Source organism: Streptomyces diversicolor (assembly GCF_057537855.1).
The window spans coordinates 344,133-400,017 of record NZ_BAAJXA010000002.1 but is presented as its reverse complement, the minus strand read 5'-3'; the positions used below and the strand labels follow the sequence as shown (position 1 = coordinate 400,017).

Below are 55,885 nucleotides of genomic sequence, written 5' to 3'. Positions count from 1 at the left end.
TGGCGGATCTGGCGGTCCGTGCTCGCCCCGATGCTCCGGCCGATCCTCACGGTCGTCACCATCCAGTCGGTCATCTGGGACTTCAAGGTGTTCACCCAGATCTACGTCATGACCAACGGCGGCGGCATCGCGGGCCAGAACCTGGTCCTGAACGTGTACGCCTACCAGAAGGCGTTCGCTTCCTCGCAGTACGGACTCGGCTCGGCGATCGGCGTCGTGATGCTGCTGATCCTGCTCGCCGTGACCCTCGGCTACCTGCGATCGCTGCGCCGGCAGGGGGAGGAGCTGTGAGTCTCGTGAATCTTGTGCGCGGCTTTCCGCGACGGCCCGGCCGCGCGATGGCCGAGGCGACGGCGCTCCTCGTCGCCGCGGTGGTCGCCTTCCCGCTGTACTGGATGGTGCTCAGCGCCTTCAAACCGGCCGGCGAGATCGAGTCGGACGAGCCACGGCCATGGACCCTGACGCCGTCCCTGGACGCTTTCCGACGGGTCTTCGGGCAGCAGGAATTCGGCCGTTACTTCCTCAACAGCCTCGTCGTGGCGTGCACGGTCGTGATCGCCTCGGCGCTGATCGCGTTTCTCGCGGCGACCGCCGTGACCCGATTCCGTTTCCGCTTCCGGACCACCTTGCTGATCATGTTCCTGGTGGCCCAGACGGTGCCTGTGGAAGCCCTCACGATCCCCTTGTTCTTCCTCATGCGGGACCTCGGCCAACTGAACACGCTCGGCTCGCTGATCCTGCCGCACATCGCCTTCTCGCTGCCCTTCGCGATCTGGATGCTGAGGGGCTTCGTGAAAGCGGTGCCCGAGGCCCTGGAGGAGGCCGCGTACATCGACGGGGCGAGCCGTACGCGATTCCTGTGGCAGATCCTTTTCCCGCTCGTCTTCCCGGGTCTGGTGGCCACCAGCGTCTTTTCCTTCATCTCGGCCTGGAACGACTTCCTGTTCGCCAAGTCCTTCATCATCAGCGACACTTCGCAGTCCACCCTGCCGATGGCCCTGCTGGTCTTCTACAAGCCCGACGAGCCGGACTGGGGCGGGGTCATGGCGGCCTCCACGGTGATGACGATTCCGGTGCTGATCTTCTTCGTACTCGTACAGCGACGGCTGGTCTCAGGACTGGGCGGAGCGGTTAAGGAGTGACGTGACTTCGACGACGACGGAACTGATCCCGGCGCCCCTGACGGCGGGGAAACCGGCCGCGAGCGCGGGGAATCCGGGCGCGAGCGCGGGGAATCCGGGCGCCGGCGCCGACTTCGTGCTCGACGCGAGCACGGTGATCGACGCCGGCCCCGGCACCGAGCGCACCGCCCGCTGGCTGCGCGGTGCGCTGGGGGCCGCGACGGGGTTCGCGCTGCCACCCGGATCCGGCGACGGCGGCGGTGCCGTCCGGCTGCGGATCAGGCCCGAGGAGGCGGCCCGGCTCGGCCCGGAGGGCTACACACTGCACGTCGACGGTGACGCCGTCACCGTGCACGGCGGCGGCCCGGCCGGTGTGTTCTGGGGCGCGCAGACGCTGCGTCAACTGCTCGGCCCCGACGCCTTCCGGCGCGCCCCGCTCGCCCCCGGCCGCCGCTGGACGGTGCCCGGCATCGCCGTCGAGGACGCCCCGCGGTTCCGCTGGCGCGGTCTCATGCTCGACGTGGCCCGGCACTTCACGCCCAAGGAAGGCGTCCTGCGGTACCTGGACCTGATGGCCGCGCACAAACTCAATGTCTTCCACTTCCATCTGACGGACGACCAGGGATGGCGGGTGGAGATCAAGCGGTACCCCAAGCTGACCGAGACCGGGGCCTGGCGGGCACGGACGAAATTCGGTCACCGCGCCTCACCGCTGTGGGAGGAGAAGCCACACGGTGGCCACTACACCCAGGACGACATCCGGGAGATCGTGGCCTACGCGGCCGAGCGGCATATCGCCGTCGTACCGGAAATCGACATGCCGGGCCACTCGCAGGCCGCCATCGCCGCGTACCCGGAACTCGGCAACACCGACGTCATCGACACCACCGCCCTCTCCGTCTGGGACACCTGGGGGATCTCTCCGAACGTACTCGCCCCCACTGACACCACCCTGCGGTTCTACGAGGGGGTGTTCGAGGAACTGCTGGAACTCTTCCCCGCCGACGCCACCGAGTTCCCCGCGGACTCGGCCGCCCCGCCGTACCCGGCGTTCTCGGCGTTCATTCACGTCGGCGGCGACGAATGCCCCAAGGACCAGTGGCGGCGCTCGCCGGCCGCGCAGGCCCGCATCAAGGAACTCGGGCTGGCCGACGAGGACGCGTTGCAGTCCTGGTTCATCCGGCACTTCGACCGCTGGCTCACCGCGCGCGGGCGCCGGCTCATCGGCTGGGACGAGATCCTGGAGGGCGGGCTCGCCGAGGGCGCGGCCGTGGCGTCCTGGCGCGGCTACCAGGGCGGGATCGCCGCCGCGCGCGCCGGTCACGACGTCGTCATGTGCCCCGAACAGCACGTCTACCTCGACCACCGGCAGGCCGCAGGACCGGACGAACCCGTACCGATCGGCTTCGTCCGCACCCTGGAGGACGTCTACCGTTTCGAGCCCGTTCCCCCGGAGTTGGACGCGGGGCAGGCCGGCCATGTGCTGGGCACCCAGGCCAACCTGTGGACCGAGGTGATGGAGAACCACGCGCGCGTGGACTACCAGGCGTTCCCCAGGCTGGCCGCCTTCGCCGAAGTGGCCTGGAGCCGCCTGCCCGCCCCGGCGGAGCGGGACTTCGCCGGTTTCGAGCGCCGGATGGCCGCCCACTACCGGCGGCTCGACGCCCTGGGCGTCGACTACCGGCCGCCGTCCGGACCCCGCCCCTGGCAACGCCGCCCCGGCGTCCCGGGCCGCCCCCTCGACGGACCACCCCCGAACCGATAACCCCGCCGCCGGCCCACCCACCCCACGCCCGGTCGCGTGCCACCCGCCCACGCGCCCGGGCACCGACGCACCCTGCTCCCGCGGCCGGTTACCTGCGGCGCCCGCTCACGCGGCCGGTGGCCTGCGGCGCCTGCTTTCGCGGCCGGGTGCCTGCGCTGCCTGTGTTCTCGTGTTGCCTGCTCCCGTCGGCGTTTTGCCGCGCGGCCCGCTCTCGTGGTGCGCGCTGCTCTAGGGGTTTGCCGCACGGCCTGCTGCTGCCTGGCCCGCCGTCGCGGCTGCCTGCCCTCCCGCCCGGTGGCCCGCACTGCCCGCCCCGCGGCCGGTTGCTCGCACGGCCGGTCGCCCGCGCGGTTCGCTCTCGTCCGGCCCGCCCCTGTCGGCGGCTTGCCGCCGTGGCCCGTTCTCGCCCCGCCTGCTGCCGTGCGGCCCGCTCCCGTCGGCGGTTTGCCGCACGGCCTGCTGCTGCGTGGCCCGCCGCCGCGGCTGCCTGCCCTCGTGCCCGGTGGCCCGCACTGCCCGCCCGCGGCCGGTCGCTCGCACGGCCGGTCGCCCGCACGGCCCGCATTCGTCCCGCCCGCCCCTGTCGGCGGCTTGCCGCCGTGCCCCGGTCTCGCGCTGCTCGCTGCCGTGCGGCCCGCTGCCGTCGGCGGTTTGCCGCCCCGCTCGCTGCCGTGCCGCCCTCTCCCGTTGGTGGATTCTCGGCGTGGCGCGCTCGTGTGGTCCGAACACGTGCTGGAAAAAGACCTCAAGGGTCACCGAAGAGTGTCATTCGTCGCGCACCGGTGAGGGCGGTTGAAAACGGGCCATCTCCCCAGCGAGGCGGGCGAATGCCTCCTAGCGGACCCCCGCGTTCGGGCCTTGCGAAGATGTGCCAGAGTTGCCACGTCCGCCCTGTCAGCACGTACCGTACGGCAACACAGGTGGGACCAGGTGGGGCAGCGGGAAGGGGCAGCCGGTTTGACCACGCACGCACCGCAGGCGGCGCAGGCCGTCACCCTGCCCACGACGCTGGACGAGGCCGTGGCGGCGCTCACCGCCATGCCGGCCGCCGTCCCCGTGGCGGGCGGCACCGACCTCATGGCCGCCGTCAACTCCGGTCAGCTCAGGCCCGCCGCCCTGGTGGGCCTCGGCCGGATCAGCGAGATCCGCGGCTGGCAGTACCAGGACGGCCACGCGCTCCTCGGCGCCGGACTCACGCACGCGCGCATGGGCCGCCCGGACTTCGCGGCCCTGATCCCGGCGCTCGCCGCCGCCGCGCGCGCCGCCGGCCCGCCGCACATCCGCAACGCCGGCACCCTGGGCGGCAACATCGCCTCGGCCGCGCCCACGGGCGACGCGCTGCCGGTCCTCGCCGCCCTGGAGGCGACGCTGGTCATCGCGGGCCCCCAGGGGGCGCGCCGGGAGATCCCGGTCTCGCATCTGCTGGCCGGCGTGGAGATGCTCCGCGGAGGCGAACTCATCGGCTACGTACGCGTGCCGCTGCTGCACGCCCCGCAGGTCTTCCTGAAGGCGACCGGACGCACGGGGCCCGGCCGGGCCGCCGCTTCCGTGGCGCTCGTCCTCGACCCCGCACGGCGCGGAGTGCGGTGCGCCGTGGGCGCCATAGCGCCGATGCCGCTGCGGCCCCTGGAGGCCGAGCAGTGGGTGGCCCGGCTCATCGACTGGGACAACGACCGCGCGATCGTGCCCGAGGCGCTGCAAGCCTTCGGGGAGTATGTCGCCGCGGCCTGCATCCCCGACCCGGCCCCCGAGCAGGACGGCTCCGTACCGCAGCTGCCGCCCGCCGTACTGCACCTGCGGCGCACCGTCGCCGCGCTGGCCCGACGAGCACTGGGGAGGGCGCTGTCGTGACCGACGACCAGCACGGAGAGAACCCGGCCCAGGAGCGCGGCCGCTGGGACCCGCTGCCCCAGGGCGACTACGACGACGGCGCCACCGCCTTCGTGAAGCTGCCCGAGGGGGGCATCGACGCGCTGCTGTCCTCGGACAGCCCGCTCGCCGCGCCCGGCCACGGCTATGTGCCGCCGCAGATAGCGGCGGCAGCCGCCGGGGACGGCACCGACCCGGCGGGCACCGGCGGCTGGTCGCTGCCGGCCGACGGCGCGCAGTGGCCCGACCCGAACGCCGTGCCCCCGCAGCCGGGCGCCGGCGACCGGTTCACGTACCCGCCCGCGGCCACCCAGCACTGGACCTATGAGGAGCCGGCGGCGCCGGCCGCCGGCCAGGACGTGACCGGGCAGTGGTCCATCCCCGTCGCCGGGGGTGATCTTCCGGACGAATCGGGCGAGTTCAGCGCGTCTTCCCTCGTCGAGCAGTGGGGCGGCACGCCGCCCGCCACCCTGCCCGGCGGCGCCCCCGCGCCCTGGGCGACGGAGACCGCGGGACAGCCCTGGGGGCAGCAGGCGGCACCGCCCGGACGGCCGGCGGCGCCCCCGGCCGCGGCCGGACGGCCGGACGGGGGCGCGCCGCCCGCCGCTCCGCAGCGGTTCGCGCCCGCCGAGCCCTACCAGGACGCCCCGGCAGGACCGGGCGAGGCGGCCCCGGCCCCTGACGGCCCGGCAGATCACGCCCCCGCGGGTCACGCTCCCGCGAACCACCCGGCGGACCGCACCGCGTCGGGACACGGCACGGCCGGACACGGCACGGCCGGACACAGCACGGCCGGACACGGCACGGCGGTCCGGCCCGGCGACGGCCACGAGCCCGTGGCCGAACACGCCGCTCCCCAGGCCCCGCCCGAGGCCGACGCGCCGGTCACCCAGGAGACCGCGCCCCTCGCCCATGAGACCGCTCCGGTCGCCCACGAGACGGCCCCCGTCGCTCCCGGGACCGCGCCCGCCCACGAGACGAACGGGACCGCTGCCGACCCTGAGGCCGCCGGGCCCCCCGCGGACCACGAGACCGCCGGGAGCAGCGGGACGCCGGGGACCGCCGACGGCGACGAGGAAGGCCCTGAAGGGGCCGCTGAGCCCCCGGCGGGGCCCGAGGCGACCGGCGACGCCCCGACCGGTCCGCACGGCCCGCAGCCGCCCGCCACGCCCGACGGCCCCGCCGCCCCGGCCGAGGGGGCCGCGGACGCCCCGCCGCCCCCGCACGACGACCACCCCCTCGCCTCGTACGTCCTGCGCGTCAACGGCACCGACCGCCCCGTCACCGACGCCTGGATCGGCGAGTCGCTGCTGTACGTGCTGCGCGAGCGGCTCGGGCTCGCCGGCGCCAAGGACGGCTGCTCGCAGGGCGAGTGCGGCGCCTGCAACGTCCAGGTGGACGGGCGTCTCGTCGCCTCCTGCCTGGTGCCCGCGGTCACCGCGGCCGGCAGCGAGGTCCGCACCGTGGAGGGGCTTGCCGTCGACGGCCGGCCCTCCGACGTCCAGCGGGCGCTCGCCCGACGCGGCGCCGTGCAGTGCGGATTCTGCGTCCCCGGCATGGCGATGACTGTGCACGACCTGCTGGAGGGCAACCCGGCGCCCACCGAACTGGAGGCGCGCCAGGCCCTGTGCGGCAACCTGTGCCGCTGCTCCGGCTACCGGGGCGTCCTGGACGCCGTCCAGGAGGTCGTCGCCGAACGCGAGGCGCACAGCGCGGCGGACGCCGAACAGGACGCGGACGGGGCACGTATTCCGCACCAGGCGGGCCCGGGCGCCGGCGGCGTCCGCTCCTCGGCGTTCGAGACGCAGCACGGTCCGGGACCGCACGACCAGCCCTACGGCCAGGACGGAGGCCAGGCGTGAGCAACGAAGCCGGCACCGCGACCACGGTCCCGGAGGCGGCCGACGCCCCCGAACAACTGCCGCACGGCCTCGGCGCGTCCCTGCCGTCGGCCGACGCCCGCGCCAAGACCGAGGGCACCTTCCCGTACGCGGCCGACCTGTGGGCCGAGGGCCTGCTGTGGGCGGCCGTGCTGCGCTCCCCGCACGCGCACGCGCGCATCGTCTCCATCGACACCTCCCACGCGCGCGAGATGCCCGGCGTACGGGCCGTCATCACCCACGAGGACGTGCCCGGCACCCCGCGGCACGGCCGGGGCACCCCCGACCGCCCGGTGTTCGCCTCCGAGGTGGTACGGCACCACGGCGAGCCCATCGCGGCCGTCGCCGCCGACCACCCCGACACCGCGCGGATGGCCGCCGCCGCCGTCATCGTCGAGTACGAGACCCTTGACCCGGTCACCGACCCCGAGCAGGCGTTCGAGGCCGAGCCCCTGCACCCCGACGGCAACCTGATCCGGCACATCCCGCTGCGCCACGGCGACCCGGACGCGGCCGGCGAGGTCGTCGTCGAGGGCCAGTACCGCATCGGCCGCCAGGACCCCGCGCCCATCGGCGCCGAGGCGGGCCTCGCGGTGCCACGCCCCGACGGCGGCGTCGAGCTGTACCTGGCCTCCACCGACCCGCACACCGACCGCAACACCGCCGCCGCCTGCTACGGCCTGTCCCCGGACCGGGTGAAGATCGTCGTCACCGGTGTCCCCGGGGCCACCGCCGACCGCGAGGACCAGGGCTTCCAGCTCCCGCTCGGCCTGCTCGCCCTGAAGACGGGCTGCCCGGTGAAGCTGACCGCGACCCGCGAGGAGTCCTTCCTGGGCCACGCCCACCGGCACCCCACGCTGCTGCGCTACCGCCACCACGCGGACGCCGAGGGCAGGCTGGTGAAGGTCGAGGCGCAGATCCTGCTCGACGCGGGCGCGTACGCCGACACCTCGTCCGAGGCGCTGGCCGCCGCCGTCTCCTTCGCCTGCGGCCCCTACGTCGTGCCGAACGCCTTCATCGAGGGCTGGGCCGTGCGCACCAACAACCCGCCCTCCGGGCATGTGCGCGGCGAGGGCGCGATGCAGGTGTGCGCCGCCTACGAGGCGCAGATGGACAAGCTCGCGAAGAAACTCGGCCTCGACCCTGCGGAGCTGCGGCTGCGCAACACGCTCGCCACCGGGGACGTGCTGCCCATCGGCCAGACGGTGACCTGTCCGGCACCGGTCGCCGAACTCCTCCAGGCCGTACGGGACTTCCCGCTGCCCGCGCTCCCCAAGGACACCCCCGAGGAGGACTGGCTGCTGCCCGGCGGCCCCGAGGGCGCGGGCGAGCCGGGCGCGGTGCGCCGGGGCGTCGGCTACGGCCTCGGCATGGTCCACATGCTCGGCGCCGAGGGCGCCGACGAGGTCTCCACGGCGACCGTCAAGGTCCAGGACGGGGTGGCGACCGTGCTGTGCGCGGCGGTGGAGACCGGCCAGGGCTTCACCACGCTCGCCCGGCAGATCGTCCAGGAGACCCTGGGCATCGACGAGGTCCACGTGGCGCCCGTCGACACCGACCAGCCCCCGGCCGGCGCGGGCTCCCGCGGCCGGCACACCTGGGTCTCCGGCGGCGCCGTGGAGCGCGCGGCGAAGATGGTCCGCACCCAGCTCCTCCAGCCGCTGGCGCACAAGTTCGGGATGTCGACCGAACTGCTCCAGATCACCGACGGCAAGATCACCTCGTACGACGGTGTGCTGTCGACCACCGTCACGGAGGCGATGGACGGCAAGGAACTGTGGGCCACCGCCCAGTGCCGCCCGCACCCCACCGAGCCGCTGGACGCCTCCGGGCAGGGCGACGCCTTCGTGGGCCTCGCGTTCTGCGCCGTGCGCGCGGTGGTGGACGTCGACATCGAACTCGGTTCCGTGCGGGTCGTGGAGCTGGCCGTCGCGCAGGACGTGGGCCGCGTGCTCAACCCGGCGCAGCTGACCGCCCGGATCGAGGCGGGCGTCACCCAGGGCGTCGGCATCGCGCTCACCGAGAACCTGCGCACGCCCCGCGGCCTGATCCGCCACCCCGACCTCACCGGATACGCGCTGCCCACGGCCCTGGACACACCGGACATCAAGATCGTCAAGCTGGTCGAGGAGCGGGACGTGGTCGCTCCGTTCGGCGCGAAGTCGGTCAGCGCGGTCCCGGTGGTCACCTCCCCGGCGGCCGTCGCCTCCGCCGTACGCGCCGCGACCGGCCGGCCGGTCAACCGCCTGCCGATCCGCCCGCAGGCCGCGGTGGTCACGGACCGGTGAGCACGCCCGAGGCGTCCCGGGGGCACGGGCGCGCGGGGCCGCGGTCCATGACCGGTGCGCGTGAGGCGGCTCGGGCTGGTGCGGGCGAGGCGATCCCGGCCGGTGCGGGCGATCTGGGCTGGTGCGGGCGGCTCCGGCTGGTGCGGGCGATCACGGCTGGTGCAGGCCGCTCCGGCCGGTGCAGCCGATTCGGGCCGGTGAAAGGCGATGTCGGCCGGGACGGAACGTGCGAGGGCCGCACGACGTCCTCTCCTGCGGGGCGTTGTCAGTGGTGCCGCGTAGTGTGACGGTCAGTGGGGAACGGCCGCCTCGGGCGCCGGACCGGCCGACCGGACGTGCCCCGCGCCAGGGAAGACCGGACCGAGCACGACGGCGTACGACCACGCAGGACGGCGTACGACGGGAATCGCGGGGGAGCGATGAGCACGACCGACGCCAGGGCCGCGGCGATCACACTGACCGAGGCCGAGCTGGACCTGTACATCACGCACGCGCCCACGCGCGGCCTGCTGACCGGCCCCGGACTGCCCGACGACAGCGACCTGCTGACCTTCGCGGCGCTGCGCACGAACGGCCTGCGCACGCTCGCGGACGCCGTCGACGGCCCGGCCCGGCTGGCGGGCGAGCTGCGGGACCGGCTCGTGATAGGGGAACTCCTCGCCCCCGCGGGCATGGAGACGGAGTCGATCCTGCTCGACGGCAGCACCGGCGAGATCACCACCACCCACCTGTTCGACCCGACGGACAGCCGCCCCCTCGCGCCCTCCCTGCACACGCTGCTGCGCTTCGCCGCGGTCACCGAGGAACTGGCCGGTCTGCGCGGCCGGTTCGCCTGCTACGCGGGCCGGTACGGCACCAAGACCGCCACCGAGGCATCCCGCCGGCTCCTCGCGCTCTTCGAGGAGGGCACGGACGGCGAGGTGCCGCCGTACTGGAAGGCCGCCGCGCTGATCCGCCCGCTCTCCCTGGTCGCGGGCCCCGGCACCGCCCAGGGCCTCGCCCTGGACCTGCCCGTCCGGCTCCTGGACGAGGAGTTCGGGCCGGGCCGGGTGGCACGCTTCGAGGAGGTCGACTTCCCCGCCGCGCTCACCCACGAGCCGACGCGCCGCTTCCTGCGCGAGACGGGCCTGCCCGAGGACGCGGTGCTCTTCCGCCTCGACACGGACGTACCGCTGCCGACGCTGAGGGAGTACTACAGGGACGAGCGATCGGAGTACCCCCTCGAAGCACTCCCCGCGCACGCCGACCGCCTGATACGCCTCGGCTATCTGATCGAGGAGAACAGCCTGGTGGTCGACGGCAGCACGGGCGCGGTCCTCAACTTCAGCGAGCCCGAGGCGGCGCTGTACCCGCTCAACACGGACATCTCCACCCTCGCCTACACCCTCTGGCTGCTGCACCACGAGCGCACGATCGACGAACACCTGGGCCACGAACTGACCACGGAGGCATACGACCAACTGGCCGCAACGATGATCCGCACCCTCACATCGATCGACCCGACCCCGACGACAACGGACGCGGACTGGCACTACTGGACGGAACTCTTCCAGGACGAGGCAGGCGGCGTGCTCTGACCCACACCAGCCCCTCCGGGACCGCTCAAGGCGCGATAGAGGCCGTGGCGGGAATTGAACCCGCGTAACTCGCTTTGCGGGTTTGTCCGATCTGCTCAGGCGGCTTTCCAGGCACCCGGCGGCGGGGGAGATGGGCAAGAGATCGTCCGGCATGGCCGGCTCATCCGCCGGCCGCTGAGCGAGCCATCCCGAGAGTCGATGCGTCGGCGCCGCCGTACTGACTTCATAGAGGATCTTGAGATTTCATCGACGTACTTGGCTTGCACGAGTCCTACGGACGCGAGGATGTCGCCGGGTGCGGAGAGCACAAGGGCAGTTCGGACGCGCCTGACGGCACGACATCCTTCCGGGCGCTCTGCGAGCGCGTCGGCCACGCCGTCCCCACCACCTACCGCACCCGGACCGCAAGCGGCGGACAGCACTTGACAGAGGCGAAGGTCCGGGACGCGCGACTGCACGACGTGCGCCATACGGCCGCGACCGTGCTGCTCATCCGCAGCGTCCCCGAGCGGGCCGTCATGGGCCTCATGGGGTGCGCTGCGTCAGGAGTGAGACGGATCACGTACTGGCCGCCGCATCCCTTTGCGTCGCCGTCGAGTCTGATCAGCGAACCGGAATGTTTAAGGGGAAACAAAGGTGACTAACCGTACCCTGCTGGCTGCGGCGGCCCTGTGCACGACGGCGGTGGTGACGCTCACCGCATGCGGGGACGATAAGAAGGCGGACGCCAAGGAGGCAGGCACCCCTGCCTCCGCAACACCCTCACCCGCTAAGCCGTTCGAGGGCCTGACCCCGGACCAGATATCCGAGAAGTCCCGGCGGGCCATGATCAAGCTGAAGTCGTTCAAGGCCAAGGGCACCATGACCGTCCAGGGCAAGGAGATGACCTTTGACGTCGCTGTTGCCGAGAAAGGCAACTGCCTGGGGACGTTCACTCGCGAAGGCGCGGCCGCCGATCTCCGTTGGTTCGGCGACCACACCTATATGAAGGCAGACAAAAAGTTCTGGCTCCAGACAGCGAAAGAAGAGGGCTCCTCCCCCGAGGAGGCGAATGCCCTCATAGAGCTGCTCGCGGGACGTTGGTTCAAGGCGCCGGCGGGGTCGGGCAAGGCCGATGACGAATTCCCCTTCTGCGACACCGCCACGATGTTCACGAAAGACAACAAGGAAGGCCCCCTCACCAGAGGCGCGGAAACCGAGGTCAACGGCACGCACGCCGTGACGCTCACGGGGAAGGACGGCGCCGCGACACAGACCCTTTTCGTATCCGCCGAGGGAGAGCCCTACGCACTGAGGATGACCGAGGAGGGTGGCAAGGAGCCCGGCACGCTCGACTTCTCGGCGTTCAACGAGCCTGTGACCGTCACGCCCCCGCCGGCCGACGAGATCGTAGACCTCGAAAAGCTCAAGAGGTGAACCGGGCTCGCCTCGGGCGGCAGTGGCGGGCAGGGGCGTACCGGCCAACTGAGACGGGAATGGAGACGGACGGCTGAAAGGGCGGCCCCTCCGAGGGGTGCAGCCCTCTCGTGTTGCCTGGTCAGGCAATCAGAGGCCGTGGCGGGAATTGAACCCGCGTAACTCGCTTTGCAGGCGAGCCCCTGAACCACTCGGGCACACGGCCGTGTCGATGGGACGACCGTAGGGCGGGGCGGGGAAGGGGATCAAGGGGGACACGGGGGCTGCAACGGGACTGCCATACGGCGTTCATGAAAGGGGGGTGCCATCCAGGGCGGACGTACGACCAAGGTCGCAGGCGGGGGGAGACCCGCGACAGGGGTCAATGTCGGTTGTGGGCCTTACGCTGGCCGTCATGACCGTCCATGAGCCGCGCGACACCGACGTCGCAGCCGAACCAGCAGACGAACCCGCAGGCAGACCCGGGGAAGGAGTGCTGGGCCGAACGTACCGGGCGCTGAGCGTCGGGATCGTCTCGGTGGTGCTGCTGATCGCCTTCGAGGCGACCGCGGTGGGTACGGCGATGCCAGTGGCCGCGCGGGAGTTGGACGGGGTGTCCCTGTACGCGTTCGCGTTCTCCGGGTACTTCACCACCAGTCTGTTCGGCATGGTGCTCGCCGGACAGTGGTCGGACCGGCGGGGGCCGCTGGGGGCGCTGACCACGGGGATCGGCTCTTTCGCGGTGGGGCTGGTGGTGGCCGGGGCCGCCGGTTCCATGTGGGTGTTCATCCTGGGGCGGGCCGTGCAGGGCCTGGGCGGCGGGCTGGTGATCGTCGCGCTGTACGTGGTCGTGGGCCGGGCCTATCCGGAGCGGTTGCGGCCCGCGATCATGGCGGCGTTCGCGGCCGGCTGGGTCGTCCCGTCGATCGTCGGCCCGCTCGCCGCCGGCGCGGTCACCGAGCACCTGGGCTGGCGGTGGGTGTTCCTGGCGATCCCGGCGCTGGTCGTGCTCCCGCTGGCGCTCGCGCTGCCGCAGATACGACGGCGCGCGGCAGGCCCCGTGGACACCGACGCCCGCACAGACGCCACCAGGTCCGACGCCACCGCGTCCGACGGCACCAGGTCCGGCCGCACCGGGTCCGGTGGCAAGGTGTCCGGCTCTGTCGACCGGCGGCGCATCCGGCTCGCGTTCGCCGTCTCCCTGGGCGCCGGGCTGCTTCAGTTCGCCGCGCAGGACCTGCGCTGGGTCTCCCTCGTCCCGGGGGTGGCGGGCGTGGCGCTGCTGGTGCCGGCCGTGCTCGGGCTGCTGCCCCGCGGCACCTACCGGGCGGCGCGCGGGCTGCCGTCCGTCGTGCTGCTGCGCGGGGTCGCCGCGGGGTCCTTCATCGCGGCCGAGTCGTTCGTGCCGCTGATGCTGGTGACCGAGCGGGGGCTGTCGCCGACGCTGGCCGGGTTCTCGCTGGCGGCGGGCGGCGGCACCTGGGCGCTGGGGTCCTGGGTGCAGTCCCGGCCGCGTGCGGAACCGTACCGGGAGCGGCTGATGACCGTCGGCATGGTGTTGACGGCGGCCGCGATCGCCGCCGCCTCCAGCGTGCTCGTGCCCGCCGTGCCCGCGTGGACCGTCGCCGTCGCCTGGGGATTCGGCTGCTTCGGGATGGGGCTGGTGATCTCCTCCAGCAGCGTGCTCCTGCTGCGGCTGTCCGCACCGGAGGAGGCCGGCGCCAACTCCGCCGCGCTGCAGATCTCCGACGGCCTGTCCAACGTCGTCCTGCTGGCGGCGGCGGGCGCCGCGTTCGCCGCGCTGGGGGGTGGCAGCATGGCCGCTTCCGCGGCCGAGACCGCCACCGGCGGCGCCGGCCACCCCGGCGCGTTCGCCGCGGTGTTCCTGCCGATGGCCGCGGTGGCACTGATCGGGGTCTGGGTAACGACACGACTACGCTCACGCTGAGCGACCGCGGAGGGGACACGGCCGAGCCCTCGCCCCTGCCCGCCGGCACGCGGCGCGCTGTCGGTGGGGTGGTGGGGGCGTTGTGCGTTCCTCCGGGTCCTGGAGGAAATGCGCTGGCGTGCGGCCGTCGTCGGCGCCGGTGCCGCGCTCGGCACCGTCGCCGGCATCGCAATCCAACTGCTCACCCGCTGAACCACGAAGCCCCCTGTGCGGCTGTGTGGCCGTAAGGGGGCCTTCTTCGAGTCTGCCTGCAGGAGCGCGTCGGCCCCCGCTGTCCACGGGGGCCGGACGCCAGTACACCGGGCGCGCGTCCGGGCGTACATTGCGGAGTGTCAGCAACGCAACGGGAGCCAGTATGCCCGACAACCACCCCACAAGGGGCGTCGGTGCTCGCGTACGCGAGTTCCGCCTCATCCGCGACTACTCACTCACCCAGCTCAGCAACCGGTCCAACGTGTCACGGTCCATGATCTCCATGATCGAGACCGGCGACCGGGCCTCCAGCCCCGCCGTCACCGCGGCCCTCGCCCGCGCGCTGGGCGTCACCGTCTCTGTCCTCCACGGACAGCCCTACGTCCACATGCTCCAGGCCGACCAACTCGACGCGCTCCTGGGCCCCATCACCAGCGCGCTCGATTCCTGGGACATCCCAGACGACAGCCTGCCGCCGCGCACCCTCGACGAACTCGCCGGCGCCACGAAGACGGTGGTGAAGCAGCGGGCCGCCGGCGATTTCTCGGCCGTTGCCGAGGCACTGCCCGAACTGATTTCGCTCCTGTCCGTCGCCGCGCAGACCGCGGTCGGCGGCCGTCACCGGGAGCGTGCGCACAACATGATGGCCGAGATTGCGCGCACCACGGCGATCGTCGCCTACCGGCTCGGCTATATGGGCCTGGCACGGCAGGCCCTGGCCCGCATGGCGGCGGCCGCGCCGCACTCGGGTGATCCACGGCAGGTAGCGGTCGAGCGGTACGAGCGGGCGATGATGACGCACGCGGAGACGGCCCGGCCCGACCGGGGCGTCGCCCTCGTGCGGGCAGCGCTGCGTGACCTGGACGACGACGGAGATCCGTCGACGCTGGCGATCCGGGGCACACTGCTGCTGAGAGCATCGGCCCTGTCGGCGGCCGCCGAGGACCACACGGCGGCCGGAGACTGGCTCGGGCAGGCCCGTGACCTGGCCGAGGCTGCGGCCGCGGCGGACGCCGCCGAGCAGCTACCCGGTGCCCGGTACGCACTCGCGTTCGGTGACCTCAACGTGAGGTTGGGGGAGCTGGACATGGCGATTTACCGGGACGACTACGAGCAGGCCGTACAGGTGGCCGCCGGCGTGCGGTGGCCGGACGACTACCAGCCCACCCGGGTGGCTGGGTTCCTGATCCGCCGGGCCTCTGCTGAGGCATGGACCGCCCGGCACGACGACGCCCTCAAGTCGCTCCAGGGTGCGCGGAACCTGGCGCCTCAGCTGACCCGGTATCACCCGGAGGTGCATGAGACGGTGGGCACGCTTCTGCGGGCGCGGCAGCGTGCGGTCGAACCGCTGCGGCAGTTCGCCGCATGGAGCGGCGTGTAGCGCCGCGAACCGAAGTCAGTCAAGACGCGGGGCCGGGGTCTCCGTTCACAATGTGTGAACGGAGACCCCTTGCTGTGTTGGCAGGCTGTGACGGTCAGCAAACGCACAGCAACGGGAGCATCGTTATGCCCCACGAAGATCGATCGCACGCACTCGCACCTGTAACGGCCAGCGCGGGCATAGTCGTGCACCCGAGCGCGGACCGGCGGTTGGCAGCCGAGCACTGGTTGCTGGCGACGCTCGACGGTCCGTGCCGCAACCGGGCCCGGCTGGAATGGCAGGAGCACGGAGTGGCCCTGCTGCCGCTCGGAACGCTGTTCTCGGCGGTCCGGCTCCCGGAGCGCCTGGTGGAGGCCGCGGCCGGCGACCCGGCGCCTGCGGACGTGGATGCGTACCTTGCCGAATCCCTTGATGGTGGCCCCGTCATCCACGACCCCTGCGGACAGCGCTACTACGCGCTGGTGCCTGCCACCATGCCCGCGACATGGAAGAAGGAGGTCGACGACTGGCGGACAGCGGACGTCGGCTGCCTGGGCCGCGGCACCTACCTGGGCGTTCCGAGAGCCGACGCCACGCGACTCGACCCAAAGGCCTGGGCGTCCCATTGGTCCGTGCCCATGGCCTCGGCTGCCCTGCTGTGCGCTCCCCTTGCCGTTGCCCGGCTGATCGCCGCCGGACGGCATCGGATGCCCCAGGAGCCGGAAGCATGACGCCGCCGCAGACCCAGGCTGGGGGTGGGACCGTGAGGCCGGAGGGCGTGCCTCTGATCGCCCGCGTGCTCCTCACCGACGAGCGGCGCCGGATCCTGATTGTCCACACCACCGGCCGGCGGCCGCGCTGGGGACTGCCCGGCGGCATCATCGGCCCGTGCGAGCCCCCGCGTACGGCAGCGGAGCGTGAGATCCGCGAAGAACTCGGCCTGGACATCACCGTCCGCGCTCTTTTGGCCCAGGAGTGGGTCCCGCCGCACACCTCTGGCCGCCGCGCCCGTATGACCCTCTACTTCACTGGGCCTCAGCTGAGCGAGACCGACACCGCTCGCATCTCGCTCCAGCCCGAGGAGGTTGATGACCATGCCTGGGCCGACCGCGACAGGGCCGGGCAGCTGTTGCCGCACCTGATCGCCGGCCATGTCGGCAATCCCCTGCACCACTACATGGGCCCCACCTACTACATCGAGACCCGTCCGGAGAACGCATGACCACCGTTTTCACCGACCGGCCGCTGCGCATCGGCACCCGTAAGAGCCCCATGGCTCTCGCCCAGACCGAGCACGTCCGCGCTCTGCTGCATGACCTCGAACCCGGCCTGACCACGGAGATCGTGCCGGTCGAGACCGAGGCCGACAAGTGGCAGGGCGACCTCGCCCAGTTGGGCGGCAAGGGCCTGTTCGTCAAAGCCATCGACGAACGCCTGCAGCGCGGTGAGATCGACATGGCGGTCCACTGTCTCAAGGACGTCCCCGGTGACGTGCCTCTTCCCGAGGGACTGGTCTTCGCTGCCATGCTGCCGCGCGGCGACGTCCGCGACGTCCTGGTCGTGCCCGAGGACTCCGATGCCAAGACGCTCGACGACCTGCCCCCCGGCGCTCTCGTCGGCTCTTCCTCGGTCCGGCGTAAGGCGCAGATCAACCGCGTTCGTCCCGACCTTCAAGTCGTCCGCGTTCGCGGCACTGTCGGCACCCGCATCGACAAGCTCGACGGCAAGAAGAAGATGGACGCCAAGCTCGACGCCATGGTCCTGGCCGTCACTGGTCTCGACCGTCTCGGGGCGGCCGGCCGCGCCCGGCAGGTCTTCGACGCCGACGAGATCCTGCCCGCGGTCGGGGCCGGCGTGCTCGCGCTGGAGTGTCGCCAGGGCGACACCGAGGTCACCAAGCTGCTGGTCCGCCTCAACCACGACAAGACGCAGACCGAGGCCACGGCGGAGCGGGTGATGCTGCACGGCTTGCGCGGCCACTGCAACAGCCCCATCGCCGGATACTGCGTCACCGAACCCGACGGCCAGCTCTCGCTGCGGGGCATGGTGTTCTCCCGGGACGGCTCGAAGTTCGTCCACGCCCATTTCTGGGGCGAAGGCCTCAACGACCCCGCCGTCCTCGGCTCCCGCGTCTGCGCCGAACTCCTGCGCCAGGGCGCCCGCGACATCATCGAGGGCATCCCGCACTGACAGCGGGCCCGCTCTTCGGCCTCCTGAGCTGTAGGCAGGCCGTCGCAGACGCCCGTTCCGGTTGCAATCCCTGGCAGGAGCCGGCAGCCGGGACGGGCCCCTGGGCCCCGCCCGTCCGCTCCCCTCGTGGCGGACGGGCAGGGCCAATGCATGTCTCGATTCCGTTATGGGGACGGCGATGCCGGTGGCCGCGCGGGAGCTGGACGGGGTGTGTCCCTGTACGTCCGTGTCTGTCGGTGGGCGAGGTGCTGTCTGTGGGGTGGTGGGGGCGCGTCGAGTCTCCGCTCGTTCGGCGGGGTTGTGCTCCGGCCGTCCGTCGGCATGGCGCAGGCGCAACGAGCGTGCCGTCGGGTGTCTTCTGTGACGTCTGTCCCACCCGTGGGCGACCCGGGCCGGTTCGCGCGTGGGGGGCCGTGGGGCGCCGGTAGGGTGGCCCGGTTGTCATACCCAGCCGAGCCGCCCGACCTCACCCATGACCGCCGTGGCCGAACCGTTGCGCGCGGCCCACTGATTCGACCCTCTGCACCGGAGACCGTGACTACCGCCGCTTCCTCCCACCACCTTTCCCCCGCCTTCCCCGGCCGCGCTCCCTGGGGCACCGCCAGCAAGCTGCGCGCGTGGCAGCAAGGGGCGTTGGAGAAGTACGTCCAGGAGCAGCCGCGTGACTTCCTCGCCGTCGCCACGCCCGGCGCCGGCAAGACGACCTTCGCGCTGACCCTGGCGTCCTGGCTGCTGCACCACCACGTCGTCCAGCAGGTGACCGTGGTCGCGCCGACCGAGCACCTGAAGAAGCAGTGGGCGGAGGCCGCGGCGCGGATAGGGATCAAGCTGGACCCCGAGTACAGCGCGGGCCCGCTCGGCAAGGAGTACGACGGGATCGCCGTGACGTACGCCGGTGTCGGTGTGCGCCCGATGCTGCACCGCAACCGCGTCGAGCAGCGCAAGACCCTCGTGATCCTCGACGAGATCCACCACGCCGGCGACTCCAGGTCCTGGGGCGAGGCGTGCCTGGAGGCGTTCGAGCCGGCCACGCGGCGGCTCGCGCTCACCGGCACCCCCTTCCGTTCCGACACCAACCCCATCCCCTTCGTCACATACGAGGTGGGGCAGGACGGAATCCGGCGGTCCGCCGCCGACTACACGTACGGCTACGGGTCCGCGCTGTCGGACGGGGTCGTGCGGCCGGTCATCTTCCTCTCCTACAGCGGCAACATGCGCTGGCGCACCAAGGCGGGCGACGAGGTCGCCGCCCGGCTCGGCGAGCCCATGACGAAGGACGCCGTCAGCCAGGCCTGGCGGACCGCGCTCGACCCGCGCGGCGACTGGATGCCGAGCGTGCTGCGCGCCGCCGACCAGCGGCTCACCGAGGTCAGGAAGGCCATCCCGGACGCGGGCGCGCTGGTCATCGCCACCGACCAGGACTCGGCGCGCGCCTACGCCAAGCTCATCCGGGAGATCACCGGCAGCCGTGCGACGGTCGTCCTGTCCGACGACGTCGGCGCCTCCAAGAAGATCGACGAGTTCAGCGAGGGCACCGACCGCTGGATGGTCGCCGTCCGCATGGTGTCCGAGGGCGTGGACGTGCCCCGGCTCGCGGTCGGCGTGTACGCCACGACCATCTCCACGCCGCTGTTCTTCGCGCAGGCCGTCGGCCGGTTCGTGCGTTCACGGCGGCGCGGCGAGACCGCCTCCGTCTTCCTGCCGACCATTCCCGACCTGCTCACCTTCGCCAACGAGATGGAGGTCGAGCGCGACCACGCCCTCGACAAGCCGAAGAAGGAGGGCGAGGAGGACCCGTACGCCGAGTCCGAGAAGGAGATGGAGGAGGCGAACAAGGAGCAGGACGAGGACACCGGCGAGCAGGACATGCTGCCCTTCGAGGCGCTGGAGTCCGACGCCGTCTTCGACCGGGTGCTCTACGACGGGGCCGAGTTCGGCATGCAGGCCCACCCGGGCAGCGAGGAGGAACAGGACTACCTGGGCATTCCGGGCCTGTTGGAGCCCGACCAGGTGCAACTGCTGCTGCAGAAGCGGCAGGCACGGCAGATCGCGCACAGCCGCAAGAAACCGGACGCCGAGGCCGACCTGCTCGAACTGCCCGCCGAGCGACGGCCGGTGGTCAGCCACAAGGAGATGATGGAGCTGCGCAAGCGGCTCAACACGCTGGTCGGCGCGTACGTCCATCAGAGCGGCAAGCCGCACGGGGTGATCCACACCGAGCTGCGGCGGGTGTGCGGCGGGCCGCCGAGCGCCGAGGCGACGGCGGGGCAGTTGCGGCAGCGGATCGCCAAGGTGCAGGAGTGGGCCACGCGGATGCGGTGACACCGGAGTTCGGTGGGGGGAGCGTATCGGGACGAACACGGATGGTTCATACCGTGGGGTGCCCGGATTCTGGACGGAGGCTTCCGCTCAGCGAACCGGCTTCGCTACTGTCCGGATACGCACACGCCCCGTGGCAGCGCCGCCGCGGAGCGCAGCCGTGAAGCGACTGGGCCCGGAGCCGCCGGGCCGTCCTGCCGATCGGCGGCCTCTGAAACGCCTCGCCGACGGGACTCGGTGACGCAACCGCCACCAGTGGGTCGCCGACCTCACCACCAAAGGAGTGGGCGTCGTGACCGCGGAGACCTCCCAGACGCTCGACAGGGGACTGCGGGTCCTCAAGCTGCTGGCCGACACGGACCACGGGCTGACCGTCACCGAACTGTCCCATCGACTGGGCGTGAACCGGACCGTGGTGTACCGGCTGCTCGCCACGCTCGAACAGCATGCGCTCGTCCGGCGCGACCTGGGCGGCCGGGCCCGGGTCGGACTGGGCGTGCTGCGGCTCGGCCGGCAGGTGCATCCACTGGTACGGGAGGCGGCGCTGCCCGCGCTGCGGTCGCTCGCCGAGGACATCGGGGCGACGGCCCATCTGACGCTGGTGGACGGCTCGGACGCGCTGGCGGTCGCCGTCGTGGAGCCCACGTGGACGGACTATCACGTGGCGTACCGGGCGGGGTTCCGGCATCCGCTGGACCGCGGGGCCGCGGGCCGGGCGATACTCGCGGCCCGGCAGGCGCCGCCCGCCGACCCCGGCTACACCCTGACCCAGGGCGAGTTGGAGGCCGGGGCCTGCGGGGCGGCGGCGCCCCTGATCGGGGTGACCGGGGTGGAGGGCAGCGTGGGCGTGGTGATGCTGGCGGACTCCGTCCCGGAGCGGGTCGGTCCCCGGGTCCTGGACGCGGCCCGCGAGGTCGCCGAGGCCCTTCGCTGACGGCGCGTCCGCCGTGCGGCACCCTCAACCCGTGCGGCACCCTCAACCCGTGCGGTCGGTGGTTGGGTGCGGGTGTGTTGTGGCTGGTCGCGCAGTTCCCCGCGCCCCTGGCGGGGCTCAGTCCTTGGCCCGGGTTCACAGGGTGCTCCCAGCCTGTGCGGCTGGTGGTTGGGTGCAGGTGTGTTGTGGCTGGTCGCGCAGTTCCTCGCGCCCCTGGCGGGGCTCAGTCCTTGGCCCGGGTTCACAGGGTGCTCCCAGCCTGTGCGGCTGGTGGTCGGGTGCGGGTGTGTTGTGGCTGGTCGCGCAGTTCCCCGCGCCCCTTCGGGGCGCGCAACGAACTTAGCCGTACCCCGCGTCGCTGAGGGGCGCGGCCCACGCTGTCGGCGTCGTTCGGTGGGGCGTTCGCCGTGGTGGGCGGGGTTGGGTGGGTGGTGGGCGGGGCGCGTTAGATTGGCCTCGTGCTCTCTCGTCTCACGCGTCTCCAGGCCGTCGCCGTCTGTGCCCTGCCCGTCGCGGCACTGATCGCCACCGCGGTCTTCGCGCCGCTGCCGTTCTCGGTGGCGCAGCCGGGGATGACGGCGAACGTGCTCGGCGCGAACAGGGGCACCGAGGTGATCACGATCGCCGGTGCGCCGAGCCGCCGGACGAGCGGCGAGTTGCGGATGACGACCATCGAGGCCACCTCCCCGGACGCGGACGTCTCGCTCGGCGACGTGATCGACAACTGGTTCCGTACGGACCGGGCGGTCATGCCGCGTGACTCGGTCTATCCGAGCGGGAACAGTGTCAAGGAGATCGAGCGGCACAACGTCGAGCAGATGCAGCAGTCCCAGGACGCCGCCACCCGGGCCGCGCTGGGCTATCTCGATCTGACCGACAAGAACATCAAGGTCACGTTGCGGCTCGCGGACGTCGGCGGCCCCAGCGCCGGCCTGCTGTTCTCCCTCGGGATCGTGGACAAGCTGGACGGCGACGGCAGCGGCGGCGACCTCACCGGCGGGCGCACCATCGCCGGCACGGGCACGATCGACACCGACGGGACCGTCGGCGCGGTGGGCGGGGTGTCCCTGAAGACGCAGGCGGCCCGGCGGGACGGGGCGACGGTGTTCCTGGTGCCGAAGGCGGAGTGCGCCGACGCCAAGGCGGAACTGCCGAAGGGGCTGCGGCTGATCCCGGTCACCACGCTCAAGGGCGCGGTGGACTCCCTGGTCGCCCTGGAGAAGAACAAGCCGTCGGTCCCGAGCTGCTAGGCGCTCCGCTGGATTGGCCGCGCTGTGTCGTCGGTCGGCTGCGGCATCGTCGTGGCCGGTCGCGCAGTTCCCCGCGCCCCTTCGGCTTCGGGGCGCGGTCGTACCGCAACGAACTTCGCCGTGCTCCGCGCCCCCTTCAGGGCGCGTCCCGGTCCCCCGACGCCTGTTCCACCAGCGGGATGATCCGCAGTGGAACCGGGTTCTCCATGACGATCGCGGTGGCGGCGCGGACGATGCCCTCGAAGCCGACGACCCGGTCGATCACCCGCTGCAGATCGGCGTTCGAGCGGGCCACCAGACGGCACAGCATGTCCCCGGTCCCGGTGGTGGTGTGCAGCTCCAGCACCTCCGGCACGGACGCCAAGTGCGCCCGCACATCGGGCCCTTGGCCCTGCCGGATCTCCAGCGTGGCGAAGGCGGTGACGGGATAGCCGAGGGCCGCCGGATCCACCTGCGGGCCGAAGCCGCGGATGACACCGTGCGACTGGAGCCGGTCCAGCCGCGCCTGCACGGTGCCCCGGGCGACACCCAGCCGGCGCGACATCTCCAGCACCCCGATCCGCGGCTCCCGGGCCAGCAGGACGATGATGCGCCCGTCCAGATGATCGATCGCCATCGCCCCTCCCGCGGTGGTCATCCTGTACAGAGGGACCGCCGATACGGCCGTTCGGCCCTACAGACTGCCCAGTGGATACGCAAACTATTGCGCACCTTGCAGGCCGGAGCCAGGCTTCCGCTATGGCCGTAATCGATGCGAACTCACAGCACACTCCCGACACCGCACGGCAGGCCGACCCCTTCCCGGTCAAGGGAATGGACGCGGTCGTCTTCGCCGTGGGCAACGCCAAGCAGGCCGCGCACTACTACTCCACCGCCTTCGGCATGCGGCTGGTCGCCTACTCCGGACCGGAGAACGGCAGCCGCGAGACGGCGAGCTACGTCCTGGAGAACGGCTCCGCCCGCTTCGTGTTCACCTCCGTGATCAAGCCCGCCACCGACTGGGGCCGCTTCCTCGCGCAGCACGTGGCCGAGCACGGCGACGGCGTCGTCGACCTCGCCATCGAGGTGCCGGACGCGCGCGCCGCGCACGCCTACGCCGTCGAGCACGGCGCCCGCTCCGTGGCGGAGCCGTACGAGCTGAAGGACGCGCACGGCACGGTCGTCCTCGCCGCGATCGCGACGTACGGCGAGACCCGGCACACCCTGGTGGAACGCTCCGGCTACGACGGGCCCTACCTGCCCGGCTACGCCGCCGCCGACCCGATCGTCGAGCCCCCCGCCCAAAGGACCTTCCAGGCCGTCGACCACTGCGTCGGCAACGTGGAACTCGGCCGTATGAACGAGTGGGTCGGCTTCTACAACAAGGTCATGGGCTTCACGAACATGAAGGAGTTCGTGGGCGACGACATCGCGACCGAGTACAGCGCCCTGATGTCCAAGGTCGTGGCCGACGGCACGCTCAAGGTCAAGTTCCCGATCAACGAGCCCGCGCTCGCCAAGAAGAAGTCCCAGATCGACGAGTACCTGGAGTTCTACGGCGGCGCCGGCGTCCAGCACATCGCCCTCAGCACCAACGACATCGTCCAGACCGTACGCACCATGCGCGCGGCAGGCGTCGAGTTCCTGGACACCCCCGACGCCTACTACGACACGCTTGGCGACTGGGTCGGCGACACCCGCGTCCCGGTCGACACCCTCCGTGAGCTGAAGATCCTCGCCGACCGCGACGAGGACGGCTATCTGCTCCAGATCTTCACCAAGCCGGTCCAGGACCGCCCGACCGTCTTCTTCGAGATCATCGAACGCCATGGCTCGATGGGCTTCGGCAAGGGCAACTTCAAGGCCCTGTTCGAAGCGATCGAGCGGGAACAGGAGCGGCGCGGCAACCTCTAGCCGACCTCCGGCCCGGCACAGGTCTGGGGCACGGGGTGCGGGGGCCCCGGCGGTACCTCGCCGGGGCCCCCGCGGTGATTCACCAGGCCGGGGCCGGGTCGTCCGGGGGGTCGCCCAGGGACCGCAGGGCCGCTCTCGCCTGGGCCGCCCGGGTGGGGGAGAAGTACGGGTTGATCTGCAGGGCCTCCTTGAGGTGGCGGCGGGCCAGGGAGTACTCGCCCAGATCGCGTTCGATCATGCCGCGGTGGAAGACGTACAGCGCGCTGCGCACCCCGCCGCCCTTCGTCTTGTCCGTCGCCTTCTCCGCGTACTCCAGTCCCTCCTCCGGGTCCCCGGACCGGTACAGCGCCCAGCCCAGCGCGTCCGCCACCTCGATACCCGGCTGCCGTTCCCACTCGCCGCGCAGCCGCCGCACCGCCCCCTGCGGGTCGCCGTGGTCCGCCTCGTACTGCCCGATGACCAGGTCGTCGTCGACCCCGCCCGCGATGTCCCGCTCCGCGCGCTGCCGCAGCAGGTCGTACTGGCCCCGGGCCTCCTGCACCATGCCCAGCGACTCGTACAGCTCGCCCAGTTCCAGCGCGTACTGCGGGGACGGCCGGCCCGCCAGCGCCAGGACATAGGCGTCGACCGCCTGCGCCGTGCGGCCCAGCGCGGCCAGCGCCCGTCCCTGCCCGGCGAGCGCGGCCCGCTGGTCCGGGTCCAGCCGGACGGCCGCCTCGAAGTGCCGCAGCGCGTCCTCCCGGTCCCCGCGCTCCCACGCGAGCTGCCCGGCCCGCTCCAGGTAGGCGGCCTGTTCGGCGGGGGTGCCGGCGGTCGCCGCGGCGTCCGCGAGCTGCGCCGCCGCGTCCTCGCGCCAGCCCCGGTCGCGGTAGACGGCGGAGGCCCGCGCCATCACCGCCGGGCGTTCGGCGGGCGAGGTGCGCAGCGCCATCAGCTTGTCCAGCGTGTCGCGGGCGGCCTCGTAGTCACCGAGCCCGGTGTAGGCGTCGATCAGTTGCGCGTACGTCGTCCAGCGCGGGGGCTGGAGCGTCAGCGCCTGCTCGCCCTGCCGCCTGGCCTCGCCGAAGTCCCGCCGGGCGTTGGCCAGCGCCGCGAGACCGTCCAGGGCCTGCGCGTTGGCCGTCGGCCGCTCCCGCAGCGAGGCCCGCAGCGCGTTCTCGGCCCTCGGGAAGTTCTGCGCGTCCGCGGTTCTGCGTCCGTGCTCCACATAGGCCGTTCCCAGCACGGCCCATGTCTGTGCGTCCCGCGGATGCGTCCGCAGATACAGCTCCCGGTCCCTGATGAGTGCCGTCAGGCCGGGCAGCGCGGCGGGCACCCCGGCGGTCACCGTGGTGAGCGGCGGCGGGCCCGGCGCCGGCGCGGGCGGCCGGGCCGGCGGCGGCTGCGGGGGCGGCAGCAGCATCAGCACCCCGACGTACCCGGCGGCACCCGCGGTACCGGCCGTCACCAGGGTGCCCAGCGCCCGCCGCAGCACGCGGCCGCGCCGCCGCGGCGCGGCGGCCACCAGGGACGTGCCAGGACCGGACTGTTCGTTCTCCATGGTCATACTGTGCGTTCATATGACCGCCGCAGTCCGGCAGCCGAAGGCGCGCCCCCGATGGGGTTCACACCGATGGCCCCGGGTGCGAGGCTGTGATCATGAGCCGAATCGAAGCCGCACCCGACACAGCCTTGGGCGACCTGACCGACCGGCTCCGCGCGGGTCTGCCGGCCGAGGCCGTCCTCACCGATCCCGACGTCACGACCTCGTACGCCAACGACATGGCGAGCTTCTGCCCGGCCGGCAGCCCGGCCGTGGTGGTGCTGCCGCGCACGGTCGAAGAGGTCCAGCACGTCATGCGCACCGCCACCGAACTGCGCGTCCCCGTCGTCCCGCAGGGCGCCCGCACCGGCCTGTCCGGCGGCGCCAACGCCGCCGACGGCTGCATCGTGCTGTCCCTCACCAAGATGGACCGCATCCTGGAGATCAGCCCGGTCGACCGCGTCGCCGTCGTCGAGCCCGGAGTCGTCAACGCCACGCTCTCCCGCGCGGTCGGGGAGCACGGCCTGTGCTACCCGCCGGACCCCTCCAGCTGGGAGATGTGCACCATCGGCGGCAACATCGGCACCGCATCCGGCGGCCTGTGCTGTGTGAAGTACGGGGTGACGGCCGAGTACGTGCTCGGCCTGGACGTCGTGCTCGCCGACGGCCGCCTGCTGTCCACCGGCCGCCGCACCGCGAAGGGGGTGGCGGGGTACGACCTGACCCGCCTGTTCGTCGGCTCCGAGGGCTCGCTCGGCATCGTCGTACGGGCCGTCCTCGCGCTGAAGCCCAAGCCGCCGCAGCAACTGGTGCTCGCGGCCGAGTTCGCCTCCGCGGCCGCCGCCTGCGACGCGGTGTGCCGGATCATGGCGGGCGGCCATGTGCCCTCCCTGCTGGAACTCATGGACCGGACGACGGTCAAGGCCGTCAACGACCTCGCCCACATGGGCCTGCCGGAGTCCACCGAGGCGCTGCTGCTGGCCGCGTTCGACACCCCCGACCCGGCCGCCGACCTGGCCGCCGTCGGCGCGCTGTGCGAGGCCGCCAGCGCCACCGGGGTGGTCCCCGCCGACGACGCCGCCGAGTCCGACCTGCTGCTCCAGGCCCGCCGGCTGTCCCTGACCGCGCTGGAGGCGGTCAAGGGCACGACGATGATCGACGACGTGTGCGTGCCCCGCTCCCGGCTGGGCGAGATGCTGGAGGGCGTCGAGCGCATCGCCGACAAGTACCGGCTGACCATCGGAGTGTGCGCGCACGCCGGCGACGGCAACACGCATCCCACCGTCTGCTTCGACGCCCAGGACGCCGAGGAGTCCCGGCGGGCCCGCGAGTCCTTCGACGAGATCATGGCCCTCGGCCTCAAGCTGGGCGGCACCATCACCGGCGAGCACGGCGTCGGCGTCCTGAAGAAGGAGTGGCTGGCCCAGGAGATCGGTCCGGTCGGCGTGGAGCTGCAGCGCGCCGTCAAACAGGTCTTCGACCCGCTGGGCCTGCTCAACCCGGGCAAGCTGTTCTGACCCCGCGCCGCACCCGGCGTCACCGGGCGAGCAGCTGGTGGAGCGCGTCGTCCAGGCCCAGCTGCTCCGCCTCGGAGCCCGGCGGCACCATCCGCAGCGTCCGCTCAAGCCAGGCGGACACCAGGGTGGTCGGCGCCTCCAGCAGGGCGTCGCCGTCGGGCGAGCTGAGCGCCATCAGCACGGCGCTGCGGCCGCTCGCCTTGGTCGGCCACACCCGTACATCCCCGTGCCCGCACGGCCGGAACACCCCCTCCACCAGCAGTTCGCGGGCGAACGTCCAGTTCACGGGCTGCTCTGAGTTGATGTGGAAGCTGATGTGGACGGCGTACGGGTCGTCGGTGCGGTAGGAGAGCCGCGCCGGTACCGGCACGCTGCGCTCCGGCGACAGGATGAGCCTCAGCTCCAGTTCGCGCTCCACCACGGTGCAGTGCATGACGTGCGGTTCCTCTCTCGGGCAGGTGTACGGGGCGCCGCGGGCGGTCCCGTACGAGTGGAGAGAGGGCGGGGGCGCGGGCATTACGCGGGTTCGGCGAACTTTTTCCCGCGGCTGTGGAGCCGGTGCGTGCGGATCCCCGGAAAGGAGTGGGTCCGGCCGGACTGGCGGTGGCGGGCCACCGGGTCTGATAGATGTGGAGGCCCCCGACCGACTTCCGAGCAGATACGGGACGACGGACATGAGCGCCCCAACCCCGGCCCCCGGCGACGACAGGCCCCGCGAGGGCTATTACCCGGACCCGTCCATCCCCGGCTACGTCCGGTACTGGAACGGGGCCGCCTGGGTGCCGGGCACCAGCCGGCCGGCCCCCCGGGACGGTGAACCGCTCACCCCGCCGCCCGGGACGCGTCCGGCCGCACCCGCGGTCGAGGAGACCGGCCCGCACTTCTTCGACGAGGACCCGCAGCCGGAGCCCGCAGGGCCCGAGTCGGCGTCCGCGTGGGGCGCCGACCGGTCCCGGCAGTCCGGCTTCGGCGGCGAACCGGACCGCCGGATCTCCTGGGGCGCCGACCCGCGGGTGCCCGGGGCCGACCCGCGGGTGCCCGCCGATCCGCAGCCGGCGCCGGACGGCCGGGCCACCAGCACCGACGGCACGGCGACGATCCCGCCGGCCGAATCCGGCGACCTGCCCGCGAGCGGCACGTTCGTCTTCCGCCGTCCCATCCCCGGCCCGGCCGCCGCGCCCGCCGCCGAGGACGAGGGCACCATGACCTTCCGCGCGGTGCCGCGCACCGGGGAACCGGGCGCGGCGGCCCCCGCCGACCGGAGCGGGCCTGCCTTCGGCGCGGCCTCGGGGCAGCCGGGTCCGGCCGCCGACGCGCGGGGCACCGCGGGTCCTGCCGGGTCCGCCGGGTCCGGCGCGGCGATCCCGGCACAGGGCTCCGGCGCGGCCGGCCCCGGCTCCGCCCCCGCCGGCGCTCCGGGGACGGGCAGTGCGGCTTCGCCCGGCGCGGGTTCCTCCGGTGCTTCCCCCGCCGCGGGTTCCGGCGGGCCCGGGTTCGGGGCGGGCAAGGCCGCCGCGGCCCGTGCCGCGGCGGCGCAGGGCGAGGGCCAGGCGGCCGGCGCCGCGGCCCGCACCGCCGCTCCGGCCGTACCGCAGCAGTCCACCCCCGTGACCACCGGGCCCGGCGGCGGGCAGTCCTCCTGGGCCCAGCAGGTGCACCGGCTCGCGGGCGGCGGCGACGAACAGCCTGTGGCGCCCTGGAAGCCGCCCGTCGAGGACCCCTTTCAGACGATGGCGCGGCGGCAGGCCGCGGCCCGGCCCGCGGCACTCGGCAAGCGGCTTGCGGCCCGGCTGATCGACACCGTGGCCGTCGGCGCCGTCACCGCCGTGGCCGCCGTACCGCTCGGCACCAGGGCGGCCGACCACATCCAGGAGAAGATCGACGCGGCCAAGCTCTCCGGCCGCACGGTCACCGTCTGGCTGCTCGACGGCACGACGGGCACGTACCTCGGCATCGTCCTCGCCGTCCTGCTCCTCGCCGGTGTCCTCTACGAGGTGCTGCCCACCGCCAGGTGGGGCCGCACCCTGGGCAAGCGGCTGTGCGGCCTGGAGGTGCGGGACATCGAGGGCCATGAGCCGCCGGCCTTCGGCGCGTCCCTGCGGCGCTGGCTCGTGCACACCGTCCCGGGTCTGCTCGGCATCGGTGTCGTCGGCTACGCCTGGTGCCTGTTCGACCGGCCGTGGCACCAGTGCTGGCACGACAAGGCGGCCCACACCTTCGTCGCGGGCTGACCGGAGGCCCTACGCTCGTTGCGGCGGACGTGGGTCCGTCGTACGGCTTCTTCGATTCCGTACTCCGGACGGCCGCCCGCCGGATGCGGAATCGGGCGGTTCGCGGTCCACTCGGGCCATGAGCAGCGAACCGCCTCCCGGCTCAGGACAGCAGCCACCGGAAGAAGACCCGTTCAGGAAGCGGCCCCCGTCCGGCCCGGGGTCGGGCTCGCCCTACGACACCCCGCACGGCGGCCCGACCGGCCAGCCCCCGCCGGGCGGCGAAGGCGGTCAGCCCCCGCCTGGGGGCGGCGAAGGCGGTCAGCCCCCGCCTGGGGGTGGCGAAGGCGGCCAACCGCCGCCCGGCGGTGGGCAGCAGCCGCCTCCGTACGGAGGTGAGCAGCCCCCGCCCTACGGCGGTCAGCAGCCCCCGTCCTACGGTGGCGGGCCCTATGGAGCCGGGCCCTACGGCGGTGGGCCCGCCGATCCGCTCGCCGGCATGCCCCCGCTCGCCGACAGCGGCAAGCGCACCCTCGCCCGCATCATCGACCTGATCCTGGTCGGCATCGTCGTCTGGCTGATCACCTGGGCGTTCGGGGTGCGCGAGTACGAGGTGAACAGCGACAGGGTCGAGGTCGGCAAGTCGTTCGCGCAGTCGCTGATCGCCGCCGTGCTCTACATCGCCTACGACACCGTCCTGATCTCCCGGACGGGCCAGACCCTGGGCAAGAAGTGGCTCGGCATGCGCGTGGCCAACCTGGACAACGGCTCCACGCCCTCCGTGCAGACCTCACTGGTGCGCGCGCTGGTGCTGTGGATCCCGTTCGCGTTCTGCTGCGCCTGCATCTGGACCGCGATCTGCGGCGGTTGGAGCTTCTTCGACCGGCCCTACAAACAGGGCCTGCACGACAAGGCCGCCAAGACGGTGGTGGTCAGCACCGGATGAGCCCGGCGGGCCGCACGAGCCGCCGGGACGGAACAGCAGTCGGCGGGTCCGTATCCTTCACGGACCCGCCGACTTCGTGTGTCACTCAGCGAGCGGTGGGCTCGCGCACGGGCTCGGCCACGGCGGCCACCGGCTTGCGCGGCGCCGGCACCACCCGCTCGGCGGTGGCCGGCGTCCCGGCCGCCGGGGCGGCCGTACGGGGCTTGGGCAGGGGAACCGTCAGGGCGACCAGCAACCCCAGGGCGAGCGCAGCGAGGGCGATCACGGCGATCCCCGCTCCCGAACTCGTCTGTGACAGCAGCAGCATGGCGAGCGTCGAGAGGATCACGGTGCAGGAACCGTAGGCGAGCTGTGCGGCAGTCGGACGAGGCATGGCAATCGTGTCCTCGGAGGATATTGGGGGTGAGGCGGGCAACCGGCCTGGCTTCTCCGCCGACTTCCGGGCGTTCCACATTCGACTCTATTCGCGTGCATGCCCGAGCGGAACGGCCGGTAAGCGTGGCCTAACCCACGGTACCGGTGCACGGGGGGCGCACGGAGTCATGCATCCAGCAAGTGGACGGTCTCATGCGCCGGTTGGGTATGCCGCAGGCATCCGTCCCGAACACCGCCGCTCCATAGTGCAGTTGAACTGCTCAAGTCAAGGTCTGTCTTTTCTCGTAAACCTCTAGTCAAATGTCGTCACTTGACTACACGCGTTGATCAGGCGCGCACGGACCTCCAAGCCAGGACCCCTCCATTCCGTGTGCGCGACGCGGGGGAGGAACTCAAGTGACCAGCAGACCCTGGACGTTCAGAGTCGCCGCGGTCGGCGTAGCGCTCGCGGCGGCCTCGGCCACGTTCGCGACCTTCGCCGTCGCGGAGGCGAGCACCACGGCCGCGTCGGCCGCCGCGAACCGGCACGACCCGGCCCCGGTGAAACAGGAGACGCACGACCTCGACGGCCCGCTGAGCAAGACCCAGGAGGCCCAGCGCCAGGAAGCCCTCGACCAGGTCATCGCCGGCAAGGCCCAGGTGAAGGACCGCGACGGTTCGAAGGTCGTACGGCTCGACAGCAAGAAGGGCGACAGCAAGTACGTCGAACTCGGCCGGGAGAAGACCGACAAGATCTTCACGATCCTGGTGGAGTTCGGCGACCAGGTCGACCCCCGCTACGGCGGCTCCGCCGGCCCGCTGCACAACGAGATAGCGGCGCCGGACCGCACCAAGGACAACAGCACCGACTGGAAGTCCGACTACAACCAGAAGCACTACGAGGACCTTTACTTCGGCACCGGCAAGAAGACCGAGTCGCTGAAGAAGTACTACGAGAAGCAGTCCTCGGGCCGCTACTCGGTGGACGGCGAGGTCTCCGACTGGGTCAAGGTCCCCTACAACGAGGCCCGTTACGGCAACAACGCGTGCGGCGGCAGCACGTGCTCCAGCGTCTGGAACGTCGTCCGCGACGGCCTGAACGCCTGGGTCGCCGACCAGAAGGCGGCCGGCCGCACGGACGCCGACATCAAGGCGGACGTGGCCCAGTACGACCGCTGGGACCGCTACGACTACGACGGCGACGGCGACTTCAACGAGCCCGACGGCTACATCGACCACTTCCAGATCGTGCACGCCGGCGAGGACGAGTCCGCGGGCGGCGGCGTCCAGGGCGAGGACGCCATCTGGGCCCACCGCTGGTACGCGTTCGGCACCGACGCGGGCGCCACCGGCCCCGACTACAACAAGCTCGGCGGCGCGCAGATTGGCAGCACCGGCATCTGGGTCGGCGACTACACCATCCAGCCGGAGAACGGCGGCCTCGGCGTCTTCGCCCACGAGTACGGCCACGACCTCGGCCTGCCCGACGAGTACGACACCGCGGGCGGCGAGAACTCCACCGGTTTCTGGACCCTGATGTCCTCCGGTTCCTGGCTCGGCCGTGGCCAGCAGTCCATCGGTGACCTGCCCGGCGACATGAACGCCTGGGACAAGCTCCAACTGGGCTGGCTGAACTACGACGTGGCCAAGGCCGGCATCAGCTCCTGGCACAAGCTGGGCCTCGCCGAGTACAACACCAAACACCGGCAGGCCCTCGTCGTCACGCTGCCCGAAAAGGCCGTCACGACCGAGATCATCGCCCCGGCGCAGGGCGCGACGCAGTGGTGGAGCGGCAGCGGTGACGACCTCAAGAACACGCTGACCCGTTCCGTCGACCTGACCGGCAGGTCCTCGGCCGCGCTGACCCTGGACGGCTGGTACGACATCGAGGCCGGGTACGACTACCTCTACACCGAGGTGTCGACCGACGGCGGCGCCAACTGGACCGCGCTCGACGGCACGGTGGACGGCCGGCCCATCCCGCGCGACGGCAGCGACAAGCCGGCCCTGACCGGCACGATCGACGGCTACGAGAAGCTGTCGTACCCGCTGGACGCCTACGCGGGCCAGAAGTTCCAGCTGCGCTTCCGCTACCAGACCGACGGCGGCGTGGCGCAGAAGGGCTTCACGGCCGACCGGATCACCGTGACCGCGGACGGCGCGACGGTCTTCTCGGACGACGCGGAGAGCGCGGACGCGGCCTGGACGGCGAACGGATTCTCCCGGGTCGGCGCGTCCTTCACCAAGGACTACAAGCAGTACTACATCGCCGAGAACCGTCAGTACGAGTCGTACGACACGACGTTGAAGACCGGCCCGTACAACTTCGGCTTCTCGACGACCCGTCCGGACTGGGTGGAGCACTACCCCTACCAGAACGGCCTGTTGATCTGGAAGTGGGACACCTCCCAGCAGGACAACAACACCGGCAGCCACCCCGGCACCGGTCTGATCCTCCCGGTCGACTCGCACCCGACCGCGCTGCGCTGGTCCGACGGCACGCTGATGCGCAACCGCATCCAGGCATACGACTCGACGTTCAGTCTGGAGCGCACGGACGGCATCACGCTGCACAAGGCGGACGTGCCGACCGTGATCAAGTCGTCGAAGGGGGTGTCGGTCTTCAACGACCACACCAACACCTACTACGACCCGGCCAACCCGGCCGGCGGTGTCAAGATCACTGACACCAACACCAAGATCAAGATCGACAAGCAGGCCAAGGATGGCTCGACGATCGAGATCGAGGTCGGTCCCGCGGTGAAGTAGTCGGCATCCCTGCAGGTCAGAGGCGTATCGGCGGCGGCCCCTTGGCGGGTCGCCGCCGATCGTGTTTAGGTGCGTCCTGTGGCGCTCTTATTGACACCGACCGAAACGGGGATGTGACCGCATGGCCGCAGGAGGCTTCTGCAAGCTGCCGAACGGCACGGTGGTGGTGGCACTGAACCTGCCAAGCCCCGCCGCCGACGGCTCGCCCACGGGTACGCCCGCGTGCGGGGTACGGGTGCTCGTGCACGCCCAGAACCGGGCGCGGGCCCTGACCCGGCTGCGCAATCTGGGCATGCGGGCGGTGTATCTGCGGGGCAACGCGGCTCCGCCGACGCCGGACGAGATCACGGCGGTCCTGCACCATCCGGACGGGCTGATATGGCGCACCGCGCCCGCGGCCGACGTCACCGCGGCGGATCTGGTGACCGAGCTGTGGCATCCGATCAGGGCGCTCCTCCGCCCCAGCGCTCCGCTGGGTTAGGCCGGAGGGGTCTGTTGAGCTTGCGGTGACCTTGTGCGGTGGGGGTGGGTTCTGTGCGCGGTGGGTTTGGGGGTGTGGGGTTGTCGGGCGGGTGCGGGTTTGTTGTGGCTGGGCGCGCAGTTCCCCGCGCCCCTTTTGGGGGGCTTGGGGGGTCGGTTGGGTGCGGGTGTGTTGTGGCTGGGCGCGCAGTTCCCCGCGCCCCTTTGGGGCTGGTCGGGGTTTGTCGGGGGGCCGGGGGTGGGGTTCTGTGCGTGGTTTCTCGCGCCCCTTTGGGGGGTGGTCAGGTTACTGGTTTGCCTGTGAGGGTTGCTCCTGCTTTGCGTAGGTCTTCGATCGCGCGCTGCGTTGTGTCCTCGGCCACGCCGGCTGTCAGGTCCAGGAGGACGTTCGTGCGGAAGCCCTCCCGCAGGGCGTCCAGGGCGGTGGCGCGTACGCAGTGGTCCGTGGCGATGCCCACCACGTCCACCTCGTCGACCCCACGCGCCCTGAGCCAGTCGGCCAGCAGGACGCCGTTCTCGTCGGTGCCCTCGAAGCCGCTGTAGGCCGCCGCGTACGCCCCCTTGTCGAAGACGGCGTCGATCGCGCCGGAGGCGACCGCGGGGGCGAAGTTCGGGTGGAAGCCCACGCCCTCCGTGCCGGCGACGCAGTGCGCGGGCCAGGAGTGCACGTAGTCGGGGTTGTCGGCGAAGTGGCCACCGGGCGCGATGTGGTGGTCACGGGTCGCCACCACATGCCGGTAGCCGGCCGGCGCCTGGCCGATCAGCTCGGTGATGGCGGCGGCCACATCGGCACCCCCGGCCACCGCGAGACTGCCCCCCTCGCAGAAGTCGTTCTGCACGTCTACGACGATCAAGGCGCGGCGCATGGTCGGTGTCCTTCGACTGGCGGTCCCCGGCTCCCAGAGCCCGGGGAGGGAAGATATGAGCCTAGAGACTTCGGCGGCGGTCCGGGAGGGGGGCGTCGGGGCGGGCGGCGGCGGTCCCGCTCTAGCTACCCGACCGTCCCGGGACATACTCCGTCGGAATGACGGGTTCCCCTCGCGAGAGCTGGGTAGCGGACAGCGGCAGATTGGCGCGGGCGGCCGCGTGCCGGTCGCGGACGACGTCCAGCGGCTCGCGGGCCACCACCTCACCGCCCTTGACCAGCTCGACCAGGAGCTGCCGGTCCACCAGCTCCGCGGGCACCGGCCCGGTGCCGATGACCTCGGCCTCCGCCACCCCGTCCGCGTCGAGCCGCCGCGCGGCCCACTTGCGCCCGCCGATGGAGGTCTTGCCGCCGGTGGACCGCTTCGCCACCGGCAGCAGCGGCGCCTGCGGGTCGCCCGACTCGGCGCGCGCCACCAGCTTGTAGACCATCGAGCAGGTCGGATGCCCGGAACCGGTCACCAGCTGGGTGCCGACGCCGTACGCGTCGACGGGCGCCGCGGCGAGCGAGGCGATGGCGTACTCGTCCAGGTCCGAGGTCACGACGATCTTCGTGTCGACGGCGCCCAGCTCGTCCAGCTGCTGCCGCACCCGGTGCGCGACCAGCAGCAGGTCACCGGAGTCGATGCGCACCGCGCCCAGCTCGGGACCTGCGACCTCCACGGCGGTCCGGACGGCCTCGGCGACGTCGTAGGTGTCCACCAGCAGCGTGGTGCCCCGCCCGAGCGAGTCCACCTGGGCCCGGAAGGCGTCCCGCTCGCGGTCGTGCAGCAGGGTGAAGGCGTGGGCGGAGGTGCCCACCGTCGGTATGCCGTAGCGGAAGCCGGCGGCCAGGTCCGAGGTGGTGGCGAAGCCGCCGACGTAGGCGGCGCGCGCGGCGGCCACGGCGGACAGCTCGTGGGTGCGCCGGGCGCCCATCTCGATCAGCGGCCGCTTCCCGGCGGCCGAGGCCATCCGGGAGGCCGCGGCGGCGATGGCCGAGTCGTGGTTGAGGATGGACAGGATCACCGTCTCCAGGAGCACGCACTCGGCGAACGTCCCCTCCACCCGCATCAGCGGCGAGCCGGGGAAGTACACCTCGCCCTCGGGGTAGCCCCAGATGTCACCGCCGAAGCGGTAGCCGGACAGCCACTGAAGGGTCTCCTCGTCGACGATCTGCCGCTCCCGCAGGAAGCCGAGGACGCCCGCGTCGAAGCGGAAGTTCTCGACCGCGTCCAGCACGCGTCCGGTGCCCGCCACGACGCCGTAGCGGCGCCCGTGCGGCAGCCGCCGGGTGAAGACCTCGAACACGCTGCGCCGGCCGGCGGTGCCCGCCCTGAGGGCCGCTTGCAGCATCGTCAGCTCGTACTGGTCCGTGAAGAGCGCCGTCGACGGAACGTCCACCGGCAGCCCAAGGTCTGCTGTGTCCATGGACCCGCATGCTACCCCCATCTCGTCAGTGTGACGATTTTTGCCCGGCGTGGCAGCATGGGCATGTGACGTCACCCGCGCCCGTAGAGATCGAACGCACCGAGTCGGCGGAGGAGGTCTTCGCCGTACCCGAGCCCGACGTCCCCTGGGTCACCATCGTGCACAACGACCCGGTCAACCTCATGAGCTATGTGACGTACGTCTTCCAGACGTACTTCGGCTATCCCAAGGACAAGGCCACCAAGCTCATGCTCGACGTCCACCACAAGGGCCGTGCGGTCGTCTCCAGCGGCAGTCGCGAGGAGATGGAGCGCGACGTGCAGGCGATGCACGGCTACGGTCTGTGGGCCACCCTCCAGCAGGACCGGAAGTAACGATCTCACCGATGCCAGGACACTTCGAACCGCTCCCCGGCGGCGGCGCCGCCGTCGCTCTCGACGACGTCGAGATCTCCATCATCCGGTCGCTGGCCGTCCAGCTGCTGGAGCTGATCGGCCCCGGACCCGCCCCGGACGCCCCCGCCGACCCGCTCGCCGAGCTGTTCGCCGAGGGTCCCAGCGAGCCGCCCGCCGACCCGGTGCTGCGCCGCCTCTTCCCGGACGCCTACAGCGATCCCGGACGGGCGCCGGACACGGCCGAGGAGGCCGAGGAGCGGCAGGCGTACTCCGCCGAGTTCCGCCGCTACACCGAGAACGACCTGCGGGCCGGCAAGCGGGAGAACGCCCTCGCGGTGATCCGCGCCCTGGACGCGCTGGCCGCGGCGGGGGAGGGCGGCGCCGTCCTCAAGCTGTCGCCCGCGGAGTCCCGGCAGTGGCTGGGCGCGCTCAACGACCTGCGGCTGGCGATCGGCTCCCGGCTGGAGATCACCGACGAGGACGACACCGATCTGCTCTACCGGCTGCCGGACGAGGACCCGCGCAAGCCGATGGTGATGGCGTACCTGTGGCTGGGCGGGCTCCAGGAAACCCTCGTGTCCACGCTCTTGCCCTGATTTGTCCCCTTGTCGAGTCCTCGGCGAGTCCTCGGTGTGGTCCTCGGTGCGCCCGCTGACATGTCCGCTCAGAGGACGCTCAAATCCGGGTAACGATCGCGTCACCCATGCGCCCATTTTTGCGGTGATTGTGTGCCGCTTGTCCCTTTTTGGCTGTGGCGTGCGCCACAGTTCACCGGTGTGATCAGCAGGGTGGTCGTGGTACATCTTCACGACCGCCCGGCGAACACCACCCATGTTCGGCCGGGTGCGCCACCGAGCCGGTGACCACCGGCCAGGCACCACTCCATCCATCCGGGGGGATCGAGACCCGGTCCGTGGCCCGACGAAGGGCCCGGATCGGCATGGAGAAAGGCGCACCGCACATGACCTCAGCGCAGGTCACCGAGGCACCCGAAGAGGGCTACGAGCGCGGACTCGGCAGCCGTCAGGTCCAGATGATCGCGATCGGCGGCGCCATCGGCGTCGGTCTGTTCCTGGGAGCCGGGGCGAACATCGCCAAGGCCGGACCCAGCCTCATCCTGATGTACGCCCTGGCCGGCGGCGTCATCTTCTTCATCATGCGCGCGCTCGGCGAGCTGCTGCTCTACCGGCCCGTCTCGGGCTCCTTCGCCGAGTACTCACGGGAATTCCTCGGCCCGTTCTTCGGCTACTTCACCGGCTGGACGTACTGGCTGATGTGGGTGGTGACCGGCATGGCCGAGCTGACGGCCGCCGCGATCTACGTCCACTACTGGTTCCCGTCCATCCCGCAGTGGGTGACGGCCCTGGTCTTCCTGGTGGCCCTGTTCGTGGCCAACCTGATCTCGGTGAAGCTGTTCGGCGAGATCGAGTTCTGGTTCTCGATGGTCAAGGTCACCGCGCTCATCGGCATGATCGTGATCGGCCTCGGCGTGCTCACCTTCGGCTTCAGCGCTGCGGGCGGCACCGCCACGGTCTCCAACCTGTGGCAGTTCGACGGCTTCTTCCCCAAGGGCGTCGGCTCGTCCCTGATGACCCTCCAGGGCGTGATGTTCGCCTACCTCGCCGTGGAACTGGTCGGCGTCACCGCCGGCGAGTCGGCGAACCCCGAGAAGACCCTCCCGAAGGCCATCAACACCCTGCCCTGGCGGATCGCGCTCTTCTACGTGGGCGCGCTCACCGTGATCCTGTGCGTGGTGAAGTGGACCGAGTTCGCCGAGGGCGTCAGCCCCTTCGTGAAGGCGTTCGCGGTCATCGGCATCCCGGCCGGCGCCGGCATCGTCAACTTCGTGGTGCTCACCGCGGCCCTGTCGTCCTGCAACTCCGGCATGTACTCCACGGGCCGCATGCTGCGCACCCTCGCCGACAACGGCGAGGCCCCGAAGACGTTCGGCCGGCTCTCGGCCCGCAGGACCCCCGCGCTCGGCATCACGGTCTCCGTCGCCTTCATGGCCATCGGCGTGGTCCTCAACTACATCGTCCCGGAGAAGGCGTTCGGCTACGTCACCTCCGTCGCCACCGCCGCCGGCATCTGGACCTGGCTGATGATCCTGATCAGCCACGTCCGCTACCGCCGCGAGGTCGTCTCGGGCCGGCTGCCCGCGTCCTCCTTCCCGGCGCCGGGCGGCTCGGTGTGCAGCTGGATCGCCATCGCGTTCCTGGTCTTCGTCACCGGACTGATCGCCTACGACGCCGACTCCCGGGTCTGCCTGTATGTGATGGCGGGCTGGGCGATGGCGCTCGGCATCGGCTGGCTGGTGCTCAGGAACCGCACACCGGGAACCACCGGTCCCCGCGAACCGGCACTGGAGAAGGTGCTCTGACCGCGGGGCTCCGCACCGGGGCCCCGCCGCCGAGGACGCCCGGCCGCGGCGCGTCACGCAGGGCGCCCGCCGCGGCCGCCGCTCAGGGCGTCCGTCATATGGGCCGCTCCGTACCAACCCCCGGTACGGAGCGGCCCCTCTGCTTATCCTTGCCCGCATGCTGACCATCACCCAGGACCTGTACGACCGGATCGTCGCCCACGCCCGCGAGGACCACCCGGACGAGGCGTGCGGCGTGGTCGCCGGACCCGCGGGCACCGACCGGCCCGAGCGCTTCGTCCCGATGCTCAACGCCGCCCGCTCGCCCACCTTCTACGAGTTCGACTCGCAGGACCTCCTGAAGCTCTACCGCGACCTCGACGACCGCGACGAGGAGCCGGTGATCATCTACCACTCGCACACCGCGACCGAGGCATACCCCTCCCGCACCGACATCGGCTACGCCAACGAGCCCGGCGCCCACTACGTCCTGGTCTCCACGGCGGACACCGACGGCCTCGGCGAGTTCCAGTTCCGCTCCTTCCGGATCCTCGACGGCGAGGTCACCGAGGAGGACGTCAAGGTCGTCGACGCGTACTGACCGACCCCCATGACCACAGTTCGGTCAGAATTCATCCACGATGCGAGATCACCTTCCAGGAAGCGGACCGGGAATCGATACGATGACCCCATGGTTCTCCACGACGTGAGCGAGAAGACGCCGGGCATGTTGCTCGTGGCGCGGCTGCACGTCGATCTGTGCAGGCTGAACAGCGCCATCTGTTGACGTTTCCCTGCCGCCGTGCGGCCCTGAGCCGCGGCGCTCCCCGGTGCCGAAAGCCCGGGGACCCCCTTGTGCGCCCCGATCCGACACTTCCGACAGGAGCCCGCGACCATGGCCATCGAGGTCCGCATCCCCACCATCCTCCGCCAGTACACCGACGGTCAGAAGGCGGTGGAGGGCAGCGGCGACACCCTCGCCGCGCTGTTCGCCGACCTCGACACCCGGCACGCGGGCATCCAGGCCCGCATCGTGGAAGACGGCAAGCTGCGCCGCTTCGTCAACGTCTACCTGAACGACGAGGACGTCCGGTTCGTCGACGGCATCGACACCAAGCTGACCGACGGCGACACCGTGACGATCCTGCCGGCCGTGGCCGGCGGTATGGCCTGAACGGCCGCTGGTCCCCGATGCGCTACGACTCCCCGCTCGCCGCGGTGGGCGGCACACCGCTCGTCCGCCTGCCGCGCCTGTCACCCTCCGCCGACGTGCGGATCTGGGCCAAGCTGGAGGACCGCAACCCGACCGGCTCGGTCAAGGACCGCCCGGCCCTGCACATGATCGAGCAGGCGGAGAAGGACGGCCGGCTCACCCCCGGCTGCACCGTCCTGGAACCCACCTCAGGCAACACCGGCATCTCCCTGGCCATGGCGGCCAGGCTCAAGGGCTACCGCATCGTGTGCGTGATGCCCGAGAACACCTCGCAGGAGCGCCGGGACCTGCTCGCCATGTGGGGCGCCGAGATCATCTCCTCACCGGCCGCGGGCGGCTCCAACACCGCCGTACGCGTCGCCAAGGAACTGGCCGCCGAGCACCCGGACTGGGTGATGCTCTACCAGTACGGCAACCCGGACAACGCCGGCGCCCACTACGCCACCACCGGCCCGGAGATCCTGGCCGACCTCCCTTCGATCACCCACTTCGTGGCCGGCCTCGGCACCACCGGCACCCTCATGGGCGTCGGCCGCTTCCTGCGCGAGCACAAGCCGGACGTGAAGATCGTCGCCGCCGAGCCGCGCTACGACGACCTGGTGTACGGCCTGCGCAACCTCGACGAGGGCTTCGTACCCGAGCTGTACGACCCCTCCGTGCTCACCACCCGCTTCTCCGTCGGCTCCGCCGACGCGGTCACCCGCACCCGTGAACTCCTCCAGCAAGAGGGCATCTTCGCGGGCGTCTCCACGGGCGCCGCGCTGCACGCCGCGCTCGGTGTCGGCCGCAAGGCGGTACAGGCCGGCGAGAGCGCCGACATCGTCTTCATCGTGGCCGACGGCGGCTGGAAGTACCTTTCCACGGGCGTCTACACGGCGGCCACGACGGAAGAGGCCATCAAGACGCTCCAGGGACAGCTCTGGGCGTAGCACCGCCGCAGGGGCGCCGCCGAGAGCGCCGAGCGGCATCCCCGGCCGGTGCCCACCGGCCGGGGACCGCGCGGGATCCGCACGGCCGGGTGGCACGTCCCATCCGTACCGGGGCCGGCACCCGGCGGAAGGCGGTCACCCCATGCGCGGTACGACGATCCACCGCACGACACTCACCGCCGCGACGGCCGCGATCCTCCTCGCGGGCTGCGGCGGCGGCACGGGCGCGGGCGGCAGCACGGCGCCCTCCTCCCCGGCCCGCTCCTCGTCGGCTTCCTCGACCACCACGGCCCCGCATTCCTCCCCTGCCCCGCCGTCAACTCCCGCCACAGGCACGGCTCCCGCCCCGCCGTCCGGACCGGACACGACGCGCCCGCCGAGCCCGGCGCCGACGGCCGCAGCCTGTGCCTGGCGCGCGGCGGGGTGGTGCGGATCACGCTGCACGGCACGGCCGAGCGCCCCTGGAAGCCGGTCACCGCGAGCGGCGACGCGCTGAAACCCGTCAACCCCGGCCTCGTCATCCTGCCGGGCGACGCGGTCGCCGCCTACGAGGCCGTCACCCCCGGCACCGCGTCGCTCACCTCGACCCGCCCGCTCTGCCCCGAACCCGGCCCCGGCAAGCTCTCCTGCCTGGGCCTCCAGAACTGGTCCGTCACGATACGAGTCCCCTGACCCAAGCGCTCCGCTGCAGATGCCGCGATATGCCGTCGGTCGTCTGCGGCACCGTCGTGGCTGGTCGCGCAGTTCCCCGCGCCCCTTCGGGGTGCTGCCGAACCGCAGCGGACTCAGGTGGCCAGGTGGCGTACCTGGTCCCACAGGACCGGATCGACCACGCCCACCCGGCGCCGGAAGTCCCACACCGGCACCTGACGCAGCTCGTCCGTCTCCAGGAAACTCGGTCGGCCGTGCGCGTCGCCCACCGAACCAGGCGGCAACGGGATCACCCCGGCACGCTCGTCGTGGTACTTGCTGGTGATTTTCGCCACCGTGGCCCGCTTGCCGTGCACCGCCAGCACCAGACAGGGCCGGTCCGACGTGCGGGGCCCGCTTCCGTAGGGCACGTTCGCCCACCAGATGTCCCCCGGCCGCGGCCGCTCGGCACGCGCTGGCGGACGCTCCTCGCGGCCCGCCGGACGCCTCCCGCGCCGCGCCGGGCGACGGCTGCGTCCCCAGCCGTCGACGAGCGTGGCGACCAGCGCGAGCAGTACCACCGCCGCGAGCGCCAGCCACCAGGACGTGTCCATATCGTTGACGGTACCGGCGCGTGCAACCCCGCGCGCGCCCTCTGTTCAGACATCCGCACCACGTCCAGCCGAATCGGTGACACCACAGGTGAGTTCGCCCACAACGGCCCCTGGCGGAGGAGCGACCCGTGCTGTTGCGCCTTACGCTCGACGGACCGCACGACCCCTGTGTGCCCCTTCCTGAACCCCTTTCACCGTTTCTGGAGAGTTCCATTCGGAACGCTCCAGCCGGATTCACCGCCAACGGAGGTTTCTGCTTCATGAAGCTCACCGTCGTCGGCTGCTCGGGGTCGTTTCCGTCCGCGGATTCGGCCTGTTCGAGCTACCTCGTCGAGGCCGACGGCTTCCGGCTGCTGCTCGACCTGGGCAATGGCGCCCTCGGCGAGCTGCAGCGCCACTGCGGTCTCTACGACCTCGACGCGATCTTCCTCAGCCATCTGCACGCCGACCACTGCATCGACATGTGCGCCTACTTCGTGGCGCGCTACTACCGGCACGACGGCGGACGCGCCGCCCCGATCCCGGTCTACGGACCCGAAGGCACGGAACAGCGTCTGACCACCGCCTACGCCGACACCCCCACCGCCTCGTCCATGAGCGAGGTCTTCGACTTCCACACGGTCAAGCCGTCCACGTTCGAGATCGGCCCGTTCACCGTGCACACCGAACGGGTGCGGCACCCCGTGGAGGCGTACGGCATCCGCGTCGAGCACGGCGGGTCGTCGCTGACGTACTCCGGCGACACGGGTGTCACCGCGGCGCTCGACGAGCTGGCCCGGGACACCGACCTCTTCCTATGCGAGGCCGCGTTCACCTACGGCAAGGAGAACATCCCCGACCTGCACCTCAACGGCCGCGAGGCGGGCGAGACCGCGGCCCGCGCGGGTGCCCGGCGCCTGGTGCTCACCCACATCCCCCCGTGGACCGACCCCGAGGCCAACCTGGCGGACGCCCGCGCCGTCTTCGACGGCCCGGTGGAACTGGCGGCGCCGAGAGCGACGTACGAGATCTGAGTCCGTACGGGGTTCAGGCCCGTACGCACGAGAAGGCCGGACGGCCCCGGAACCGATCGGTTCCGGGGCCGTCGTCATGCCGTGCGGCGCTGCCGTGCCGCGTCCGTGCGGTGGTGCCGTGCCGTGCGGCGGCTCACGCCTTGGTGAGGTCCTCGACCTCCTCCTCGGGCTCGCGGCCCGGAGTCTTCAGGTCGAACCTGACGATGGCGAAGTGGAAGGTCACGTAGTAGACGGCCGCGAAGACCAGCCCGATCGGGATGATCAGCCATGGCTTGGTCGCCAGATGCCAGTTCAGCGCGTAGTCGATCAGACCGGCCGAGAAGTTGAAGCCAGCGTGCACGCCCAGCGCCCAGGTCACCGCCATCGACACCGCGGTCAGCACCGCGTGCAGCACGTACAGGACCGGCGCGACGAACATGAAGGAGAACTCGATCGGCTCGGTGACCCCGGTCACGAACGAGGTCAGCGCCAGGGAGACCATCATGCCCAGCACCGCCTTGCGGCGCTCCGGCCGGGCGCAGTGCGCGATGGCCAGCGCGGCGGCCGGCAGACCGAACATCATGATCGGGAAGAAGCCGGACTGGAACAGACCGGCGGAGGGGTCACCGGCCAGGAACCGGGTGATGTCGCCGTGCACGACGTCACCGGCCGAGTTCTTGAAGTCGCCCAGCTGGAACCAGGCCACGGTGTTGACGAACTGGTGCATGCCGATCGGGATCAGCGCCCGGTTCACCGCGCCGAACAGGGCCGCGCCGCCCGAGCCGAGGCCGGTCATCCACTCGCCGAAGTGCGAGATGCCGTTGCCGATCGGCTCCCAGACCAGACCGAAGAAGACACCCATGACGAGGCCGACGAAGGCCATGATGATCGGCACGAGCCGGCGGCCGTTGAAGAAGCCCAGCCAGTCGACCAGCCTGGTGCGGTGGAAACGCTGCCACAGCACGGCGGCCAGCAGACCCATGACAATGCCGCCGAGTACCCCGGGATCGTTGTAGACGGCGGCCGTGTCCTTGCCCTGCTGGATCACTTCCTCGGAGACCGGGAAGGCCTGGAGGACCTTGCTGTAGACGAGGAAGCCGACCACCGCGGCGAGCGCCGTCGAGCCGTCCGCCTTCTTGGCGAACCCGATGGCCACGCCGATGCAGAACAGGATCGGCAGGGAGCCGGTCAGCGCGCTGCCCGCGTTGTCGAACACGGCGGCGACCTTGTCCCAGCCGAGCCCGTCCTTGCCGAAGATGTCGGGCTGGCCGAGCCGCACCATGATGCCCGCGGCCGGCAGCACGGCGATCGGCAGCTGCAGGCTGCGGCCGACCTTCTGCAGGCCCTGGAACAGGCCGGTCCCCCGCTTCCTCGCGGGAGCCGCCGACGCGGTGGCGGTGCTCATGCTTCCTCCGTCAGGTGGTGGTCTACACCACGCAGTGGTGTAGACCTGTTGTAGCACGGTGAAGGGCAGGCAAGGAACCCGCGAATTGCACAAGCGTACTGCCGTCTCCGGACCTCTCTCTGTGACGTCCCCGACCTCGCCCTGCGCCTCCCGCGCCGGGGTCAGCGGGTTGACCCGCACGATCGCGAAACGGAACATCGGCAGCGGGTTTGGCGACCCCGCGACACCTGGTGTAGACCAGTTGCGGACGGCTCCGCTGTCGTGACGGCCATCATGCGGCACGTACGACCTGACCGCTCGCGAAGCTGCGCCGACTGTGGGTTACTGCGACAAAGCGGTTCGGATCAGGGAGAAACAACATGGCCAGCAAGGCTGAGAAGATCGTCGCCGGCCTCGGCGGAGTCGACAACATCGAGGAGATCGAGGGCTGCATCACCCGGCTGCGCACCGAGGTCGTGGACCCCTCCAAGGTCGACGACGCCGCCCTGAAGGCCGCCGGCGCCCATGGCGTCGTCAAGATGGGCACCGCCATCCAGGTCGTCATCGGCACCGACGCCGACCCGATCGCCGCGGAGATCGAAGACATGATGTGAGCCCACCCGGCTCACCCGGCGGAGGCCAAGCAGGTCCAGTGAAGTCCGCTGCGGTTCGACAGCGCCCCGAAGGGGCGCGGGGCGGTATCGATATGCGGCTCCGCCGCGCGGGCCCGCCCAGCCACGAAAGTGCCGCAGACGACCGACGGCATATCGCGGCGTTTCCAGCGGAGCGCTTAGGCTCAGCGCCATGTCTCGAATCGACGGCCGCACCCCCGAACAGCTCCGCCCCGTCACCATCGAACGCGGCTGGAGCAAGCACGCCGAGGGCTCCGTCCTCGTCTCCTTCGGCGACACCAAGGTGTTCTGCACCGCATCCGTCACCGAAGGCGTCCCCCGCTGGCGCAAGGGCAGCGGCGAGGGCTGGGTCACCGCCGAATACGCCATGCTGCCCCGCGCCACCAACACCCGCGGCGACCGCGAATCCGTCAAGGGCAAGATCGGCGGCCGAACCCACGAGATCTCCCGGCTCATCGGCCGCTCCCTGCGCGCCGTCATCGACTACAAGGCCCTCGGCGAGAACACCATCGTCCTCGACTGCGACGTCCTCCAAGCCGACGGCGGCACCCGCACCGCCGCCATCACCGGCGCCTACGTCGCCCTCGCCGACGCCGTCACCTGGGCCCAGGACCGCAAACTCGTCCGCCCCGGACGCCGGCCGCTCACCGGCACCGTCAGCGCCGTCTCGGTCGGCATCGTCGGCGGAGTTCCGCTCCTCGACCTCTGCTACGAAGAGGACGTACGCGCCGAGACCGACATGAACGTCGTCTGCACCGGCGACGGCCGCTTCGTCGAGGTTCAGGGCACCGCCGAAGCCGAACCCTTCGCCCGCGACGAACTCAACGCCCTGCTCGACCTCGCCGTCACCGGCTGCACCGAACTCGCCGCCCTCCAGCACACCGCGCTGCGCGCCACCCTCGAAAAGTAAAGGGAACACCAAAACAGCGTGCTCCGCGGGGCAACCCCGTCGGCCTCCCCGGCGTCCCTATGAATACGGGCGCACGGCACCCACCGTGCGCCCGGCCAGCCGGAACCGGGGAGGGAACCCAACCATGGCCGCGAGCCGACGCCGCCGTCGCGCCCGTATCATCACCGTCGCCGCCGTGACGGCCGCCGTCGCGCTCACCACCGGCCTCGCCACCGGCTGCGACGCCGTGGACAAGGCGCTGGACTGCGTCCGCACCGCAGACGCCATCGCCGACAGCGTGACCGAACTCCAGCAGGCGGCCGAGAACGCGGCCACCGACCCCACCCGCGCCGACGAAGCCCTCGACGCCATCGAGAAGAACCTCACCAAGATCGGCGACAAGACCGACGACACCGACGTCAACAAGGCCGTGGACGACCTCGGCCAAGCCGTCACCAACGTCCGCACCGCGATCAAGAACGGCGACAGCACCCCCGACATCGGCCCCGTCACCGACGCGGCCGGTGAACTGACCAAGGTCTGCACCCCGTAGACCGGCCCGCGGACAGGGGGATACTGGCCTCCATGACCCGCCTCATCCTCGCCACCCGCAACGCCGGAAAGATCACCGAACTCCGCTCGATCCTCGCCGACGCCGGACTCACCCACGAACTCATCGGCGCGGACGCCTACCCGGGCGTCCCCGACGTCAAGGAGACGGGCGTGACGTTCGCCGAGAACGCGCTGCTCAAGGCACACACCCTGGCCCGCGCGACCGGACTGCCCGCCGTCGCCGACGACTCGGGCCTGTGCGTCGACGTCATGAACGGCGCCCCCGGCATCTTCTCGGCCCGCTGGGCCGGACGGCACGGCGACGACAAGGCCAACCTCGACCTGCTGCTCGCCCAGCTCTCCGACATCGCCGACGAACACCGAGGCGCGCACTTCGCCTGCGCGGCGGCCCTGGCCCTGCCGGACGGGCGTGAGGCGGTGGTCGAGGGCCAGTTGCGGGGCACCCTTCGCCACCGGCCCGCGGGCACGAACGGCTTCGGCTACGACCCGATCCTCCAGCCGGACGGCGACACCCGAACCTGCGCCGAACTGACCCCACCCGAAAAAAACGCCATCAGTCACCGAGGCAAGGCCTTCCGCGCCCTGGTACCAGCGGTACGAGCCCTGCTGGGCTGAGGCCGCAAAGAAAGCCCCACGCCTACGAATCGAAGGTGTGGGGCTCCTTTTACTTGTGCGCCCGGTCGGATTCGAACCGACAAACACGACTTCCTAAAAGTCGCCGCTCGGCCGTTGGCGTACGGGCGCTCTGGTCGGAGGCTACTCTACTGCGCTACGCCTTCCGCCGTCCTCCCCCTCTGCACCAGGTACTGGTGATCGCATGACAGTTGGGGCACAGTAACCGCAGATTCTCCCGCCGGTCGTCGCGCCAGTCCCCGTTGATGTGATCGACCTCCAGCGTCATGGGGCGCCCGAGCCACTGGGAGCCCACACCGCACGACGCGCATTGCTCCATTACGCCGACCTCGCGGAGCGCGCGACGCAGGAGATGAGTCCTGGTGCGCTGCTTGCCCTCGTGCTGGACCAGAATGTCCTTAGCACGCCTGACGGGACTCGGCCCTGCTTTTCCCCGCTGGTGGGCTTGGCCGAGGAAGTGGGAGAGGTCGAGGCCATCCTCGGCCACCCACTGGCGGAACAGGGTGCGTGCCTGGCCGCTGTAGGGCGGGAGGCCCAGGGCGCGCAGAGCATCCGCGATGGTCGTCGCCGTCTCGACAGCACGGCGCAGTACCTCGGCTCTCGGTTTGCGGGGCCCGGCGGCCCGCCTCCCGCGGGGCATATGAGAGACGTCGATGCCGAAGTGCTCGAATCGGCGCAAGAGATAACGGCGAAGTTGGCCGTAGGGCCGGGTGCCGAAGAAGGCGATGACCTCGTCGATGTCGGAACACCGTGCCGCAGCCTCGGCCAGCCGCTCCCGGGTGTACCGCACCCCGCCGGTCATGAGGCGCGGCTCTTGCCACGGCCACGGTAAGTGTCCGTCGTGGAGTGGCAGTTGGGGCAGAGCAGCCGCAGGTTCTCGATCTCGTTGTTGCGCCAGTCGCCGTCGATGTGGTCGACCTCAAGGGGCAGCGGTTCTCCCAGCCACACCGGTGCCATGCCGCACATGGCACACCGCTCGTCGATGCCGTGCGCCAGCATGGCCCGCTTGAGACGGCTGCTCTGCATCCGCCGGGCGTTGGCCGCCGACTGTTTCACCAGCAGCCCCTCCGGTGTGCGAAGCCGACGCCCGCCCCTCTGCGTCGGCACCCGGAAGTGAGAGGTGTCGATGCCGTACGCCTTGATGCGGCGGCTGATGTGAGTGTGGTGCCCGCCGACCACATCGAGTCCGAGACGGCGCAGCACCTCGCCCATGTTGGACGAGGCCGACACCGCTGTCTGGAGGATTTCGCGGGTCCACTTGGCGCCCTCCCGCTCGAAGTGGGAGGTGTCGATTCCCAGTCTCCGCATGCGGTCCCTGATGTAGTTTCGGGTGGAGCTGCGTGGATCCACCCCGAGTCGCCCCAATGCCTCCGTCAGCGTCCGCGCCCCCTGGGCCGCCGCCTCCAGTCGGTCCCTGTTGTATGCGCTGGCTCCCATCCCGACCCCCTCCGTTCCCAGTCGGTCACCTGTTCGTGACCTCGCACTGAGTAACGAACCGTTTATCGGACGGTTACGGTCGAAGGATGCAGCGGGCCCGCACCCGGTTGTTTCGGGGCGGGCCGTTCGGGGGTGCGGTCAGAGGGAGAGGTCTTTGATGAGTTTGGCTACGTGGCCGGTGGCCTTGACGTTGTACAGGGCCCGTTCCACCTTGCCCTCCTCGTCCACGATCACCGTGGAGCGGATGACGCCGACCGTCGTCTTGCCGTACAGCTTCTTCTCGCCGAAGGCGCCGTACTCCGTGAGGACCCGCCGGTCCGGGTCGGCGAGGAGGGTCACCTTCAGGGACTCCTTCTCGCGGAACTTCGCCAGTTTCTCCGGCTTGTCGGGGGAGATCCCGATCACGTCGTAGCCCGCGCCGGCCAGGAGGTCCAGGTTGTCGGTGAAGTCGCACGCCTGCTTGGTGCAGCCGGGGGTGAGGGCCGCCGGGTAGAAGTACACGATGACCTTGCGGCCCTTGTGGTCCGACAGGGACACCTCGGTGCCGTCGGCGTCGGGCAGGGTGAAGGCGGGGGCCACGTCCCCGGGCTGGAGTCGCTCGCTCATCGGTCTAGCGTAACGGGGGGTCCTGACAGTGCGGCGGCGTGGGAAGCTGACAGACTGTCCGAAACAGCACCAGCAGACTTCGGAGGCCGTACGGTGGCGGACACGTCGGACACCAGAACCCCGGCGCAGATCGAGGCGGACATCAGGCGCCGCCGTGAAGTGCTGGCCGAGACGCTTGACGAGATCGGGGTGCGGGTGCATCCGAAGACCGTCGTCGGGGATGCCAAGGCCAAGGTCGTCGCCAACGTCGACCGCACTCTCGGACGGGCTTATGTGCAGGTCAACCGGGTGATCAGCGACGTCAGGGCGCAGTTCGTCGACGAGCAGGGCGCGCCGCGTGCGGAGCGCATCGTGCCGGTGGCCCTGGTCGCCGTCGGGGTGGTGGGGCTGCTGGCCCTCGGTTCCCGGCGCCGCAAGGGCTGACCCGGTCGCTTACGGGCACGTGAAAGGCAGGTAGGTTCGAAGGCGTGAGCGCCAACAGAAACGAGCACAGCAGCACCCCCCGTCACGACAAGCTGCCCATTCGGATGCTGCACGACCGGGTCCTCGTGCGGCAGGACACCACCGAGGGCGAGCGGCGTTCGGGCGGCGGCATCCTGATTCCCGCCACCGCGGCCGTGGGCCGTCGGCTGGCCTGGGCCGAGGTCGTGGCGGTCGGGCAGAACGTCCGGACCGTGGAGCCGGGTGACCGTGTCCTGTACGACCCGGAGGACCGGGCCGAGGTGGAGGTGCGGGGGATCCCGTACGTGCTGATGCGCGAGCGTGATCTGCATGCCGTGGCCGCCGACCGGTTCGAGGGGTCGGAGGATTCCACCGGCCTGTACCTGTAGATCACATCTGTTCTCGGATCACACCTGTTCTTCGACGGCCGATGGGGCCGGTGACCTTTGTCACCGGCCCCGTCCGTGGTTTCGTTGCTAGTTTTGAGGGAGCCCGACGAGACGCGCCGTACCGGGACGCAGGCAAAGACGACGCACCCCGTTCTGTCCGTGCGTCTGTCCCGGAGGTGCCCGTCATGGCCTGGGTTCTGCTCGTCGTCGCCGGTCTGCTTGAGGTGGGCTGGTCGATCGGCATGAAGTACACCGACGGTTTCACCCGGCTGGTGCCCAGTGTGTTCACCGGTGCCGGCATCGTCGCCAGCATGGTGCTGCTCTCGTACGCCGCGAGGTCCCTGCCGATCGGCACCGCCTACGGGGTGTGGGTGGGCATCGGCGCGGCCGGGGCGGCGGTGCTCGGCATGGTGGTGCTGGGGGAGCCGGTGACCGCCGCCCGGATCTTCTTCATCTGTCTGCTGCTGGTCGCCGTGGTGGGGCTGAAGGCGACATCCGGTCACTGACCGCCCGCGGTCTGCCCGGGAGGCACCGGTCACTGACCGCCGGCGGCCCCCGGCGCCCCCCGGGCGTGGTCGCTACCCCGTGAGCCCGGCCAGTGGCCCCGCGGTGCCCGTCGTGCCGCCGCCGCCCGGGGTGCTGGGGGCGCCGCCGCCCGCGCCCGTGCCGCCGTCGGCGGTGTTCCCGGGTGTGCCGGCGGAGTCGCCGCCGTCGGTGGTGCCGGTGCCGGTCCCGGCGTTCGCGGAGCCGTCGGTCGTAGCGCCGCCGGTGCCGTTGCCGGTGCCGCCGGTGTCCCCGTTGCCGGTGCCGCCGTTGTCCTGCCCGGAGGTCTGCCCCTGGGTCTGGCCCTGGTCGTTCTGGCCGTCGGTGCCGGGGGTGCCGCCGGTGTCCTGGCCGCCGGTGCCGGGCTGGGAGGCGGGCGGTGAGCTGGGCGGCAGGGTCTGGTCGGCGCCCGGCTCCAGTTCCAGGTCGAAGGCGGTGACCGGCTCGCCCTTCAGGGCGTCCCTGGTGTACTGGCCCCAGATCTCGGCGGGTGCGCCGCCGCCGTTGATGCGGGGCAGGCCCATCACGTCGTACAGCGATTCATGGCTGGCCGTGACCGGGTCCTGGCCCATGACGGCCACGACCGTGGACAGGTCGGGGGTGTAGCCCGCGAACCAGGCGGCCTGGTCCTTCTCGGCGGTGCCGGTCTTGCCCGCGGCGGGGCGTCCGGCGGCCTGGGCGGCGGTGGCGGTGCCGTTCTCGACGACGCTGCGCAGGACGGAGGTGGTGGTGTCGGCGGCCTGGCGGCTGACGGCCCGCTCGGTCTTGCGTTCGGGCAGTTCGACGTCCTCGGTGCCGTCCTTGGTGATCTTGTCGACCAGGGTGTACGCGGTGTGCTTGCCGTGGTTGGCGAGTGTCGCGTACGCCTCGGTCATGTCGAGGACGCTGGCGGTGGCGGTGCCGAGCGCGATGGACGGGCCGGGGCTGAGGTCCTTGGTGTCCGCGGGGATGCCGAGGTCGATCGCGGTCTGCTTGACCTTCTCCGGGCCGACGTCGACGGCCATCTGCGCGTACACCGCGTTGACGGACTTGTCGGTGGCGGAGCGCACGGTGATGTCGCCGTAGGAGACCTGGTCCTCGTTCTCGGGGCCGTAGGCTTCGCCGCTCCAGCCTTGTACGGGCCGCTTGTTGGTGCCGTCGTAGTAGGTGTTCGGCGTGATCTTCTGGCCGTCCTGGGTGGTCGAGTCGTTCTCCACGGCCGAGGTGAACACGAACGGCTTGAAGGTGGAGCCGACCTGGAAGTCGGCCCGGGTGGCGCCGTTGGTGTACTGCTTGACGTAGTCGATGCCGCCGTACATCGCGACGACCCTGCCGGTCTTCGGGTCGATGGAGGCGCCGCCCGCGCGGACGTAGTTGTCGACCTTGCGGTTCTTCTTGTCCAGTTTGGACATCAGCCGGTCGTCGACGGCCTTGACGAGGGCGTCCTGCCGGCCCTTCTCCAGGGTGGTGGTGATGCGGTAGCCGCCCGCCTCCAACTCGTCCGCGTCGACGATCTTGTTGGCGGTGAGGTAGTTCTTGACGGCCTCGACGAGGTAGCCGCGCTGCCCGGACAGCCCGGTGGAGACGGTCTGTTCCTTGGGCATCGGGAACTTCAGGCCCGCCCGTTCGGACCGGCTGAGCCAGCCCTTCTTGACCATGCCGTCCAGGACGTAGTTCCAGCGGGCCACGGCCGCCGGCTTGTTCTGCGGGCGGGCGATGACGTCGTACTCGCTGGGGGCGTTGACGAGCGCGGCGAGGTAGGCGGCGCGGGCCGGGTCGAGGTCCGTGGCGTCCACGCCGTAGTACGCCTGCGCGGCGGACTGGATGCCGTAGGCGTTGCGGCCGAAGTAGCTGGTGTTGAGGTAGCCCTCCAGGATGCGGTCCTTGGACTCGGTGCGGTCCAGTTTGATCGCGATGAAGAACTCCTTCACCTTGCGGGTGACGGTCTGCTCCTGTGCGAGGTAGTAGTTCTTCACGTACTGCTGGGTGATCGTCGAACCGGACTGCTTGCCCTTGCCGGTCGCGGTGTTCCAGCCGGCGCGGAGCATGGCCTTGGGGTCGACGGCTGACTCGGAGTAGAAGTCGCGGTCCTCGGCGGCCAGTACGGCGTGCTGGGCGTCCTTGGAGATCTGGGCGAGGGTGACGCTCTCCCGGTTGATCTCGCCGTCGCGGGCGAGTTGGGTGCCGTCGGCGTACAGGAAGACGTTGCTCTGCTTGGTGGCGAGGGCGTTCGCCGGGGGGATCTTCACCAGGGAGTAGCCGAGGAAGAACAGCCCGATGAGCAGCAGTACGCCGATGACGGACGTGCCGAGGACCATGCGCCAGGTCGGCAGCAGCCGGCGCCAGCCCGTGCGCTTGGGGCGCTTGGGCTTCTTGCCCGGTTCGCCGGGTCCCCCCGGTGCTGTGGTCGGTGCCCAGCCATCGGTCGGCTGCTGCGGCTGTGGCTCGTCGCTCATCTCGTGCACGGACTCCTGTTTTACGTCGTACGTTCCCGTACGCCCTCGTAACGCCTTCTGCGCCCCCTGTTGAAGACTCTCGCACCAAGCGTTCCGTTCCCGGATTCCGGCACGCGTCCACCGGGAAAAATGCGTGGCCCGCGGCCTTGCCCGCGCACTAGGCTCCTGCGCTTCGGTGTCGGGCGGTCCGGGAGGTCGGTGGCAGTGGGCGCGGGACGGTTGTATGCGGCCGTCGCGGCAGGGGGATTCCGACGATACGCGACATACCGGGTGGCCACCGCCGCCGGGGTGTTCACGAACACGGCCTTCGGGCTGATCCTCGTGTACACCTACCTGGCGCTGTGGGAGGAGAGACCGCACCTCGGAGGATACGACCAGTCACAGGCGGTCACCTATGTGTGGCTCGGACAGTGCCTGTACGCGACGCTCGCCATCCAGGGCGGCGGGGTCGAGAAGGACCTCATGGACCGTATCCGCACGGGGGCGATCGCCATCGACCTTTACCGCCCGGCCGACCTCCAACTGTGGTGGCTGGCAGCCGACTTGGGACGGTCGCTGTTCCAGTTGCTGGGGCGGGGCGTGATCCCGTTCGCCTTCGGCGCGCTGTTCTTCCCGACAGCCCTGCCGAAGGACGTCACCACCTGGGCGGCGTTCCTGTTCGCGCTGCTGCTGGCGATGGTCGTCAGCTTCGGCATCCGTTATCTGGCGGCCCTGAGCGTGTTCTGGCTCCTGGACGGGACGGGCGTCTCGCAGGTCCTGATGGTCACGGGGATCTTCTGCTCGGGCATGACGCTGCCGCTGAACGCCTTCCCGGGCGCGCTCGGCGATGTCGTCCAGGCGCTGCCGTGGGCGGCGCAGCTCCAGATGCCGGCCGATGTGCTGATGGGGAAGGCCGACCCGGCGGCCGCGTACGCCTTCCAGGGAGCGTGGGCGGTGGCGCTGCTGGCGGCGGGGCGCGTGGTGCAGTCGGCGGCGACCCGGCGGGTGGTGGTGCAGGGTGGCTGAGACCTCCACAGAGACGCCGGGGGCGGTCGCGGCCTCCAGGGTGGGGGAGGGCCTGCGGGCCTACCGGCTGATCGCCGCGATGTGGATCCGCTCCACCATGACCTACCGCACGTCCTTCGCCCTCACGGCGCTCGGCAACCTGCTGGTGACCGGGCTGGACTTCGTCACGATCCTGCTGATGTTCTCGCAGGTCGGCTCGCTCGGCGGCTGGACACTGCCGGAGGTCGCCTTCCTGTACGGCCTGTCGGTGACCGCGTTCGGGATCGCCGACCTGCTGCTCGGCTCGACGGACGCCCTGGGCTCCCGGATCCGCGACGGTTCCTTCGACACGCTCCTCGTGCGGCCCGCGCCGGTGCTCGCCCAGGTCGGCGCGGACCGCTTCGCGCTGCGCCGTCTGGGCCGGATCACCCAGGGCGTGCTGGTGCTGGGGTACGCGCTGGGCCGGGCCGACATCGACTGGACCGTGCCGAAGGCGCTGCTGGTGCCGGTGACGCTGGTCAGCGGCTCGGCGATCTTCTGCGCGGTGTTCGTGGCGGGCGCGGCCTTCCAGTTCCTGGCGCAGGACGCCGCCGAGGTGCAGAACGCGTTCACCTACGGCGGTACGACGCTGTTGCAGTATCCGCCTGCCGTGTTCGGGAAGGACCTGGTGCGCGGGGTGACGTTCGTGCTGCCGCTCGCCTTCGTCAACTGGCTGCCCGCGAGCTATGTGCTCGGTCGGCCGTATCCGCTCGACCTGCCGCGCTGGACCGCGTTCGCGCCGCCGCTGGTGGCGGTGGCGTGCTGCGCCCTGGCGGGTCTTGCGTGGCGGGCGGGGCTTCGTTCCTACCGCAGTACAGGGAGTTAGCACATGACGGACGGCGACGTGGTCGAGCCGGGCCGGTTCATCGAACTGGACGGCGTGGAGAAGGTCTTCGACGTCCGCAGGAAGACCGGTTTCCTGCGGCGCGAACGGCGGCAGGTGCGGGCGGTCGACTCGATCTCCTGCACCGTGGCGCGCGGCGAGATGGTCGGCTACATCGGCCCGAACGGCGCTGGCAAGTCGACCACGATCAAGATGCTCACCGGCATCCTCACGCCGAGCGCCGGCCGGCTGCGGGTGGCCGGCATCGACCCCTCCCGCGAGCGCCGGCGGCTCGCGCAGCGCATCGGGGTGGTGTTCGGGCAGCGTACGACGCTGTGGTGGGACCTGCCGCTGATCGACTCCTACCGGCTGGTGCACCGCATGTACCGCATCCCCGACCGGCGGTACCGCGAGAACCTCGACCGCTGCGTCGAACTCCTCGAACTGGCCGACCTGTTGGACGTGCCGGTGCGCCAGCTCTCGCTCGGCCAGCGGATGCGCGGCGACATCGCGGCGGCGCTGCTGCACGATCCCGAGGTGCTGTACCTCGACGAGCCGACGATCGGCCTCGACGTCGTCTCCAAGGCCCGGGTGCGGGAGTTCCTGCGCACGCTGAACGCCGACCGGGGCACCACCGTGCTGCTGACCACCCACGACCTCCAGGACATCGAGCAGTTGTGCTCCCGGGTGATGGTCATCGACCACGGGCGGCTGATGTACGACGGGCCGCTCGCCGGGCTGCACGAGGCGGGGGAGAGCGAGCGGACCCTGGTGGTGGACCTGGAGCGGGAGGTCCCGCCGATCGAGGTGCCCGGGGCCCGGGTGACCAAGG

Annotated in this window: 54 protein-coding genes, 2 tRNA genes and 1 riboswitch (2 of these 57 only partly in view); of the genes, 41 read left to right on the top strand and 15 right to left on the bottom strand. The window is 71.3% G+C overall.

Features of this window, described 5'->3' with window-relative positions; genetic code table 11:
- The 8 genes from AC27LF_RS03720 to AC27LF_RS03685 all read left to right on the top strand — a co-directional run.
- On the top strand, positions 1 to 291 hold the 3' portion of the coding sequence (locus tag AC27LF_RS03720; protein WP_479655868.1) for a carbohydrate ABC transporter permease. It extends 648 nt beyond the left edge of the window; 291 of the gene's 939 nt are visible here — the last part of the coding sequence; its start codon lies beyond the left edge, outside the window; the stop codon is at positions 289 to 291.
- Positions 292 to 296: 5 nt separating this feature from the next.
- Positions 297 to 1,142 carry a carbohydrate ABC transporter permease gene (locus tag AC27LF_RS03715; RefSeq protein WP_479655869.1) on the top strand — a complete coding sequence of 282 codons (846 nt, stop codon included), beginning with the start codon at positions 297 to 299 and terminating at the stop codon, positions 1,140 to 1,142.
- A gap of 1 nt (position 1,143) precedes the next feature.
- Positions 1,144 to 2,886: a beta-N-acetylhexosaminidase gene (locus AC27LF_RS03710; RefSeq protein ID WP_479655870.1), complete on the top strand. Its 1,743-nt coding sequence runs from the start codon at positions 1,144 to 1,146 to the stop codon at positions 2,884 to 2,886.
- A gap of 957 nt (positions 2,887 to 3,843) precedes the next feature.
- Positions 3,844 to 4,737: an FAD binding domain-containing protein gene (locus AC27LF_RS03705; RefSeq protein ID WP_479655871.1), complete on the top strand. Its 894-nt coding sequence runs from the start codon at positions 3,844 to 3,846 to the stop codon at positions 4,735 to 4,737.
- Positions 4,734 to 6,617 (top strand): (2Fe-2S)-binding protein, encoded by a 1,884-nt coding sequence (locus AC27LF_RS03700; RefSeq protein WP_479655872.1) that lies wholly within the window; start codon positions 4,734 to 4,736, stop codon positions 6,615 to 6,617. The genes AC27LF_RS03705 and AC27LF_RS03700 overlap by 4 nt, the downstream gene beginning before the upstream one ends.
- Positions 6,614 to 8,923, top strand: coding sequence for a xanthine dehydrogenase family protein molybdopterin-binding subunit (locus AC27LF_RS03695; protein ID WP_479655873.1), 2,310 nt, complete (start codon positions 6,614 to 6,616; stop codon positions 8,921 to 8,923). The genes AC27LF_RS03700 and AC27LF_RS03695 overlap by 4 nt, the downstream gene beginning before the upstream one ends.
- 419 nt (positions 8,924 to 9,342) lie before the next feature.
- Positions 9,343 to 10,500 (top strand): SUKH-4 family immunity protein, encoded by a 1,158-nt coding sequence (locus tag AC27LF_RS03690; RefSeq protein ID WP_479655874.1) that lies wholly within the window; start codon positions 9,343 to 9,345, stop codon positions 10,498 to 10,500.
- A gap of 636 nt (positions 10,501 to 11,136) precedes the next feature.
- Entirely contained in the window at positions 11,137 to 11,916 is a 780-nt protein-coding gene (locus tag AC27LF_RS03685) for a hypothetical protein (RefSeq protein ID WP_479655875.1), read from the top strand.
- 133 nt (positions 11,917 to 12,049) lie between these two features.
- Here the strand turns inward: AC27LF_RS03685 and AC27LF_RS03680 are convergent.
- Positions 12,050 to 12,121, bottom strand: a tRNA-Cys gene (locus tag AC27LF_RS03680).
- Positions 12,122 to 12,310: 189 nt separating this feature from the next.
- Here AC27LF_RS03680 and AC27LF_RS03675 point away from each other — a divergent pair.
- From AC27LF_RS03675 to AC27LF_RS03640, 8 genes are all read left to right on the top strand, one after another.
- Complete coding sequence (locus tag AC27LF_RS03675; RefSeq protein ID WP_479655876.1) at positions 12,311 to 13,843, top strand: MFS transporter; 1,533 nt, start codon at positions 12,311 to 12,313, stop codon at positions 13,841 to 13,843.
- Positions 13,844 to 14,198: 355 nt separating this feature from the next.
- A complete protein-coding gene (locus AC27LF_RS03670; RefSeq protein WP_479655877.1) occupies positions 14,199 to 15,416 on the top strand; it encodes a helix-turn-helix domain-containing protein in 1,218 nt (405 codons plus the stop codon).
- A 209-nt stretch (positions 15,417 to 15,625) separates the two neighbouring features.
- On the top strand, positions 15,626 to 16,126 hold the full coding sequence (locus AC27LF_RS03665) for a hypothetical protein (RefSeq protein ID WP_479655878.1): 501 nt from the start codon (positions 15,626 to 15,628) through the stop codon (positions 16,124 to 16,126).
- Positions 16,127 to 16,173: 47 nt separating this feature from the next.
- Entirely contained in the window at positions 16,174 to 16,617 is a 444-nt protein-coding gene (locus AC27LF_RS03660) for an NUDIX domain-containing protein (RefSeq protein WP_479655879.1), read from the top strand.
- Positions 16,614 to 17,585 (top strand): hydroxymethylbilane synthase, encoded by a 972-nt coding sequence (gene hemC, locus AC27LF_RS03655; protein WP_479655880.1) that lies wholly within the window; start codon positions 16,614 to 16,616, stop codon positions 17,583 to 17,585. The genes AC27LF_RS03660 and hemC overlap by 4 nt, the downstream gene beginning before the upstream one ends.
- A 534-nt stretch (positions 17,586 to 18,119) precedes the next feature.
- A complete protein-coding gene (locus AC27LF_RS03650; RefSeq protein WP_479655881.1) occupies positions 18,120 to 19,907 on the top strand; it encodes a DEAD/DEAH box helicase in 1,788 nt (595 codons plus the stop codon).
- 289 nt (positions 19,908 to 20,196) lie between these two features.
- Positions 20,197 to 20,838, top strand: a complete 642-nt coding sequence (locus tag AC27LF_RS03645) for an IclR family transcriptional regulator (RefSeq protein ID WP_479655882.1) — start codon at positions 20,197 to 20,199, stop codon at positions 20,836 to 20,838.
- 458 nt (positions 20,839 to 21,296) lie between these two features.
- Entirely contained in the window at positions 21,297 to 22,088 is a 792-nt protein-coding gene (locus tag AC27LF_RS03640; protein ID WP_479655883.1) for a S16 family serine protease, read from the top strand.
- A gap of 136 nt (positions 22,089 to 22,224) precedes the next feature.
- On the opposite strand, the gene AC27LF_RS03635 is transcribed toward AC27LF_RS03640, so the two are convergent.
- Positions 22,225 to 22,704, bottom strand: a complete 480-nt coding sequence (locus tag AC27LF_RS03635) for an Lrp/AsnC family transcriptional regulator (RefSeq protein WP_479655884.1) — start codon at positions 22,702 to 22,704, stop codon at positions 22,225 to 22,227.
- Positions 22,705 to 22,826: 122 nt separating this feature from the next.
- On the opposite strand from AC27LF_RS03635, the gene hppD reads away from it, so the two are divergent.
- Positions 22,827 to 23,981, top strand: a complete 1,155-nt coding sequence (gene hppD, locus AC27LF_RS03630) for a 4-hydroxyphenylpyruvate dioxygenase (protein ID WP_479655885.1) — start codon at positions 22,827 to 22,829, stop codon at positions 23,979 to 23,981.
- Between the two features lie 79 nt (positions 23,982 to 24,060).
- On the opposite strand, the gene AC27LF_RS03625 is transcribed toward hppD, so the two are convergent.
- Positions 24,061 to 25,521, bottom strand: a complete 1,461-nt coding sequence (locus AC27LF_RS03625) for a tetratricopeptide repeat protein (RefSeq protein WP_479655886.1) — start codon at positions 25,519 to 25,521, stop codon at positions 24,061 to 24,063.
- A 92-nt stretch (positions 25,522 to 25,613) separates the two neighbouring features.
- On the opposite strand from AC27LF_RS03625, the gene AC27LF_RS03620 reads away from it, so the two are divergent.
- A complete protein-coding gene (locus tag AC27LF_RS03620; RefSeq protein WP_479655887.1) occupies positions 25,614 to 27,020 on the top strand; it encodes an FAD-binding oxidoreductase in 1,407 nt (468 codons plus the stop codon).
- A gap of 19 nt (positions 27,021 to 27,039) precedes the next feature.
- Here the strand turns inward: AC27LF_RS03620 and AC27LF_RS03615 are convergent, their stop codons facing one another.
- Positions 27,040 to 27,453, bottom strand: coding sequence for an SsgA family sporulation/cell division regulator (locus AC27LF_RS03615; RefSeq protein ID WP_479655888.1), 414 nt, complete (start codon positions 27,451 to 27,453; stop codon positions 27,040 to 27,042).
- A gap of 241 nt (positions 27,454 to 27,694) precedes the next feature.
- On the opposite strand from AC27LF_RS03615, the gene AC27LF_RS03610 reads away from it, so the two are divergent.
- Positions 27,695 to 29,251, top strand: a complete 1,557-nt coding sequence (locus AC27LF_RS03610; protein ID WP_479655889.1) for an RDD family protein — start codon at positions 27,695 to 27,697, stop codon at positions 29,249 to 29,251.
- A 118-nt stretch (positions 29,252 to 29,369) separates the two neighbouring features.
- Complete coding sequence (locus tag AC27LF_RS03605; protein WP_479655890.1) at positions 29,370 to 30,176, top strand: RDD family protein; 807 nt, start codon at positions 29,370 to 29,372, stop codon at positions 30,174 to 30,176.
- 85 nt (positions 30,177 to 30,261) lie between these two features.
- Here the strand turns inward: AC27LF_RS03605 and AC27LF_RS03600 are convergent, their stop codons facing one another.
- Positions 30,262 to 30,549, bottom strand: a complete 288-nt coding sequence (locus AC27LF_RS03600; protein ID WP_388716731.1) for a hypothetical protein — start codon at positions 30,547 to 30,549, stop codon at positions 30,262 to 30,264.
- 398 nt (positions 30,550 to 30,947) lie between these two features.
- Here AC27LF_RS03600 and AC27LF_RS03595 point away from each other — a divergent pair, with 398 nt between their 5' ends.
- Both AC27LF_RS03595 and AC27LF_RS03590 read left to right on the top strand, forming a co-directional pair.
- Entirely contained in the window at positions 30,948 to 33,299 is a 2,352-nt protein-coding gene (locus AC27LF_RS03595) for an immune inhibitor A domain-containing protein (protein WP_479655891.1), read from the top strand.
- Positions 33,300 to 33,420: 121 nt separating this feature from the next.
- A complete protein-coding gene (locus tag AC27LF_RS03590) occupies positions 33,421 to 33,780 on the top strand; it encodes a hypothetical protein (RefSeq protein ID WP_404029563.1) in 360 nt (119 codons plus the stop codon).
- 280 nt (positions 33,781 to 34,060) lie between these two features.
- Here AC27LF_RS03590 and AC27LF_RS03585 read toward each other — a convergent pair whose 3' ends face one another.
- Together AC27LF_RS03585 and AC27LF_RS03580 are read right to left on the bottom strand one after the other, a co-directional pair.
- The gene (locus tag AC27LF_RS03585) at positions 34,061 to 34,645 is read right to left on the bottom strand and encodes an isochorismatase family protein (protein ID WP_479655892.1); all 585 of its coding nucleotides are present in this window, start codon (positions 34,643 to 34,645) and stop codon (positions 34,061 to 34,063) included.
- A gap of 121 nt (positions 34,646 to 34,766) precedes the next feature.
- Entirely contained in the window at positions 34,767 to 36,113 is a 1,347-nt protein-coding gene (locus AC27LF_RS03580; protein ID WP_479655893.1) for a nicotinate phosphoribosyltransferase, read from the bottom strand.
- Positions 36,114 to 36,121: 8 nt separating this feature from the next.
- On the opposite strand from AC27LF_RS03580, the gene clpS reads away from it, so the two are divergent.
- From clpS to AC27LF_RS03545, 7 genes are all read left to right on the top strand, one after another.
- The gene (gene clpS / locus AC27LF_RS03575) at positions 36,122 to 36,487 is read left to right on the top strand and encodes an ATP-dependent Clp protease adapter ClpS (RefSeq protein ID WP_351736352.1); all 366 of its coding nucleotides are present in this window, start codon (positions 36,122 to 36,124) and stop codon (positions 36,485 to 36,487) included.
- A gap of 11 nt (positions 36,488 to 36,498) precedes the next feature.
- Complete coding sequence (locus AC27LF_RS03570) at positions 36,499 to 37,104, top strand: DUF2017 domain-containing protein (protein WP_479655894.1); 606 nt, start codon at positions 36,499 to 36,501, stop codon at positions 37,102 to 37,104.
- 365 nt (positions 37,105 to 37,469) lie between these two features.
- Positions 37,470 to 38,888 (top strand): amino acid permease, encoded by a 1,419-nt coding sequence (locus AC27LF_RS03565; RefSeq protein WP_479655895.1) that lies wholly within the window; start codon positions 37,470 to 37,472, stop codon positions 38,886 to 38,888.
- Positions 38,889 to 39,045: 157 nt separating this feature from the next.
- Positions 39,046 to 39,468 carry a M67 family metallopeptidase gene (locus tag AC27LF_RS03560; protein ID WP_404029554.1) on the top strand — a complete coding sequence of 141 codons (423 nt, stop codon included), beginning with the start codon at positions 39,046 to 39,048 and terminating at the stop codon, positions 39,466 to 39,468.
- A 90-nt stretch (positions 39,469 to 39,558) separates the two neighbouring features.
- Positions 39,559 to 39,654: a putative leader peptide gene (locus tag AC27LF_RS03555; RefSeq protein WP_390829114.1), complete on the top strand. Its 96-nt coding sequence runs from the start codon at positions 39,559 to 39,561 to the stop codon at positions 39,652 to 39,654.
- Between the two features lie 108 nt (positions 39,655 to 39,762).
- Positions 39,763 to 40,041 carry a MoaD/ThiS family protein gene (locus tag AC27LF_RS03550; RefSeq protein ID WP_404029552.1) on the top strand — a complete coding sequence of 93 codons (279 nt, stop codon included), beginning with the start codon at positions 39,763 to 39,765 and terminating at the stop codon, positions 40,039 to 40,041.
- A 17-nt stretch (positions 40,042 to 40,058) separates the two neighbouring features.
- Positions 40,059 to 41,009, top strand: coding sequence for a PLP-dependent cysteine synthase family protein (locus AC27LF_RS03545; protein ID WP_479655896.1), 951 nt, complete (start codon positions 40,059 to 40,061; stop codon positions 41,007 to 41,009).
- A gap of 135 nt (positions 41,010 to 41,144) precedes the next feature.
- Here AC27LF_RS03545 and AC27LF_RS03540 read toward each other — a convergent pair whose 3' ends face one another.
- Entirely contained in the window at positions 41,145 to 41,297 is a 153-nt protein-coding gene (locus AC27LF_RS03540) for a hypothetical protein (protein ID WP_479655897.1), read from the bottom strand.
- A gap of 138 nt (positions 41,298 to 41,435) precedes the next feature.
- Here AC27LF_RS03540 and AC27LF_RS03535 point away from each other — a divergent pair, with 138 nt between their 5' ends.
- The gene (locus tag AC27LF_RS03535; RefSeq protein WP_479655898.1) at positions 41,436 to 41,681 is read left to right on the top strand and encodes a hypothetical protein; all 246 of its coding nucleotides are present in this window, start codon (positions 41,436 to 41,438) and stop codon (positions 41,679 to 41,681) included.
- A 113-nt stretch (positions 41,682 to 41,794) separates the two neighbouring features.
- Here AC27LF_RS03535 and AC27LF_RS03530 read toward each other — a convergent pair whose 3' ends face one another.
- On the bottom strand, positions 41,795 to 42,253 hold the full coding sequence (locus tag AC27LF_RS03530; RefSeq protein ID WP_479655899.1) for a type II toxin-antitoxin system PemK/MazF family toxin: 459 nt from the start codon (positions 42,251 to 42,253) through the stop codon (positions 41,795 to 41,797).
- Positions 42,254 to 42,513: 260 nt separating this feature from the next.
- On the opposite strand from AC27LF_RS03530, the gene AC27LF_RS03525 reads away from it, so the two are divergent.
- Positions 42,514 to 43,266 carry an MBL fold metallo-hydrolase gene (locus tag AC27LF_RS03525; protein WP_479655900.1) on the top strand — a complete coding sequence of 251 codons (753 nt, stop codon included), beginning with the start codon at positions 42,514 to 42,516 and terminating at the stop codon, positions 43,264 to 43,266.
- Positions 43,267 to 43,399: 133 nt separating this feature from the next.
- Here the strand turns inward: AC27LF_RS03525 and AC27LF_RS03520 are convergent, their stop codons facing one another.
- The gene (locus AC27LF_RS03520) at positions 43,400 to 44,650 is read right to left on the bottom strand and encodes a PTS transporter subunit EIIC (RefSeq protein WP_479655901.1); all 1,251 of its coding nucleotides are present in this window, start codon (positions 44,648 to 44,650) and stop codon (positions 43,400 to 43,402) included.
- Between the two features lie 359 nt (positions 44,651 to 45,009).
- On the opposite strand from AC27LF_RS03520, the gene AC27LF_RS03515 reads away from it, so the two are divergent.
- The 4 genes from AC27LF_RS03515 to rdgB all read left to right on the top strand — a co-directional run bounded on the left by AC27LF_RS03515 (position 45,010) and on the right by rdgB (position 47,338).
- Positions 45,010 to 45,243, top strand: coding sequence for a PTS sugar transporter subunit IIB (locus AC27LF_RS03515; protein ID WP_351736374.1), 234 nt, complete (start codon positions 45,010 to 45,012; stop codon positions 45,241 to 45,243).
- A 190-nt stretch (positions 45,244 to 45,433) separates the two neighbouring features.
- Positions 45,434 to 46,171 carry a ribonuclease PH gene (gene rph / locus AC27LF_RS03510; RefSeq protein WP_479655902.1) on the top strand — a complete coding sequence of 246 codons (738 nt, stop codon included), beginning with the start codon at positions 45,434 to 45,436 and terminating at the stop codon, positions 46,169 to 46,171.
- A 124-nt stretch (positions 46,172 to 46,295) separates the two neighbouring features.
- The gene (locus AC27LF_RS03505; RefSeq protein ID WP_479655903.1) at positions 46,296 to 46,703 is read left to right on the top strand and encodes a hypothetical protein; all 408 of its coding nucleotides are present in this window, start codon (positions 46,296 to 46,298) and stop codon (positions 46,701 to 46,703) included.
- Positions 46,704 to 46,735: 32 nt separating this feature from the next.
- Entirely contained in the window at positions 46,736 to 47,338 is a 603-nt protein-coding gene (gene rdgB / locus AC27LF_RS03500) for an RdgB/HAM1 family non-canonical purine NTP pyrophosphatase (protein ID WP_479655904.1), read from the top strand.
- Positions 47,339 to 47,394: 56 nt separating this feature from the next.
- Here rdgB and AC27LF_RS03495 read toward each other — a convergent pair.
- The 4 genes from AC27LF_RS03495 to bcp form a co-directional block, all read right to left on the bottom strand.
- Positions 47,395 to 47,467 (bottom strand) — tRNA-Leu (locus AC27LF_RS03495).
- A 25-nt stretch (positions 47,468 to 47,492) separates the two neighbouring features.
- Positions 47,493 to 48,158, bottom strand: coding sequence for an HNH endonuclease (locus AC27LF_RS03490; protein WP_479655905.1), 666 nt, complete (start codon positions 48,156 to 48,158; stop codon positions 47,493 to 47,495).
- Positions 48,155 to 48,793, bottom strand: a complete 639-nt coding sequence (locus tag AC27LF_RS03485; RefSeq protein WP_479655906.1) for an HNH endonuclease signature motif containing protein — start codon at positions 48,791 to 48,793, stop codon at positions 48,155 to 48,157. The genes AC27LF_RS03490 and AC27LF_RS03485 overlap by 4 nt, the downstream gene beginning before the upstream one ends.
- A 138-nt stretch (positions 48,794 to 48,931) precedes the next feature.
- Positions 48,932 to 49,399, bottom strand: a complete 468-nt coding sequence (gene bcp, locus AC27LF_RS03480; protein WP_479655907.1) for a thioredoxin-dependent thiol peroxidase — start codon at positions 49,397 to 49,399, stop codon at positions 48,932 to 48,934.
- A 93-nt stretch (positions 49,400 to 49,492) separates the two neighbouring features.
- Between bcp and AC27LF_RS03475 the strand changes: the two genes are divergently transcribed.
- The 3 genes from AC27LF_RS03475 (at position 49,493) to AC27LF_RS03465 (ending at position 50,735) form a co-directional block, all read left to right on the top strand.
- A complete protein-coding gene (locus AC27LF_RS03475; protein ID WP_388716794.1) occupies positions 49,493 to 49,822 on the top strand; it encodes a DUF3618 domain-containing protein in 330 nt (109 codons plus the stop codon).
- Between the two features lie 104 nt (positions 49,823 to 49,926).
- The gene (locus AC27LF_RS03470) at positions 49,927 to 50,229 is read left to right on the top strand and encodes a GroES family chaperonin (RefSeq protein WP_404029674.1); all 303 of its coding nucleotides are present in this window, start codon (positions 49,927 to 49,929) and stop codon (positions 50,227 to 50,229) included.
- Positions 50,230 to 50,309: 80 nt separating this feature from the next.
- A riboswitch (guanidine-III (ykkC-III) riboswitch) is annotated at positions 50,310 to 50,377 on the top strand.
- Between the two features lie 37 nt (positions 50,378 to 50,414).
- Positions 50,415 to 50,735, top strand: a complete 321-nt coding sequence (locus AC27LF_RS03465) for a DMT family transporter (protein ID WP_351736392.1) — start codon at positions 50,415 to 50,417, stop codon at positions 50,733 to 50,735.
- Between the two features lie 72 nt (positions 50,736 to 50,807).
- Here AC27LF_RS03465 and AC27LF_RS03460 read toward each other — a convergent pair whose 3' ends face one another.
- On the bottom strand, positions 50,808 to 53,207 hold the full coding sequence (locus tag AC27LF_RS03460) for a transglycosylase domain-containing protein (RefSeq protein WP_479655908.1): 2,400 nt from the start codon (positions 53,205 to 53,207) through the stop codon (positions 50,808 to 50,810).
- A gap of 204 nt (positions 53,208 to 53,411) precedes the next feature.
- On the opposite strand from AC27LF_RS03460, the gene AC27LF_RS03455 reads away from it, so the two are divergent.
- The 3 genes from AC27LF_RS03455 to AC27LF_RS03445 form a co-directional block, all read left to right on the top strand.
- Positions 53,412 to 54,212, top strand: a complete 801-nt coding sequence (locus AC27LF_RS03455; RefSeq protein ID WP_479656171.1) for an ABC transporter permease — start codon at positions 53,412 to 53,414, stop codon at positions 54,210 to 54,212.
- 79 nt (positions 54,213 to 54,291) lie between these two features.
- Positions 54,292 to 55,056 carry an ABC transporter permease gene (locus AC27LF_RS03450; RefSeq protein ID WP_479656172.1) on the top strand — a complete coding sequence of 255 codons (765 nt, stop codon included), beginning with the start codon at positions 54,292 to 54,294 and terminating at the stop codon, positions 55,054 to 55,056.
- A 3-nt stretch (positions 55,057 to 55,059) separates the two neighbouring features.
- Positions 55,060 to 55,885, top strand: partial view of an ABC transporter ATP-binding protein gene (locus tag AC27LF_RS03445; protein WP_479655909.1) — the 5' portion only. It continues 170 nt past the right edge of the window; 826 of the gene's 996 nt are visible here — the first part of the coding sequence; it begins with the start codon at positions 55,060 to 55,062; its stop codon lies beyond the right edge, outside the window.

Bases quoted from the DNA above. Each gene is read 5' to 3' on its own strand.
- AC27LF_RS03675 (WP_479655876.1), top strand. From the start codon at position 12,311: ATGACCGTCCATGAGCCGCGCGACACCGACGTCGCAGCCGAACCAGCA.
- AC27LF_RS03450 (WP_479656172.1), top strand. From the start codon at position 54,292: ATGTGGATCCGCTCCACCATGACCTACCGCACGTCCTTCGCCCTCACG.
- bcp (WP_479655907.1), bottom strand. From the start codon at position 49,399: ATGAGCGAGCGACTCCAGCCCGGGGACGTGGCCCCCGCCTTCACCCTG.
- rdgB (WP_479655904.1), top strand. From the start codon at position 46,736: ATGACCCGCCTCATCCTCGCCACCCGCAACGCCGGAAAGATCACCGAA.
- AC27LF_RS03515 (WP_351736374.1), top strand. From the start codon at position 45,010: ATGGCCAGCAAGGCTGAGAAGATCGTCGCCGGCCTCGGCGGAGTCGAC.
- AC27LF_RS03560 (WP_404029554.1), top strand. From the start codon at position 39,046: ATGCTGACCATCACCCAGGACCTGTACGACCGGATCGTCGCCCACGCC.
- AC27LF_RS03590 (WP_404029563.1), top strand. From the start codon at position 33,421: ATGGCCGCAGGAGGCTTCTGCAAGCTGCCGAACGGCACGGTGGTGGTG.
- AC27LF_RS03555 (WP_390829114.1), top strand. From the start codon at position 39,559: ATGGTTCTCCACGACGTGAGCGAGAAGACGCCGGGCATGTTGCTCGTG.
- AC27LF_RS03550 (WP_404029552.1), top strand. From the start codon at position 39,763: ATGGCCATCGAGGTCCGCATCCCCACCATCCTCCGCCAGTACACCGAC.
- AC27LF_RS03525 (WP_479655900.1), top strand. From the start codon at position 42,514: ATGAAGCTCACCGTCGTCGGCTGCTCGGGGTCGTTTCCGTCCGCGGAT.
- AC27LF_RS03465 (WP_351736392.1), top strand. From the start codon at position 50,415: ATGGCCTGGGTTCTGCTCGTCGTCGCCGGTCTGCTTGAGGTGGGCTGG.
- AC27LF_RS03610 (WP_479655889.1), top strand. From the start codon at position 27,695: ATGAGCGCCCCAACCCCGGCCCCCGGCGACGACAGGCCCCGCGAGGGC.
- AC27LF_RS03605 (WP_479655890.1), top strand. From the start codon at position 29,370: ATGAGCAGCGAACCGCCTCCCGGCTCAGGACAGCAGCCACCGGAAGAA.
- AC27LF_RS03565 (WP_479655895.1), top strand. From the start codon at position 37,470: ATGACCTCAGCGCAGGTCACCGAGGCACCCGAAGAGGGCTACGAGCGC.
- AC27LF_RS03585 (WP_479655892.1), bottom strand. From the start codon at position 34,645: ATGCGCCGCGCCTTGATCGTCGTAGACGTGCAGAACGACTTCTGCGAG.
- clpS (WP_351736352.1), top strand. From the start codon at position 36,122: ATGCTACCCCCATCTCGTCAGTGTGACGATTTTTGCCCGGCGTGGCAG.
- AC27LF_RS03625 (WP_479655886.1), bottom strand. From the start codon at position 25,521: ATGGAGAACGAACAGTCCGGTCCTGGCACGTCCCTGGTGGCCGCCGCG.
- AC27LF_RS03505 (WP_479655903.1), top strand. From the start codon at position 46,296: ATGGCCGCGAGCCGACGCCGCCGTCGCGCCCGTATCATCACCGTCGCC.
- AC27LF_RS03615 (WP_479655888.1), bottom strand. From the start codon at position 27,453: ATGCACTGCACCGTGGTGGAGCGCGAACTGGAGCTGAGGCTCATCCTG.
- AC27LF_RS03470 (WP_404029674.1), top strand. From the start codon at position 49,927: ATGCTGCACGACCGGGTCCTCGTGCGGCAGGACACCACCGAGGGCGAG.
- hppD (WP_479655885.1), top strand. From the start codon at position 22,827: ATGGCCGTAATCGATGCGAACTCACAGCACACTCCCGACACCGCACGG.
- hemC (WP_479655880.1), top strand. From the start codon at position 16,614: ATGACCACCGTTTTCACCGACCGGCCGCTGCGCATCGGCACCCGTAAG.
- AC27LF_RS03570 (WP_479655894.1), top strand. From the start codon at position 36,499: ATGCCAGGACACTTCGAACCGCTCCCCGGCGGCGGCGCCGCCGTCGCT.
- AC27LF_RS03460 (WP_479655908.1), bottom strand. From the start codon at position 53,207: ATGAGCGACGAGCCACAGCCGCAGCAGCCGACCGATGGCTGGGCACCG.
- AC27LF_RS03545 (WP_479655896.1), top strand. From the start codon at position 40,059: ATGCGCTACGACTCCCCGCTCGCCGCGGTGGGCGGCACACCGCTCGTC.
- AC27LF_RS03690 (WP_479655874.1), top strand. From the start codon at position 9,343: ATGAGCACGACCGACGCCAGGGCCGCGGCGATCACACTGACCGAGGCC.
- AC27LF_RS03635 (WP_479655884.1), bottom strand. From the start codon at position 22,704: ATGGCGATCGATCATCTGGACGGGCGCATCATCGTCCTGCTGGCCCGG.
- AC27LF_RS03485 (WP_479655906.1), bottom strand. From the start codon at position 48,793: ATGGGAGCCAGCGCATACAACAGGGACCGACTGGAGGCGGCGGCCCAG.
- AC27LF_RS03670 (WP_479655877.1), top strand. From the start codon at position 14,199: ATGCCCGACAACCACCCCACAAGGGGCGTCGGTGCTCGCGTACGCGAG.
- AC27LF_RS03580 (WP_479655893.1), bottom strand. From the start codon at position 36,113: ATGGACACAGCAGACCTTGGGCTGCCGGTGGACGTTCCGTCGACGGCG.
- AC27LF_RS03490 (WP_479655905.1), bottom strand. From the start codon at position 48,158: ATGACCGGCGGGGTGCGGTACACCCGGGAGCGGCTGGCCGAGGCTGCG.
- AC27LF_RS03520 (WP_479655901.1), bottom strand. From the start codon at position 44,650: ATGAGCACCGCCACCGCGTCGGCGGCTCCCGCGAGGAAGCGGGGGACC.
- AC27LF_RS03530 (WP_479655899.1), bottom strand. From the start codon at position 42,253: ATGGACACGTCCTGGTGGCTGGCGCTCGCGGCGGTGGTACTGCTCGCG.
- AC27LF_RS03600 (WP_388716731.1), bottom strand. From the start codon at position 30,549: ATGCCTCGTCCGACTGCCGCACAGCTCGCCTACGGTTCCTGCACCGTG.
- rph (WP_479655902.1), top strand. From the start codon at position 45,434: ATGTCTCGAATCGACGGCCGCACCCCCGAACAGCTCCGCCCCGTCACC.